This is a genomic window from Rhodococcus sp. 05-2254-5 (assembly GCF_002258575.1).
Lineage (GTDB): Bacteria > Actinomycetota > Actinomycetes > Mycobacteriales > Mycobacteriaceae > Rhodococcoides > Rhodococcoides fascians.
In genome coordinates, this window is sequence record NZ_NOZG01000022.1 from 115,344 (window position 1) to 173,014 (window position 57,671).

Genomic DNA, 57,671 nt, shown 5'->3' on the forward strand with positions numbered 1-57,671 from the left:
AATCGGCAAGTGCCACAACCTGAGCGGGGTCTCGTAGATCGATACCGACGACGCGCAGGCGGTGCAACCACTGATCGCTGTCGTCCATCGCAGCGAACCGGCGCACGGCATCGTTGGGAAAACGCGTGGTGATCGTCGTGTGCGCGCCGTCGCGGAGCAGCCGGAGGGCGATGTACATGCCGATCTTCGCCCGACCTCCGGTCAGCAGTGCCCGCCGGCCGGACAGGTCGGTTCGTGCGTTGCGTTTGCCGCGGTTGAGCGCCGCGCACTCGGGACACAGCTGGTGGTAGAACGAATCGACATCGGTGTAGCGCTGCTTGCAGATATAGCACGGGCGCGCCCTGATCAAGGTGCCCGCGATCTCACCCTCGGCGCGCGAGGTGAGGGACAGACCTGCGGTCTCGTCGTCGATACGATCCGGGGATCCGGTCGCCGTGGCCGCCACGACTGCCCGGTCGGCTGCGTTGACGGCGTTCCGTGCGGCAACGCGTCGAGCACGCTTGAGATCTTTGAACATGGCACCGGACGCCCGCTGGACGGCGATGGAATCCGGATGATTCTTGTCCAGCTCGGCGGCTTGTGCGAGCACCCGCAGACACGTGTCGAGATCGGTGGGGTCGATCGAGTCCATCTTCAGTCTCCTAGCATCGGCCCGGTCGAGCCGTCGACGTGAGAACAACGAAAAAGACCCCGATTCCGAAGAATCAGGGTCAGTTTCGTCTGTCTCAACTCAGATCTTTGAAAATCTTTGTCTGTGAACAACATTCAGACGGTGTCCGAGGGGGGACTTGAACCCCCACGTCCGTTAATAGGACACTAGCACCTCAAGCTAGCGCGTCTGCCATTCCGCCACTCGGACATGTGCGACCGTTGCCGCATATTCTCTTGTTGCTCTCACAGCTGGTCGCTGTGCGCTGCGTAAGATTATCCGACGGGTTCCCGATAACCCAAATCCCCACGTCAGTTCATGCGTCGAGCGGTTTTCGGTGGTGCCCCGGCCCCTCGGTGATGGTAGGAACGACGATGTGGCAAACGATTCGAACGATCCCGAAGTGAGCAATGCCCGAAGCCGAGGAGAACGCGCTCCCACCGTCGCTCTCGACGAAGTGGTGGAGCTGGTCAGCTCTCTGATCAGATTCGACACCTCGAACACCGGCGAACTCGACACCACGGTCGGCGAGAAGGAATGCGCCGAATGGGTGGCGAGCAAGCTCGAAGAGGTGGGGTACGAGACCGAGTACGTCGAATCCGGTGCCCCCGGACGCGGCAACGTCTTCGCTTGGCTGCGCGGCGCCGACTCGTCCCGTGGAGCTCTGCTCGTACACGGACACCTCGACGTCGTCCCGGCCGAGCCGGCCGACTGGAGTGTGCACCCGTTCTCCGGAGCCGTCGAAGACGGCTACGTCTGGGGTCGAGGTGCCGTGGACATGAAGGACATGGTCGGGATGGCACTGGCGCTGGCCCGCCAGTTCAAGTCGAACGGCACGGTTCCGCCCCGCGACATCCTGTTCGCGTTCCTCGCCGACGAGGAGGCAGGCGGCAAGTACGGATCGCACTGGCTGGTCGACAACCGACCGGATCTGTTCGAGGGCGTCACGGAGGCAGTCGGCGAAGTCGGCGGGTTCTCTCTGACGGTCGCTCGACCGGACGGCACCGAGAAGCGGCTGTACATGGTCGAAACCGCCGAGAAGAGTCTGGCGTGGATGCGGCTGACCGCGAAGGCGCGGGCCGGACACGGATCGTTCCTGCACGACGACAACGCCGTGACCTACCTGGCCGAGGCCGTCGCGAAACTGGGCAATCACACATTCCCCCTGGTGCTCACCGAGTCCGTATCGCAGTTCTTGCAGGCGGTATCCGAGGAATCCGGACTCGACTTCGATCCGACGTCACCGGACATCGACGGCACGCTGCTCAAACTCGGCAGCATCGCCCGCATCGTCGGCGCGACCCTGCGCGATACGGCGAACCCCACGATGCTCTCGGCCGGCTACAAGGCCAACGTGATTCCGCAGACCGCGACAGCCGTGGTGGATTGCCGCGTGCTGCCCGGCCGCCAAGCCGCCTTCGAGAAGGAGGTCGACGAACTGATCGGCCCGAATGTCGAACGGGAATGGATCACCAAGCTCGAACCGTACGAGACCACATTCGACGGGGATCTCGTCGACGCGATGAACGACGCCGTCCTCGCGCACGACCCCAACGGCCGCACCGTGCCGTACATGTTGTCCGGCGGCACCGACGCAAAAGCGTTCGCGCGCATCGGAATTCGTTGCTTCGGGTTCGCCCCGCTCAAGCTTCCGCCCGAACTCGATTTCGCGGCGTTGTTTCACGGCATCGACGAACGAGTACCCGTGGAGTCGTTGGAGTTCGGCACACAGGTGCTCGAGCACTTCTTGATGCACAGCTGATACGAAAGGAACCATCGTGGCGTACAACCCATACGACTCGCTTCCGGACCTACCGTCCTTCGAGTTGACGTCCGAGGATGTGCAGGACGGCAAGCCCCTGAAGGCCCAGCAGGTCAGCGGAATCATGGGAGCCGGTGGACACGACAACTCCCCGCAGCTGTCCTGGTCCGGATTCCCCGAGGGCACCAAGAGCTTCGCGGTGACGGTCTACGATCCCGACGCACCCACGGCCTCGGGCTTCTGGCATTGGGCCGTGGCGAACATTCCGGTGGAGACGACGTCGCTGGTCTCGGGAGCAGGCGACGACGGTGGAACCGGGGTGCCCAGTACGGCCGTGACGCTGAAGAACGACGCGGGCCTGTTCCGGTACATCGGTGCTGCCCCACCCGCAGGCCACGGCCCACACCGCTACTTCATCGCGGTGCACGCCGTGGACGTCGATCGGCTCGAAGTCGACGAGACGGCGACCCCGGCGTACCTCGGGTTCAACCTGTTCTCGCACGCCATCGGACGTGCCGTGATCACGGGTACCTACGAGGCCTGATCTGGGTCTCGTCGTGCGCGTTTTGCGTACCTCTGGGTACGCAAAACGCGCACGACGGGGGTGTCAGTGCCTGTTCTCCGAACCCACTGCGTCGGCCAGACGAGCGAATCCGTGCTGCTCGAGTCGGGACAGCAGACCACGGTTGATGTTCCTGATCCACAGCGGTCCGCCGTAGATGAACCCGGTGTATCCCTGCACCAGGGACGCACCGGCAACGATACGTTCCCAGGCCTGCTCTTCCGTTTCGATTCCTCCCACCGAGATCAGCGTCAGCTGCGTCCCGACCCGGCGGTAGAGGCGCCGAATGACGTCCAGCGAGCGAGCCTGCAGTGGAGCACCGGACAGCCCGCCTGCACCGATGGCCGCGACCGCCTCCGCGTCGGTACGGAGTCCGTCGCGAGAGACAGTCGTGTTGGTCGCCACGATGCCGTCGAGGCCGAGTTCGACAGCCAGATCAGCGACGGCGTCGATGTCCTCGTCGGACAGGTCCGGCGCAATCTTGACTAGAACCGGCACCGACACCACCGACTGCACAGCAACCAGAATCGGCCGCAACGACTCGACGGCCTGCAGATCCCGTAGACCCGGCGTGTTGGGGGAGCTGACATTGACGACGACAAAATCTGCCAGAGGGCCTAGCAAGCGGGCGCTGGTGGTGTAATCGGCGGCGGCATCCGCCGGCTCGACGATCTTCGTCTTGCCGATGTTCGCACCGATGGGAATCCGCGTTCTGCGCGAACGCAGTTTCGCGGCCGCGTACTCCGCACCGTGGTTGTTGAAGCCCATCCGATTGATGATCGCGCGGTCGAGAGGCAGCCGGAACAGACGAGGCGTCGGGTTGCCGGGTTGCCCCTGCGCAGTCACGGTGCCGATCTCGGCGAACCCGAACCCCAGCGGGGCCCACGCATCGATGCCATCGGCATTCTTGTCGAACCCGGCCGCAAGCCCGAGGGGGGCCGGAAATTCGATTCCGAATGCCGTCGAACGCAACCGCGGATCGTCGACGACGAACAGTGCACTTGCCAGCTTGCGAAGCGGAGGAAGCGCCGCAACAGCCCTGAGAACACCGAACGCGAGGTGATGAATCCTCTCCGGTGATACGAGGAACATCAGGCGTAACAGGACGCGGTACAGACGGTCTCCCACGGTCTTCTTTCAGGTCGGTACTTCAGGGTCGGTACTTCAGGGTCGGTACTTCAGGGTCGTTGTTCGGAGTCGATCGGTGCTGCCGTCGAGCCGGTCAGATTCCGGGCTCCGGCACATGATGTGCGGTCTTCTTGCGCTTGAGCAACACGCGGCGACTTCCGTCGGTGTACAGACGTACCCGAGACAGCTCCCAGCCGCCGAATTCGGCCTGAATCGCGAGCCGCATCGATGCGGTCACGCGAGTGACGTCCGGTGGCAACCGGAGAGGGACGTACTCCCAGTCGTCGGACGGGGACACCTCCCACCCGACGGGCATCTTCGCTCGGCCCGGCATCGAATTCTCGTGTGCGTTCACGTGCCTCCACCATTCTCGAGGGTCGTTCCTGCGGGTACCGTCTCCTGCCGATTCGGCAGGTCAACGGCCCGCGGCGGGGATGCGCTGCAGCCCGTCCCCGGTCGCCGATCCCACGTACAGATCGCCGGTATCCGCGTCGACGGCAACCGAGTTCGGCTGTCGCACAGTGGGCAACCGTTGCGCCTCGACCGGAATTCCGGTGTCGAGTGTGTACCCGACCACCTCGTTGCGAGCCGGCAAGGTGACCCATGCAATACCGGATTGTTCATCGTAGGCGATCGCCCAGGGCGCGGACCCGACCGGAAACCGTTGCCGCATCAGCAGATCGTGCGAGGTGAAGACCAGCAGCTCGGTGCCGGTCGAGTCGGTGACCAGAAGTCGTCCGTACTCGTCGCTGGTCATCTCGGCGGCGCCTTCGCCCGCGCGCAGGGCCACACCGAGGGTGTCGTCGTCGAGGTTCAGATCGGTGATCGAGGTCTGGCGGCGATCGAGTACCGAGACACCGTCCGGTGTGCTGGCCAACGCGTCGGCCGAGGTCACGCCCGGTCCGGAGACGGTGCTCGTCACCTGTCCGGCGGCGTCGAGAATGCTGATACGCCCGGTGGCGTCACCGACCGCCGTGGTGCCGTCGGGTAGATCGGCAGCCGACAGAGTCCGGCCGTCGACGGCGGTATCGGTGCGCTGACCGTCTGCCACGGTGATCCTCGAGAGAACGCCGTCCATCGGAACCAAGACACTCGAGTCCCGTCCGGCGACCAGCTCTGCAGCGGATCCGCCCAGATCCACCACGCGGGGCTCGCTCGACGCCTCCCCGTCCACCAGGCTCACGGTGGTCGACGCGTCGGTCAGGGCAACCAGAGTGCGCGTTGCAGAATCGAAAGTCAGTGCGTCCACGGGAGCGAAGGCGCGGACGACTCCGGCCGGAGCCACTGCAGTCGCGGGGGACAAGGCAGGCGGCTGCGGCTCGACGGAGATCTCGTCGGCGTTCTCGTCCTCGCTCGAGCAGCCACCCAAACCGACGAGTGTGACGACGGCGAGCGCGGACGCCACTGCCGTCCTGGCCGTACGTGCCGACGGTGTTCGCATGGAACCGAACCTACTTCCTGTGGTGACTGCCCCTGGTAAGGCGCTGCCACATCTGTACCAGCGCGCGTCGACCTCGGCGAAATCGACAGCCCGGGACTCGGTGCCGTTCGTCGGGGGCGCGGAGACGGTAGCGTGTTCGATCGGCATCGAATTCGTGAACGAGCACGACATGGGAGCGGATGTGGGATCCGAAGGAACGCACTTCGTGGTCGAGGAAGTGAATGCGGGTACGCACGCCAACGGCTTCGGCAGAACAGACGACGGACGCGCGTTCGCGTTCAGAGTGCAGCGCAGCACGCTCTACGTGAAGATCTATCGGGCCGATGTCGTGTCAGCCGTGCCGGATCGAACCGAAGTGGACGCCGTCGCCGAACACTCGGTCACCGAGATCGATCTGACCGACGAACGCAGCATCATCGGGGTGGTTCGTGACGCTGTCGCTCATGCTCAGCAGCTGTCGGATGTGTCACTGCGAGACACGGCAGTCCGGGCCTTCTTCAATCGCGTCAACTCTGCGCTGGAGGGTTTCTGAACCCTGGTCGTTCCGCAGGCTTCACTCCTGACCCCGCTTCGGGATCACCAGTTGCTCACCGGTGACGGGGTGGTCGAAGACATCGACCGGGTGTCGGTAGATCCGGCCGAGCCGCTCGGCGGTGAGAACCTCCCGGGGCGGTCCCGTAGCCACCAGCTCGCCTGCGTCGAGAATCGCGACCCGATCGGCGTAGGCCGCAGCAAGCCCCAGATCGTGCAGTACGACAACCACGGCACGACCGGACGCGGCCAGTGAACGCACCACGGCCATCACCGACTCCTGGTGTCCCACATCGAGCGCCGCGGTGGGTTCGTCGAGCATGATCGTGGCGGTGCGCTGTGCCATGACACGGGCCAACGCGACTCGGGACTGCTCACCGCCGGATAGGGAACCGAACGGACGTCCGGCGAATTCGGACACGTCGCAGGCGGCCATGGCGGCGGCCACCTGCGCGTCGTCCTCGCGTACCGCCGACGTTCCGGTCCACGGAGCTCGGCCCATCCGCACGATCTGCTCGACGGTGAATGCGAACCCGATCGCGTGCTGTTGCGGGAGCACGGCGCGTCGTCGCGCGAGGTCGACCGGCCGGAAGCGGGACAGTGGTCTCTCGCCGAGCAGTACCGATCCGGAACTGGGCTCGGTGTCTCCGGACAGGACCGACAGCAACGTGGACTTACCCGCCCCGTTCGGGCCCACGAGAGCCAGAATCTCTCCGACGACGACCTCGAGATGCACGTCGTTCAGAACGGCCCGGTCACCGCGGTGTGCGCCGACCCCCACGGCGACCAGGGTGCGTGAACCCGGTGTCGGGTCGGCAGGAATGTCGGAACGGTGTCCACCGAACTTCCCGATCATGCCCAGCCGCCCTGACGAGCCCGGGTGCGGCGCAGCAGCCAGAAGAAGAACGGTGCGCCCGCCAACGAGGTCACCATCCCGAGCGGAAGGTCGACGTTCGCCACGAGCGTCCGCGTGACGAGATCGGCCCCGAGGAGGACCACGCCTCCCGCGAGTGCGCTGGCAGGGATGAGTACCCGGTGCGCCGGACCGAGCACCATGCGCATGGCGTGGGGTACCACCAGACCCACGAACAGGATGATCCCGGTGAACGCCACTCCGGACGCGACGAGCACTGCGACGACCACGATGGCGAACTGACGCAGGCGCTCGACGTTCACGCCGAGATGGCGCGCCACGTTCTCACCGAGTGCGAGCAGGTCCAGTCGGCGGGCGATCATCGACGACGCTCCGATCCCGACCAAGGCCAGCGGACCGACCACCGCGACCGACTGCCACGTGGCACCGGCAAGGGATCCCAACTGCCAGAAGACGATCTGGTCGCGAGCGGCCGGGCTGGCGACGAACGTGAAGAACGCGATCACGCCGCCGGCGAACGCATTGACGGCGACTCCGGTGAGGATGAGGGTCACCACCTCGGTTCGGCCGGCATTGCGAGCCAGGAAGTAGACCACAATCGTGGTGACGAGTCCGCCCACGAAGGCTGCGAGCGCAACGGTCCAGACCCCGGCAAAGCTGCCGCCCAGGACGAAGACCGAGCTCGCACCGACAGCCGCGCCCGACGACACGCCGACGACACCGGGTTCGGCGAGAGGGTTGGCGAACACACCCTGGAGCAGTGCACCCGCGCATCCCAGACAGGCACCGACGAGCATCGCGAGGGTCAGCCGAGGAAACCGGACCTGCCAGAGGGTCACCTCGCCGCTGGGGTGAGCGGGCATCGGGCCGATGTCGAGGCCCACCCGATGCGTCAGACTCCCCAACACTTCCGCCGGAGTCGTCGGTACCTGCCCTACGACAGCCGACACCAAGGCCAGGACCAACAGCGCGACCGCCAGCACGACGAACGTCGAGACCACCCGCGTCGTACCCGACCGCGACCGCGCAGACGACACGTCGCTCATAAGGCAGGTTCGTAGACGGCCTTCGACAATGCAGCCAGCACCTTTCCGGTGTTCGGACCGAAACTGAGAACGGTGCCGTCGTCCATGTCGACCACCCGACGCTGCTGGCCGGCGGGCGTCTGCGCGATACCGGGTATCTGCTCGAGCCCGTCGATCCCGCCGATCGATTGCAGCCCCTTGGTCATCATGAGAATCACGTCGGGTGCCGCAGCGATGAGTGCCTCACTGGTCACCGGGACGAACTGTTCGGTCAGACCCGATTCGACCCCTGCATCCCGAGCACCGATCGCCTCGATGAGAGCGTCCGCTCCGGAACCCGGACCGGCGAGCATCTTGATCGCCGGACCACGCATGTACAAGAACGCAACCTTCAGCGGCTCGTCGGATCGGGGCGCGTTCTGTGTCGCGGCGGCAATCTCTTCGGTTGCCCGTTGCGCCAGTGCGGAACCGGCGTCGGGAACCCCGAGAGCCGCCGCAACAGCGTCGATCTGTCCTGCTACCCCGGCCAGAGTTCGAGCGGGGTCGAAGTAGACGACCGGAATTCCCGCGGCCCGAATCTGATCCTGGACAGCGCGCGGGCCGATACTGGTGTCGGTCAGGACGACCGTCGGCGACAGCGCGAGAATGCCTTCGGCACTGAGCGAGTGGCCGGTAGGGGTGACGTCGGGTACGTCTGCTGCCGCGGGAAACGACGCCGAGGTGTCGCGCCCGACGAGATTGTCGCCGAGTCCGAGCGCGAACACCGTTTCGGCGAGGGTGCCGTACTGGTCGGCCGCCACGATCCTGCTGTTGTCCGAAATCGTGACGGGCACGCCGTCGAAACCGGTGACGGTGACCGGTAGTTCGGCAGCCGGATCGACCGCGATGGGCTCCGGATCGGGGTCGTCGACGACGGCGGTGCGGGGGCCGATCGTGCCGGAGTCCGGTGCCGCGGAGTTGTTCACCGAACACGACACCAGCAGTCCGGCCGTCAGCAGCGCGGCGGCGAGGCGTTTGACGATCACGACCATAGGTTAGCCTGCCCGACCTTCAGGTGACCTCACCCAGGCCGAGCAGCACCTGCGATCAACCGCTGACGTCGTCCAGGGCCGACGTGATGGCCGCCGGCAGTTCGAGCTCCTCGGCCATCAGAGCACCCATCAACTGGGCCAGATCGCGGGCACCGACGATCGCACTGCTCACCCCGGGACGATCACGGGCCCACGCAAGGGCGACGACCAGGGGAGAGGTGGCAAGACCATCGGCGGCCGTGACCGCCGCATCGACGACACCTACCGCCGAGTCGGTCAGGTACGCATTCACCGCGTCGGCGTGTAGCTCGTCGGCCCCGCGCGAATCGGCCGGAATCCCGTTGCGGTACTTACCCGTCAGGACACCACCCGCCAGGGGAACCGCCGCGAGGATGCCGATGCCGTGGTGCAGGGCGGCGGGAACCAGTTCGTCCTCGATCCCACGGGCCAACAGTGAGTACTCCGCCTGCGTCGACACGATCCGTCCGATACCGGCCGCACCGGCAGCCGTGGCCAACTGCCAGCCCAGATACCCGCGGGCACCGGTGTAGCGAACCCGTCCACTCGAGACGGCGTAGTCGAGTGTCGCCGCCACCTCGTCGACCGGGGTCATCGGATCCCACGTGGCTACCTGCCACAGGTCGAGATAGTCGGTACCGAGCTCACGCAGCGTTGCGTCCAACTGACCGAGCAGTCCGCGCCTCGAGCAATCGACGTGATACCGGCCGTACCGCGAACCGACCCCCGCGGCACTGCTGATCACCAAGTCCTGCCGAGGAACCACATCGTCGAGCAACTCCGCGAGTACTCGCTGAGCTCGACCGTCGCCGTACGCCGGGGACGTATCGACCAGGGTGCCGCCCGCCTCGGCGAACGCCGACAACTGCGCCGCAGCGTCGTCCCCATCGGTCCCGCTGCCCCACCCGAGAGTGCCGAGGCCGAGCCTCGACACCCGAAGTCCGCTGGTGCCGACCGATCTCTGCTTCATATGTGCCGAATGTCCTTTTGCCTGTGATCGTCGGGTTCGTACTGGCCTGCCGCCAGTGCACAGTAGTGCGCCGCGCCGCTCGGTGCGCAAGTGCCGCGCCGGGTACGGTCGTCCCCGTGAATCGCGAATCCAGGGGGCGGGCACTCGCCCACGCGCCGGCAACAATCGAATCGTCCGCTTCGACGCTGGGACGGGGCGCCGCATGATCGACATGACGTGGCTGCAGGCGATCATCCTCGGCGCAGTCCAGGGGCTGACGGAATTCCTTCCCATTTCCTCTTCCGGGCATCTGCGAATCGTGTCGGGGGTCTTCTGGAACGAGGACGCCGGCGCGTCGTTCACCGCGGTGACGCAGCTGGGTACCGAAGCCGCTGTCCTGCTGTTCTTCTGGCGCGACATCGTCAGAATCATCAAGGCCTGGTTCGTCGGATTGCGCAGGAAAGAAGAACGGGGTCTCGACTACCGCATGGGGTGGTACGTGATCATCGCCACCATCCCGATCGGCATTCTGGGTCTGTTGTTCAAGGATCAGATCCGCACCGGTGCGCGCAATCTGTATCTCATCGCGTTCATGCTGATCGCTTTCGCCGTGGTGATCGCCGTCGCGGAGAGGCTGGGCCGTAAGGAACGGCCGATCGAGAAACTCACCACCAGGGACGGCATCGTCATGGGCCTCGCTCAATGCCTGGCGCTGATTCCCGGAGTGTCCCGCTCCGGAGCCACCACCAGCGCCGGCCTGTTCCTCGGTCTCGAACGCGAAGCTGCAGTGCGCTTTTCGTTCCTGCTCGCCATCCCGGCCGTCACGGCGTCCGGCTTGTTCTCGCTGCCCGACGCTTTCGAGCCGGTCGGCTCCGGCCTCGCCGCGTCGGGACCACAGCTGCTGGTGGCCACGATCATCGCGTTCGGCCTGGGTTATGCCTCGATCGCCTGGCTGCTCAAGTTCGTCGCGAACCATTCGCTGTACTGGTTCGTCGGTTACCGCATCGTGCTCGGTGTCGTTGTTCTGGGTCTGCTGGCCGGCGGGGTTGTCTCGGCTACGTGAACCGTTCCTCGTTAGGCTCGGAGCAATGACAGTCATCTTGCTTCGCCATGGACGTTCGACGTCGAACACTGCGGGCACGCTCGCAGGTCGGAGCGAAGGGGTGGAGCTCGACGACCGGGGCCGAGAGCAGGCACAGGCGGTTGCCGAACGGCTGGGGGTCCTCCCGGTCGTGGAGATCGTGCGCTCTCCGTTGTTGCGGTGCGAACAGACCGTGGAACCGCTGGCCACTCGGTTGGGGCTGACTCCGATGGTCGAGGACAGGATCGTCGAGGTCGACTACGGACAATGGACCGGTCGAACCATCAAGGAGCTGCTGGCCGAGCCGCTGTGGAAGGTCGTTCAGCAGCATCCGTCCGCGGCGGTGTTCCCCGAAGGCGAAGGCTTGGCTACGGTGCAGCAACGCGCGGTCCAGGCGATACGGGAGCACGATGCGCGGCTGGCCGCCCACCACGGCCGGGATGTGCTGTGGGTGGCCTGCTCTCACGGGGATGTGATCAAGTCGGTGCTGTCCGATGCGATGGGTGCCCATCTCGATTCTTTCCAGCGGATCGTTGCCGATCCGGCGTCGATCAGCGTCGTGCGCTACACCTCGACTCGGCCGTTCGTGTTGCGGACCAACGACACCGGATCCGACTTGAGCGTGTTCGTGCCGAAGGCGGAAGAGCCGACGTCCGACGAAGCAGGCGCGAAACCCGACGTTGCAGACTCGTCCGATGCAGTGGTGGGCGGCGGCGCGGGCACCTAGAGATGCCGGTTCGCCGCCGATCTCCCGATCGGTGGCAGGCTGGAGGGCGAGCAATACCGTCCACGGTCGATCTGTGGCCGATAATGGAAGTTCGCGATTCGTTTCGCGGAGCTTTTCGAGTCGTTAGGAGGTGCAATGCCGCGCGCCATACACGTTTTTCGCACCCCTGATCGTTTCGTCGCCGGGACCGTAGGTGAGCCGGGTGACCGAACGTTCTTTCTCCAGGCGGTGCACGATGCCCGAGTGGTTTCGGTCGCGTTGGAGAAGCAGCAGGTACAGGTGCTGGCCGATCGAATGGGACTGCTGCTCGAGGAGGTGCAGCGTCGCTTCGGTACCGATGTGCCGACCGAGGAGGCCGAGACACTCGACACCAGCCCGTTGGTGACCCCGATCGACACCGAATTCAGGGTCGGCACGATGGGGTTGGGTTGGGACGCCGACGCCAATGCCGTCGTGGTGGAGTTGTTGGCCGTCAGTGAGGTCGAGGTCGACGAATCTGTCGTGCTCGACGACACCGACGAGGGCCCCGACGCGGTTCGAGTGTTTCTGACACCCGTTCAGGCTCGCGAGTTCGCAGCGCGGTCCGAGCTGGTTGTGGCAGCCGGCCGAGCGCCGTGCCCGCTGTGCGGCCTGCCGCTCGCCCCCGAGGGACACGTCTGCATCAGGACGAACGGCTACCGCCGCGGTGCCACCTTCGGTCCGGTGACAGAGGTCGACGAGTCTTGACCGTCGAACTACCTCCCTTCGAGGGCCGCGAGACCATGGAGACCGGCGAGCTGACTGTCGTCGGCCGGGTGGTTTCGGCGTCCAACGCCACCCTCGTGTGCGAGGCGGGCGACGGCGACTCGGCAGTGCGGTGCGTGTACAAACCCGTGCGCGGAGAGGTGCCGCTCTGGGACTTTCCCGACGGCACCCTCGCCGGGCGAGAGGTGGCGTCGTACGAGATCTCCGAGGCGCTCGGGTGGGGCGTGATTCCGCCCACGGTGCTGCGCGACGGTCCGTTCGGTCCCGGCATGGTGCAGAAGTGGATAGATACTCCCGAGGAGCGGGTCGAGGGCCGCGTGGACCTGGTCGACATCTGCCGTCCCGATCTCGTTCCGGCGGGCTGGATTCCGGTGTTGCAGGCCTACGACGGCGATGGCGAAGAGATCGCTCTGATCCATGCCGACGATCCACGCCTGCAGCGGATGGCGGTTCTCGACGTCATTCTCAACAATGCAGATCGCAAGGGTGGGCATGCCCTCGAAGGTCTCGACGGTTATGTCTACGGGGTGGATCACGGCATCTGCCTGCACGCCGAGAACAAGCTGCGCACGGTTCTCTGGGGGTGGGCAGGCCAGGCGGTCGACGATGCTCTGATGGCCGACGTCGTGCGGTTCGTCGAGACCTTCGACACCGTCATCGCTCCACGGCTGGTCGACAAGATAACGCTGGCCGAAACCATTGCGGTGTTGGATCGGGCCCAGCAGCTGATCGCGCGCCCGGTCATGCCGGAACCTCGATCGAGCAGACCGATACCGTGGCCCGCCTTCTGAACGGGCTCGGATAGGCTCGGCTGCATGCATTCTTGGTCCAGCCCGGAGATCCCGACAATCCCAGGACAGGGTCCAGCGCTTCGGTTGTTCGATACCGCAGATCGCCAGGTCCGTCCGGTCACCCCCGGTTCGACCGCTCGCATGTACGTCTGCGGAATCACCCCGTACGACGCCACCCACCTGGGACATGCGGCAACGTATCTGACGTTCGATCTGATCAACCGCTTGTGGCGTGATGCGGGTATCGACGTGCACTACGTGCAGAACGTCACCGATGTCGACGATCCGCTGTTCGAGCGCGCGAATCGCGACGGTGAGGATTGGCGCGATCTCGGTGCGCGCGAGATCGAGCTGTTCCGCGCCGACATGGAGGCTCTGCGGGTCGTGCCTCCGCACGACTACATCGGTGCCGTCGAGTCGGTGGAGGAGGTCGTCGAACTGGTGGAGAAGCTGGTGGCGTCCGGCGCTGCCTACGTCGTCGACGACGCCGAGTACCCCGACGTGTACTTCCGTGCCGACGCAACCGAGCAGTTCGGCTACGAATCCGGTTACGACCGTCCCACCATGGACACGTTCTTCGCCGAACGCGGCGGAGATCCCGATCGTGCGGGCAAGCGCGATTCACTCGATGCGCTGCTCTGGCGCGCGGTACGTCCCGGCGAACCGTCGTGGCCGTCGCCGTGGGGCCCCGGCCGACCGGGCTGGCACATCGAATGCGCTGCCATTGCACTCAATCGCATCGGAACCGGGTTCGACATCCAGGGCGGCGGAAGCGATCTCATCTTCCCGCACCACGAGTTCTCGGCGGCACACGCCGAGGCGGCAACCGGTGACCCTCGGTTCGCCCGGCACTACGTGCACACGGGAATGATCGGTCTCGACGGCGAGAAGATGTCGAAGAGCCGCGGCAACCTGGTGTTCGTCTCGAAGCTCCGCGCAGAGAACGTCGATCCGGCCGCGGTGCGGCTGGGCCTGCTCGCGGGCCACTATCGCCAGGATCGGCCGTGGTCCGACGAGGTCCTCGAGCGAGCCCACACCCGCCTCGCGCTGTGGCGCCGAGCAGCGGCGCTCGAGTCCGCAGCGTCGGCCGACGACGTCGTCAACCGCCTGCGTCAGCATCTGGCCGATGACCTCGACACACCCAAGGCTCTCGACGCCCTCGACGCGTGGGCAAGTTTCGCAGTCGAGCGCGGTGGATCGGATGCGAGCGCACCCGGCACTTTCGCCGATGCGGTCGATGCGCTGCTCGGAGTTCCGCTGCGTTAGTCCGTGGCCCCCAGGCGTAGATCCGCCAGCAGATCCGGGATCAGGCGTTCTTCCATGACCGCTCGTCCCGAATCACGCAGTGCAGCAGCCAGTTCCGGGTCCCACGGAGTGTCCGTGGGATGCCCCTTCAGTGGTTCCGAGTTGCGCGCGTCCAGTGCGCGGCGGTACGAGTCGACGTCCATTCGCCACGGCACCGCGTCGTACCGGGTGAGTGCGCGGGTCACCATGTGCATTCCGGCCCAGTCGAAGTCGGCACGCCATTCGATCGTGGTGCCGGGGGCGCGCGCAGCCAGCAGCCGATGCACTGCGGCCGAGGGCTGACCGTCGGTGCAGATCAAGCTGGCACAGTTCGAGCCGAGAGAGCGGGCTGCGGCCGCGAGCACAGCGACGTTCTCGCACACGAACACGGTCGACGAGCTGTTGGTGAGAGGGCCGCGCGCGAGCATGTCCACGGTGACGGGAAAGGGCACACCCTCGTCGGCTGCGTCGTTGAGCCAGCGAGCCACCGTGTTGGTCTCTACGACGCGGTAGCCGAGAACCAGTACCCGGCTCGACACGGCGTCGACCGACACTCCGGCCGTTTCCCACAGCGCTCTGATCCCCACTGGATCGACGGGTCGAGGCACGTTCTCGCGCAACGACAATGCATCGAGGACGAGTTTCGCGGCACCGCCGCCCGTGAGGGCCTTGGTATCACCGGTGGCCAGTTCCGCCAGCTCGGTGAGCGACATCCCGTCAACCGGAAGCAGCGCCAGGACTTGCGTTGCGACCCCGAGCGCGTCGACGGCGACGCGGCCACCGAGGGTGCCGTCCTGATTGAGCAACGACGCGATCCAGTGCTCGATCCACTCGCGATCTGCACCACCGCCCAGCGCCTCACGCGCCCGATCGAGCGCATCGGCGCGCACCTGAGCCTTGTCGGCCGCAATGCGCTTCTTGTCGTGCAGTGGTGCCTGACCGGCGAGGGTGTCGATCAGCCCGATACCGCCGTTGAGCGGATGGCTCAGCCATGCGTCGAACCGCTCGAGATCGAGCCGGGTGCTCCGTGCCCGAGAGTGCAGGCTGGAGTTGGACTTCGAGATGGCACTGCACAGACGCCACAGTTCCGGCGCATCACTCAGGTCGACGGTGATGTTACCGCCGACACGAAGCCAGTTGGACTCCAACTTCTTTCGCGCAGCGTCCAACAGCGCCGCCAATTCGACGCTGCCTCGCCACTCACTGTTACCGGCCAAACTCCAGCCCACCTTCGGTTCGGGTCGGCACCCGGCGGGTCAACGGTGATCCGAGGGCGGCTGCGAGGTCGGTGCCGTCGTGTTCGGCGAACAATTCACCGTTCTCCCACACCAGAAGTGCTGCGCTGACGGTGTTCTCGGCGGTCGAGTGCGCCAAATCGTAGTGCGCGCAACCGGGGACGTCCGCGTAGGTGATCCACAGGTCGTAACCGGTCATGAACAGATCCAGGTCGAATTGCACACTCAGTCCGAGCAATTCGCTACGACCGTTGTCGTCGACACCGGCGAACGCCTCGTCCAGCGCCAGCAACCGCGGCGAATGCGGATCGGCGGACGAGAGCATCACGTGCGCCGCGGCGAACAGCGGCAAATGCAGCGACACCGATTGCTCACCGCCCGAGAGTGCACTGTGACGAGCGACGGTCAGACGATCCTCGTTGCCGTCGCCGCTGATGAGCGTGAACGCGAACACCCGCCAGCGACGATAGTCCAGTGTCGCGGACAGGATCTCGGGATACGACCGTTCCGGATGTGCCGCACGAGCGATCCTGATCTCCGATGCGAAGTGTGCGCGCATCGCGGCCAGATCGTCCTGGCTCAGCGCCGAGGCATCGCGGTCGAGCAGCTTGGACACTGCCCGCGCACCGTCGTCGAGGTTGTCCGCGAGCACCCAGTGCACGCCGATCGTGTTGCCCGAGGACATACGGCGTTGCTTCATCTCGGCGGACATCTGTGCGATCAGCTCACGCGCGTCGACGGTGCGCTCGTGAATCTGCTGCGCCAACCCGGTCAGCAGCGCGTCTTCGAGAATTCGGCGTTCCTGCTCGGTCAAGAGCAGTTCCTGGTCGGCCCTGGCGGCACCGATGCGGTCGGCGAAGTCTCCGACCGAGGAATAGCCCTGCTCGTCCTGCACGCGTACCACCGTCAACCCGTCCGGTGCGTCCCACTGCAGGCGGTAGTCCTGACCGGAAGCGGCCAGTTGCGAGTCGAACTCCTGCAGTGCGCTCGTCAGCGCCGTTCGTGTCGACTTCCGGCTCGAGTCGGTCACTTTCACCGACGCCGTCGCCGTGTCGAGTGCCGAATGCAGCGCGAGCACCACCGGTGGAAGTACCGGGACGTCGTCGTCGGGGCCGGCGGCCTGCTGAACCCGATACAGGATCTGTTCGACCGTCAGCCACGCCGAGTCGCTGGCCGGCCACGTGTACGTCTCGTGCACGCCGAGGATGTGCAGCAGATCCTTGCGGGCGTACGGTGCCAGTCGGACGGCATCACCCAGGGTCTCGGTCACGGCAGCGCGCAGGCTTTCGAGCGCCGTGTTGCACGCACCCTCGGCCTTGCCGATCGCCTCGCCGGCTTCCTTGTCCGCCTTTCGGGCTGCTCGCTGCTCGGCTCGGCACTTCTCGATGCGATCGCGCGCGTTGTCGAGATCGGTGTTGATCTGTTCGGCCGTGGCACCGAGTTTCTCGCTCAGCAATTCCAGACGCTGCAGCTGTTGCCGATAGCTCTCGTCGGCTATCGCGGCTTCCTCGGCGAGTTCCTCGGCCAGTCCGGTGGCCTCCTCGAGGCGGTTGGTGGCCTCGCGCGCCCGCTCGGTCTCGCGTGCGTGGTCGCTGCGTTTACGGATGACCGCTGCGCCCTGATGCTCGAAATGGCGAATCGCTGCGGCGAGGGCATCGACATCGCGGCCCAGGTGCGGGGTGCGATGGGCCACGGCGACGGAGCGCAGTTGTTTCTCTTTCGCGGACAGGTCGGCGATCGCTTGGTCGAATTCTCGATCTGCCGCTGCAGACGCATCTTTCGAGGTGCGCAGCGCGCCTGCGGCTGCCGTGACGGCACGTTGCGCCTTCACGATGGCCGAGACTCGGGGGAGCTGCTTGGCGGCCGCGTTCAACGCCTGCACCAGCTCGCGTGCCGCCAGCTCGGCGGCGGTCGCGGTCGCGAGTTCGGCTGTCGCGGAATCGATCGCAGCACCGAGCTCGGCGATGCGCTGCTCTCGCCGACGCGCCCGCGCCGTGGCACCGATGTACTCGGCATCCGGTTTTGCGTGGCGACCCTGCTGCACTCCCTGCCAGTACCGACCGTCGACGCCTATCGAGACAGAACTGTCCGAGAGGTCGTTTCGATCCTGCTGCAATGCAATCGAATTCAGTACATCGAGGATTCGCGATTCCTGGACGGCAGTACCGGGCTCGGGTTCCAGCACGGAGGCGAGCGTCGACCCGGTCGGCCTCGCGGCCACCGGTAGCGGCGACAGATATTGCTCCGACGTCGCGTCGACGGGGGAGTCTGCGGTCGGATGAATCCACCCGTCGAGCAGGTTCGCGGCCTGCAGTGCGGATTCGATCCCCGCCGCGTCGGTGGGGGAGACCGCATCGGCAAACCGAACCAGTTGCCACAGTGGTGCGCCCGAGAGATCTACTCGACTAGCGGTGCGCGCTGCGAACGGTGGTGGGGCATCGTCGTGTTCGGCTCGCACCAGGGACAGTTCGCCCCGCAGCGCCTTCACCTCGGCCTCGCGCGCGGCCACGTCGACGCGTGCCTGTGCCTGCCGGGCGCGAATCGCGTCGATACCGTCCGAGGTCTGCTCGGCGAGCACGGATTCCAGGCTCGGGGCGTCGTCTTCGCCGATGCCTGCCAGGGCTGCGTCGAGGGCCTCGAACACAGCGGAGGTGATGCCTGCGGAGGAGTAGAGCGACGAGTTGCTCGACCACCAGGCCCGCAGACCCGAAGCGAACTGCGCCTTCTCCAGATCCACCGTCGCCTCGGCCTCGGTGACGGCAGCCGCGGCTGCTTCGAGCAACTCGCGCGCCTTCGTTGCGGCCTTCTCCGCGCGAGCGCGTTCCGTCGACGCCTTCTCGACGGTAGTCAGCGCCTCACGCACTGCACGTACGTCACCGTCCCGTTCCTCGGCGTGCCCACGAAGCGCGGTACTGATCTGATCACTGCGCGCCGTCCCGGGCAGCGGTGTCCACACGATGCCCGCGTCCTCGGCCGCAGTCTGCAGCTCGTCCTCCGCGCGAGTCACTCCGGCAACGGAGTCCCGGAGTGCCGAATCCGCCCGGGCCGCCTCGGCCGTACGCTGCTCCAGTTCTGCTTGCGCTTTGCGTGCGCGATCGGCCTGCTGCGCCGTCGAGACCTCCAGCTTCGCAGCGGATTCGGCGAGATCGTCCAGTTGCTGCTTGCCCTCGTACGCGCTCGAGCGCTGCAGGGTTTCTCGGTCTGCGACGGCCTGATCGAGCGCACGCTCGGCCTCGTCGAACCGCGTCTCTGCGGCCGCCCGTTCCAGCAGACGCCGGTCCTTCAGGGCGGCGGCGGCGAAGTGCGCGGTGGTCGCGTGCGTCACGGCTTCGAGCCGACGCGAGACTTGCTCGACATCCGAACGGGTCTGTACGCGAAGGTATTTGGAGTAGACCGACACGAAGTTCCTGGCCGCCTGATCGGCTTGGGCCAGTCCCTCCAGCGCGCGTCCGACTTCCTCCATGTCGCTGAAGGAACGTGCTGCCTCGAGCACCAGTTGCTCGTCGAGGGGACGCAGACCGTCGGTCAGCGCCTGGGACAACCCTTTCGGATCGAGATTCTTGGCCAACTGCGGACGGCGAAGTGTCAGAATCAGATTGATCAACTGGTCGTACCGTTGCGCGCCGAGCCCGAACATTCGGGCATCGATCGCGGCGCGGTAGTCGACCGGACGATCGGTCAGTGCATCGCTGCCGAGTTGTTCGGCCAACTGCTTCTTCGTCAGCGGCCGGTCGTCGGAGCCCAACAACGAGAAGTCGACGCCCACTCGGCCGTCGGCCACGAAGTACCAGCGGGTCACCTTGTCGTTGTGGCGGCTCGCCCGCATACCGATTCCGACGGTCACCGATTCGGGGTCCTCGCGCGAGCCGCGGCCGAATTCCATCCACACGTACGAATGTGCGCTTTCCTGCCCTCGGTAGAGCAGGTTGGACTTCATCGTTCGTTCTTCACCGGCGAACGGGTTGAGTCGGCGCGGCTCGATCCGGCCGTCGAGGACGAAGGGAAACAGCACTTCGAGCGCTTTGGTCTTGCCGGATCCGTTGGGACCACGCAGCACCAATCGACCGTCGGCGAAGGAGAACTCCTGATCCCGGTAGTCCCACAGGTTGACGATTCCGGCGCGCGTGGGCCTAAAGCGATTCGAGTGTGCGGTCATCTACTCAGGCCTCTACTTCGGATGGATCGGTACTGGGGGCTTGTTCGGTGCCGAAGAGCGAGTCCTGCGGGGCTCGGTCACGCACGCTGACCATCACGTCTCGGTACCGAGCGATCACCGGTAGCACCAACACGCCGCCGGATACGCTGTGTATCAAGCGAAGTCGATGCAACAGCGCAATCGCACGGATGCGTAGACCGTCCCGGTCGGTCTGCCACTGCGCCGCGAACGTGCGACCGAATCGGTCCACGAGATCGTCGACGACCGAGACCAGCCAACTGTCCTCGATCAGCGGGTACTGTGTGCGCTCCGCCGAGTTCTCGACCGTCGTCGGATCGGCGGGAAATCCGAAATCGGCCAGGTCGCCGAAGATTCCGCCGCCGGGGATCGCGTCGTCCAGCTGTTCGACGAGTAGGTCGCTCGCAGGTAGCGGATGCGTTGTGAGCGCCGGAGCGTCAGGATCCACGACCCGATCGGAGATTTCTCCCGCGATGAGCAACGCAACCTGAGCGATCGTTCCGGTGCTGGGAAAGCGGTGGTCGGACAACCGTCCCGAGGTGTCGATGAGGGCCACACCCTCGGCGCGACGCTCGGCAACGAGACCGGTGAGCAACTCGACGTCGGCGACGGTGCGCGAGGCGGTCAGGGCGGTGCGTGCGTCTCCGTCGAGATCGTCGAGATAGACGACGGGGTGTTCGACCAACGCTCGGCGTACCGCACGCAGCGTTTCCTTCGGGTCTGCCTCACGCCCGGACTCGATGTGTCCGAGATCGGAATCCTCGGGATCGATCGGGGCATCCGAGCCGGCCAGCAGGCCACGAATCGAACGCAGGTGCTGCACGGCACGCGGCGGCCGAAACATCGCGACGACCACCGATCGGTCGATGTCGTACAGGGCCTCACCGGCCGTCGGATTGTTCGCCCAGCCCGTGGCGTCGCCGTCGGCCAGCGAGATCGCACCACGCGTGGCCAGCCATCCGATCGCGTCGACGAATGCGTCTCGGTCGCTCGCGCGGTCGGTCGTGAGTTCGACGCCGTCCACCTGACTCGACTCCGTCGCCACGTGATCGGCGAGTTCGGACAGAGTGATCTGGTTTCCGGCCCGACCGAGCGCGGCAAGCGCCAGCGCCAGATACGCGTACCTGCGGCGGTCGAACACCCGCTCGGACGGCGTTCGCGCGGGTTGACTGTCGTCGAGACGATCGATCACGGGGAACAGACGCGCGGTCGTCTCGGTGACCTCGAAGCGGTAGCCGAACAGCTCCAGGAGATCCTCACGCAGTTCGGTTGCCCACCTGCGCAGCAGCGGTAACGCGATTCGATCGGGGTACGTCGCGGTGACCAGGTGATTGGACAATGCGACTCGGGCAGCCCGCTGGTAGGAATCCAGAGCGAGCGAGGAGATCTCACGTGCTCTCACCGGCGCGCCACCTCACTGACGTCGAGGGCGAGGCGGTCCAGATGCAATCGGCCACGGCTGGTGCGCACGATCGTCGAACGATCGCTGTCGCTCAGCGTCAGGCGCACGCCACTGTCCGATCCGGACGAGTCCGAGGTGCGTCCGCTCACGCGTACCCGGGCAGTCAACGCGGCGTTGAGCAGGCTCAGCAACACTTCGGTTTCCTGCTCGTTCAGAATGCGGTCGTGGATTCCGGCCGAGGCGAGCGACTGCGCCGCGGCACTGCGCGATCGCTGCGACTCGAGTTGCTGCTCGCGCAGTCGTCTGATGCCGCCGTCGTTGCGCTGTACCCGCCCTGGAACGCCGGGGGTCGGAGTACGTCCTGTCTCGGCCAGCGTGCGCGAGATTTCGACCGGCGGTGCCTCCCACCATGATCGGGACATGGGGATGATGTCGGCGTCGGGATGGACCATCGACAGGTGCCGGGGTCGGCCGAGGCCGAACACGGCGTGAAACAGAGCATGTGCGCTGTCCTCGGTGGGAGCAGCAGCGAACCAGCCGGCCAGGTGACGCAGTTGGCTTTCGCGACTCACACCACCCTTACGAGTTTCGGTGACGCGCCGCAGCAGTGACAGCACAGCAGCGATCGCGCTCATCGTGCCCTCGCGGAGGCGCTCGGATTCGCTGAGCTCGGATTCGGCCGCGACGAACCAGTGCGACAACCCGGCCCATCGGTCGGTCCAGTCCGCTCGCCGCTCGTCGACGGAGAGAAAGACTCGTTCGTCGCTGATCGCGGCACGGTCGACGAGTTCCTCGATGCCGGTGCTCTCGACGAGTGCGATCGCTTCCGCCAACTTGGGGGCATAGCGGGTGAGATCGGAGCTGAACTCACGCATGTGCGTGAGCAGTGCATCCTTGTGCGCCAAGAACGATTCGGGCGTGATCTCGGTGGTGCGCACCAGGTCGCCCAGCACCAGATAGAAGTGGGCGGCGCGGGTCGCCATCTCCGACAACGTCGAATCGAGTCTGCTGAGCTTGCGGTAGATGCGGTCGCCGTCGGCCTGACGGTTCGCCTCGGCCAGCTCGTGCATGTCGGCCAGCAGCTCGGGGAGCACCAGCCGGGACAGCGAGGCGTCGTCCAGGCGCGCACCGAGCACGTCCTCGACCGCACGGTAGGCCTTGTAGCCGGCCTGACCGAACTGGTAGACGAAGTGCCGGTTGCGGTATTCGGCAAGGGTCGCGGCGCGGGTGCCGTCGTAGCTGCGTTCGAGCAGACCCCAGGCGTGGAGTTGATCGAGCAGGGGTGCGATGTCCAGTGTGGTCAGCGCGTCGTGACGCCCGGGGCTACGAGCGATGAGATCGGCGACCTCGCCCGAGTGCAGCAACACCACGTAGTTCGCGCGAGCGGTGTCGAACGCCCGCAGTACTGCCAGGTATTCGGATCTTTTCTCGGCGACGGCGAACGAGAAGAGACCGAGACGGTCTTCCTCCACGAACGCATTCGCGGCACCCAGCCGTGCGTCCTCGCCTGATTCGGTCACTGGAACAGGGTAGGGGGTAGGAGTGGAGCCTGCGGAATGACCCTGGTGGGAGGAGTGGAGCCTGCGGAATGACCCTGGGGGTAGGAGTGCCAGTTGTTCGACCGTGCCGGTTACAGCTCCACGGTCACTTTTCCGTTCACCACGGCCGCGGGGTAGGTGCGCACCGGGTCGATGCCGCTCGGGCAGGTGCCGTCGTCGAGAGAGAAGGCGTATTGATGAAGTGGGCAGACGACTACGGACCCGTCGATCTGGCCGTCGGCCAGTGGTCCGCCTCGGTGCGGGCAGACGGCGTCCATCGCGCGCACCGAACCGTCACCGAGCAGGAACACCGCCACCTGCTTACCGTCCACGACGTAGGCCCGACCCTCGCCGGGAGTCAGATCTTCCAACGCTCCCACCGGCACGCTCATCGGACCGGCACCTGCGGCAGCGGGAGCAGTGGCAGCGAGGGTGCGAACTGCGCGGGCGATTTGGGTGCCGTGCGGTCCTGCCATGGGTCCACGTAGCCGTCGACCGATGTTTGCAGTCGCTCGTCGAGTCCGGCGACGATGCCGTCACGGTCGTCGATCAGAACGCTCTGCAGTTCCTCCAAGCCGACGCGCGGAACCCAGGCGTACGTCCGTTCGAGCCACTGCGCGTTCTCCCGATAGTGCTGGATGAATCTGCCTGCCACTGTCATCACCTCCTCGGCTCCTGTCACGGTGGCCAACAGATCTCCCTTGCGGATGTGAGCCCCGGCCGCGCCGCCGACGTAGATCTCCCACCTGTCCTCGCCGACCGAGACCACGCCGAAGTCCTTGCACAGCGCCTCCGAGCAGTTGCGCGGGCAGCCGGCGACCGCGAGTTTGAGTTTCGCGGGAGTCTCCAAGCCTTGGAACCGCTCTTCGAGCGCGATGCCGAGAGCCGTCGAGTCGCCGAGACCGAAGCGGCAGAAATCGCTGCCCACACAGGTTTTCACCGTGCGCATGCTCTTGCCGTAGGCGAAGCCGGAGGGCATGTCCAGATCGCCCCACACCTTGGGTAGGTCTTCCTTCTTGATCCCGAGGAGGTCGATGCGCTGTCCGCCGGTGACCTTGACCAGCGGGACGTGGTACTTGTCGGCGACGTCGGCGATCTTGCGCAGTTGATCCGGGGTGGTGACGCCACCCTTCATCTGCGGCACCACCGAGAACGTGCCGTCCCGCTGAATGTTGGCGTGCACCCGGTCGTTGATGAACAGTGCGCCGCGCTCGTCCACCCAATCCGGACCCCAGACGGTGCGCAGCAGTGACGCCAGCGGCATCTTGGCGGCGGCGTCCTCGACGCCGTCGGTCGCAAGCGCCGTGAACACCTGCGAGACTGCCCGGAGGTCTCGCGACCTGATCGCTTCGATCAGTTCCGGCTTCGTCATCGGGATACACGGCACGTACCGGTCTGCGGTGGGTTCCGCTTCGACCGCGCCACCGGCTGCGCACGCGATGATGTCTTTCACCAACCCCGTGCAGGACCCACATCCCTTGCCTGCTCGGGTCTTCGCGGTCACGTCGCTCAGATTCTTGGCGCCGGCGTGCACGCAGGCCACGATGGCGCCCTTGGTGACGCCGTTGCAGTTGCACACCTGAACGTCGTCTGCCAGTTCGGCGGCTCCTGTTGCCGCAGAGGGCGTTCCCATGTCGAAGAGCATGCTGATGCGCTCGTCGGGCAGCGGCACCTTCTCGTCGAACGCCTGGGTGAGAAAGTTGGCCTTGGAGATGTCGCCCAGCAGGGTGGCGCCGACGAGCTTGTTGTTCCGCACGATGACCGATTTGTACGTGCCACTGCGTGGTTCGTAGAACTGAACGAATTCGTCGTCGTCGCGCTCGGGCGCGGTGATCCCCATCGACGCGACGTCGACGCCGGCCACCTTGAGCTTGGTCGTCAGACGCGAACCGTGATACGCGGCAGCGGGATCGGCACCGGTGAGTACATCGGCCAGGACAGCGGCCTGCTCCCAGAGGGGCGCGACGAGGCCGTACACCTCACCGCGGTGCTGACAGCATTCGCCGACGGCATAGATGGAACCCTCGTCCTCGCAACGTAATTGGTCGTCGACGACGATTCCGCGTTCGATGACCAGGCCGCCGGCGCGGGCAAAATCGACACTGGGCCGAATTCCGGCGGTCACGACGACCATGTCGGCGTCCAGCGAGGTGCCGTCGTTGAAACCGACGCCGATGACGGTACCGTCGTCCGACCGCAACACCGAGGTGGTCCTCTTCGAGGTGTGGACACCGACGCCCAGCGACTCGATCTTGTTGCGCAACACTCGTCCACCGCGCTCGTCGAGCTGCTGGTTCATCAGGTGCCCGGGGGAGTGCACCACGTTCACGTCCAGTCCCTGCGTCCGCAGTCCGTACGCTGCTTCGAGACCGAGCAGTCCGCCGCCGATCACCACCGCCGACACGTCGTCGCGCGACTGCGCCATCTGCAACATGCCGTTGGTGTCGGCGATCGTGCGGAATCCGAACACCCCACGTGCCAGCCTGCCGTCGGACTCGCGCAGACCGTCCATGTTCGGGAAGAACGTGTTGCTACCAGTGGCGATGATCAGTACGTCGTAGTCGACGGACCGACCGCTTTCGCAGACAACCGTTTTGGAGAACCGGTCGAGCGACACGGCTCGATCGCCCACGTGCAACGTCACGCCGTTCTCGCTGTACCAACTCATGGGGTTGAGAACGAGATCCTCGTCGTCGACGGTGGCCTCACCGGACAGCACGTGGGAGAGCATGATGCGGTTGTAATTGCCGTACGGTTCGTCGCCGATCATCGTGATGTCGAACAGCGAGCTGCCGTCTCGCTCGAGGATCTGTTCTACCGTCCGGGCACCGGCCATTCCGTTGCCGATCACCAGCAATCGCTGTTTTCCCGCAGTCATCAGACCAGCACCAGACCGAAGTCGACGACGACCTCTCCGCTGGTTCCGGCAGGGGCCGCGATCACCAGCTTGAGCACGGTATCGGGATCGACGTCCTCGACGACCCGCAACGGAATGTTGACGCCGCTCTTGGCCCCCATCGGGAACATACGCATCGGGCTGCCGTCGCGCAGCAAGGTCACGACCACCAGTTCATCGCTCGAATTACCGCCCCGGAAGTACAGCGGCTGAGCCGTCACCCCCTCGGGGACGACGAAACTCAGGCTGGGATCGATCAACTCGGGCTTGTCCAGACCGTTGCCGGTGAAGGAGAAGACGCCTTGCAGAAATCGCGGTGTGCTGGCCATACCCACGAGGCTCCGGTGTCGGGGTGACGCCACCGCTGCGGTGACGTTACGTCGGCATCAGAAAGACCTCACCGGCTCCCGGCTCCTCGTGTGCGTTCGGGTCAGAGCCCGAAGTTGCCCGGGCCGCGTCGCCGGAGGTACTTCTCGAACTCGGCGGCGATGGCGTCACCGTCGATCTTGGCGATCGCATCGGACATGTCCACCTCGGCGTCACCACGCTCCTCGAGGCTGCGCACGTACTCGCTGATCTCCTCGTCCTCTTTGGTCATCTCGTTGACCGCCTCCTCCCACTCCTCGGCCTGCGTGGGCAGCTCGCCGAGCGGCACCTCGATGTCGAGTACGTCTTCGACCCGCTGCAGCAACGCCACGGTGGCCTTCGGATTCGGTGGCTGTGACACGTAATGGGGGACAGCAGCCCAGAACGACACGGCCGGCACCCCTGCCTTGACACATTCGTCCTGCAGAACGCCGGTGATACCGGTGGGCCCCTCGTAGCGGGTCTGCTCCAGGTTGAACTGTTCGGCCGACTCGGTGCTGTAGGCGGTGCCGGTCACCGGAACCGGCCTGGTGTGCGGGGTGTCCGCCAGTAGCGCGCCGAGAATGACGACGGTTTCGACGCCCAGCTGCTCGACGAACTCGAGCAGGTCGTCGCAGAAGCTGCGCCACCGCATGTTGGGCTCGATACCGCGCAACAGGACCACGTCACGGTCGCTGCCGGGCGGTGAACACACCGACAATCGAGTCGACGGCCACTCGATCTCTCGGGTGACCCCGTCGACCTGACGAACGGTCGGCCGATTGACCTGGTAGTCGTAGTAGTCCTCGGAGTCCAGCTCGGCCAGTGGGCTGGCGTCCCAGATCAGCTCCAGATGTTCGACCGCGCCGCTCGCCGCATCGCCTGCGTCGTTCCAGCCCTCGAAAGCAGCCACCAGGATGGGGGAGCGCAGCTCGGGAATGTCGTCGTCCAGATCGTCCTCGTCGTAATCGGCGTCGGCGTCTGTGGCGTTCGCCACAGCATCCTGCACGGCCTCGATCAGCGCGGCGTCCAAGGGGATGTCCGCGTCGGCACCTGATTTGTCCATTTTGTCGGTACCGTCGTCGGGCGGGGACTGATCATCGAGGTTTCGGGGACTCACCACGACAGCCTACGACTCGAGGTAACCGTGGTGCCCACTACTCTGTAGTGATGCCCGATCAACACAAGCCCGGTCTGCTCGATGCGATTTCACGTCGCGTTGTCATCGGCGACGGAGCAATGGGCACGATGCTCCAGGACGCCGACCTCACTCTCGACGACTTTCTCGGCCTCGAGGGATGCAACGAGATTCTGAACCACACCAGGCCCGACGTGCTGCGCGAGATTCATCGCGAGTACTTCGCGGCCGGCGCAGACGCCGTGGAAACGAACACGTTCGGATGCAACCTGCCCAACCTGGCCGACTACGACATCGAGGATCGAATCCGCGAGTTGGCCGAGAAAGGCACCCGGCTCGCCCGGGAGACTGCGGACGAAATGGGACCCGGCCGCGACGGGATGGATCGGTACGTCCTGGGTTCCATGGGCCCCGGAACCAAGCTCCCCACACTCGGCCATGCCCCGTTCGCACGGCTGCGCGATGCGTATACCGAGGCTGCGCTCGGAATGATCGACGGCGGTGCCGACGCCATTCTGGTCGAGACGTGCCAGGACCTCCTGCAGGTCAAGGCCGCGATCATCGGTAGCCAGCACGCCATGGACAAGCTCGGCGTCCGAATCCCGATCATCACCCATGTGACGGTCGAGACGACGGGCGCAATGCTGGTCGGCAGCGAGATCGGTGCAGCCCTCACCGCGCTCGAACCGCTGGGCATCGACATGATCGGACTGAACTGCGCCACCGGCCCCGCCGAGATGAGCGAACACCTGCGCCACCTGTCCAAGCATTCCCGTCTTCCGGTATCGGTGATGCCCAATGCCGGACTGCCGACGTTGGGCGCGAAGGGTGCCGAATACCCACTGACCGCCCCCGAATTGGCCGACGCTCTGAGCGGTTTCGTCCGCGAGTACGGGCTGGCACTCGTCGGCGGATGCTGCGGCACCACCCCCGAGCACATTCGTCAGGTTGCCGACATGGTGCACGGGGCGACGAAGCTGGAACGGCAGCCGGCCCCGGAGCCGGGCGTCTCCTCGCTCTACACCGCAGTGCCGTTCGAGCAGGACGCCAGCATCCTGATGATCGGCGAGCGCACCAACTCCAACGGCTCCAAGGCATTTCGTGACGCGATGCTCGCCGAGGACTACGAGAAGTGCCTCGACATCGCCAAGGATCAGACCCGCGACGGCGCGCACATGTTGGACCTCAACGTCGACTACGTCGGCCGCGACGGTGCCGCCGACATGGCGGCACTCGCCAGCAGATTGGCGACTGCGTCGACGCTGCCGATCATGCTCGACTCCACCGAACCGGCCGTGCTCGAAGCCGGCCTCGAGCACCTCGGTGGACGTAGCGCCGTCAACTCGGTCAACTACGAGGACGGCGACGGTCCCGACTCGCGGTTCCAGAAGATCATGCGTCTGGTCAAGGAACACGGTGCCGCCGTGGTCGCTCTGACCATCGACGAGGAGGGGCAGGCGCGTACTGCCGAATGGAAGGTGCGTGTCGCCGATCGTCTGATCACCGACATCACCGAGAACTGGGGCCTGCGCCACGAGGACATCATCGTCGACACGCTCACCTTCCCGATCTCCACCGGCCAAGAAGAGGTTCGACGCGACGGCATCGAGACCATCGAGGCCATTCGGCAGCTCAAGGAGAAGTATCCGAAGGTGCACACCACCCTCGGATTGTCGAACATCTCGTTCGGCCTCAATCCTGCTGCCCGGCAGGTGCTGAACTCGGTCTTCCTGCACGAGTGCACCCAGGCCGGCCTCGACACCGCCATCGTGCACGCGTCGAAGATCCTGCCGATGAACAAGATTCCCGACGAGCAACGCGAGACCGCTCTGGATCTGGTGTACGACCGCCGCCGCGAAGGCTACGACCCGTTGCAGAAGCTCATGCAGCTGTTCGAGGGCGTCTCGGCAGCATCGGCCCGGGAGTCGCGTGCCGAGGAACTGGGTCGGCTGCCGTTGTTCGAGCGGCTCGAACGCCGCATCGTCGACGGCGAACGCAACGGCCTCGACACAGATCTGGACGCCGCGATGGCCGAGAAGCCGCCGCTCGAGATCATCAACGAGACGTTGCTGTCGGGCATGAAGACCGTCGGCGAGCTGTTCGGTTCCGGCCAGATGCAGCTGCCGTTCGTGCTGGCGTCCGCCGAGGTGATGAAGGCTGCCGTGGCGTACTTGGAGCCACACATGGAAGCGACGGACGACGACGGCAAGGGTCGCATCGTGCTCGGTACCGTCAAGGGCGACGTGCACGACATCGGCAAGAACCTCGTCGACATCATCCTGAGCAACAACGGCTACGAAGTTGTCAATCTCGGTATCAAGCAGCCGATTTCGACCATTCTCGAAGCCGCGTTGGACAAACGCGCAGACGTGATCGGCATGTCCGGTCTGCTGGTGAAGTCGACGGTGGTCATGAAGGACAACCTGATCGAGCTCAACTCCCGCGGCGTGGCAGAGCAATTTCCGGTGCTCCTCGGCGGTGCTGCGTTGACGCGGTCGTACGTCGAGAACGATCTGCAGGACGTGTACGAAGGCGACGTGCACTATGCGCGGGACGCGTTCGAAGGCCTGCGTTTGATGGACACCATCATGACCACCAAACGCGGTGGCGGTCCGGCCCCCGACAGTCCGGAGGCACTCGAAGCGAAAGCCAAGGCTGCCGAGCGCAAGGAACGTCACGAGAGGTCCAAGCGCATCGCGGAGAAGCGCAAGGCCGCCGAGGCTCCGGTCGTGGTACCCGAGCGATCCGACGTCGCCGCGGACATCGACATTCCGGCACCGCCGTTCTGGGGCACCCGCATCGTCCGAGGCGTGTCCCTGGCCGATTATTCGGGCCTGCTCGACGAACGTGCACTGTTCCTGGGGCAGTGGGGCCTGCGAGGAGCCCGCAAGGGCGAGGGCGCCACCTACGAGGATCTGGTGGAGTCGGAAGGCAAACCGCGCCTTCGGTATTGGCTGGATCGGCTCAGCACGGACGGCATTCTCGCGCACGCTGCATTGGTGTACGGATACTTCCCGGCCGTTTCGGAGGGCGACGACGTCGTCGTACTCACCGAGCCCGAACCCGATGCGCCCGAACGCTTTCGGTTCACGTTTCCGCGTCAGCACCGCGACCGCTTCCTCTGCATCGCGGACTTCGTCCGATCACGCACTGCGGCAAGGGAATCCGGGCAAGTGGACGTGCTGCCGATGAACCTGGTCACCATGGGGCAGCCCATCGCGGACTTCGCGAACGAATTGTTCGCAGCCGACGCGTACCGCGACTACCTCGAGGTGCACGGGATCGGAGTTCAGCTGACCGAGGCTCTCGCCGAATACTGGCATCGCCGAGTGCGCGAGGAACTGAAACTGTCCGACGGCAAATCGGTCGCCGCAGAGGACCCCACCGAGGCCGAGGGGTACTTCAAACTCGAATACCGCGGAGCTCGTTACTCGTTCGGCTACGGGGCATGCCCCGATCTCGAGGACCGGATCAAGCTCGCCGCACTCCTCGAACCCGAGCGAATCGGCGTCAAGCTCTCCGAGGAACTGCAGCTGCACCCCGAACAGTCGACCGATGCGTTCGTACTTCACCACCCGGAGGCCAAGTACTTCAATGTCTAGAACCCACCTGCACGGTGTCCTGTGGGACATGGACGGCACCCTGCTCGACTCGGAGAAGATCTGGGACGTGGCCATCGGTGAGTACTCCCGCACACTGGGAACCGAACTCAGCGCGGAAGTACGCGAGAGCACCCTCGGCAATTCGATGCGAGACGCCTTGCGCAAAGTGCTCGCCAATGCGTCGGTTGCGGTCACCGACGACAACCTGGCCGAGGGCCGCGAGTGGTTGACCACGCGCGTCGGCGACATGTTCGCCGAAGGCATTCCGTGGCGGCCCGGTGCCAAGGATGCTCTTGCTCTCGTACGCGACATGGGCCTAGCGACCGGATTGGTCACCAACACCGAACGTGGGCTCGTCGAGCGTGCACTGGAGACACTCGGGCGCGACTATTTCGACATCACCGTCAGCGGCGACGAGGTCGAGTTCGGGAAACCGCACCCGGCACCGTACCTGCGGGGTGCCGCACTGCTCGGCGTCGACGTCGGTGCCTGCCTTGCAGTGGAGGATTCTCCGACAGGCTCCCTGTCCGCACATACTGCAGGCTGCCCGGTACTGGTCGTCCCGTCTGAGGTGGCGGTTCCGGCAGCGCCGGGCTACACCATCCGCGACGGTCTGGTCGGACTGACCGCCGACGACGTCCGGCGGGCCTGGGCGGCCTGACTCCTCGAATCTCGACCGAATTGATTCCGCTGGATACCGACGTGAAAGAATACGAATCCGTGAAGACTTTCGATTCCCTGTTCGCCGAGCTCACCGACCGCGCGAAGACCCGCCCCGAGGGCTCGGGCACCGTCGCTGCGTTGGACGCAGGTGTTCATTTCCAGGGAAAGAAGGTCCTCGAAGAGGCCGGCGAGGTGTGGATCGCCGCCGAACACGAGAGCGACGCTGCACTCGCCGAAGAAATTTCGCAGCTGCTGTACTGGGTTCAGGTCATGATGGTGGGTAGGGGAATCGAGCTCGAGGACGTCTACCGACATCTGTGAGGCAAGGCCCGAACGTCTCCTGTGAACTCACCGATGAAGGAAAACTCCATGCTGCGTGTAGCCGTACCCAACAAGGGCGCGTTGTCCGAATCCGCCGCCGAGATCCTCAGCGAGGCCGGCTACCGGCGTCGGAGCGACTCCAAGGATCTGACCGTCCTCGACCCGGCCAACGGGGTCGAATTCTTCTTTCTCCGTCCCAAGGACATTGCCATCTACGTCGGGTCGGGCCAGCTCGATCTGGGCATCACCGGACGAGACCTGGCTCTCGATTCCGGGGCAGCGGTCGAAGAGCGCCTGGCGCTCGGATTCGGCCGGTCGACGTTCCGTTACGCGGCACCCGCGGGCAAGGAATGGGCACCCGAGGACCTGGGCGGACTGCGCATCGCCACCTCGTACCCCAATCTCGTGCGTAAGGACCTGGCCGAGCGCGGCTTGGAGGCCACGGTGATCCGTCTCGACGGGGCCGTGGAAATTTCCATTCAACTCGGTGTCGCCGACGCCATCGCGGACGTGGTCGAGTCGGGTCGCTCACTGCGTCAGAACAATCTCGTCGCGTTCGGCGAATCTTTGTGCGATTCCGAGGGTGTTCTCATCGAGCGCGCAGGCACGCCGGGCACCGACTCCGCACGCAAGCAACTCATCGCCCGCGTACAGGGCGTCGTCTTCGCCCAGCAGTACCTGATGCTCGATTACGACTGCCCCAAGTCGATCCTCGACGAAGCCGTCAAGATCACCCCCGGCATCGAATCACCTACGCTCGCACCGATGGTCGACGACAACTGGGTTGCCGTGCGCGCCATGGTCTCTCGCAAGGTCCACAACAACGTGATGGACGAGCTCGCGGAACTGGGCGCGAAAGCCATTCTCGCCTCCGACATCAGGTCCTGCCGAGCGTTCTGAGTGCGTGGCGGAACGCCCGTCGTTCCGCCACGATCACGCGCGTCGGCGAACCAGCACAGTTTGGGCGATGCGCCCGACCGGCCCCCGTTCGTCACTGAGGGTGCCTGCGCACATGGCGATGCCGTCCGGACCCGTCGACGTCTCGGCCGATACTCCGATCCAGTCGCCCTGGGGTTCACGGAAGACGTGCACCGTCAGATCGGTGTTCAGGAACGTCCACTGCTCGATCGGCAATTTCGCACCCACACCGTTGGCGATGTCGGCAATCGAGAACAGCCGTTCGAGTGGCGTCATCGACTCACCCTGCACCAGAACAGGAGTCGGCTTCGCCCACACTTCACCGGGCCCCGCTGCGCCGAGCTCGGTGAGGAACTTGAACTCGACCGCGTCGAGGTATCCGGAGGTCCAGAGTCCGCCGAAGGTGCTGTCGACGCCGGCGCTCACCGGTCGCATCACCGGATCGCCCACGTGCACGACGTCGTCGGTGGGCTCGGTACGCATACGCCATGCGCTGCCCCGCGCCACCGCTCGCGCCGGCCCCGCTGATCCTCGAGCCCAGAGTTCGGCGACGACGAGTTCGACATTTGCGCCCGGCCGCGCCGTCCATGCGCGAATCGTGATGTCCGACACCGGAACAGGTCCGAGAATGTCGACGACCACCCGGCTGATTCGAGTATCGGGTCTGGCGTCGACCCGCTCGAGTGCGCGGACCAACAACGCGGACGGCGGAGCGCCGTGCTGCATCGTCGGTGCCCACAGGCTGACGGTGTGCTCGGTGGCGGTGACGATCTCGTAACCGTCGTCGTCGACACCGGCAGGAACGAAGAAGGCGTCCGGACTCGTCACAGCTCCGTCTCCTCCTGCTCCGCAGCCGCCTGCGGCCAACCGGGGTACGGCGGGGGAGTGCCGCCGAACTCGGGGCACAGTGCCCGGTGATCGCACCACTTGCACAGTGCGCCTTTCTTGGCGCGGAAGTCGCCGGTCTCACCGGCCGCCAGAATCGCCTTCCAGATGGCCGAGAGCATGCGCTCGAAGCGCAGCAGCTCACCCTCGTCTGGGGCGTACGTCAGCTCCTGCTTGTCGGCGAGGTACATCAACTTCAGTTGCGCGGGAACGACTCCGCGCATGCGCATGATCATCAGCGCATAGAACTTCATCTGGAACAGAGCTTTGGATTCGGTGAACTCGCGCGGCGCACGTCCGGTCTTGTAATCGACGACGCGAATCATTCCGTTGGGTGCAACGTCGATCCGGTCGATGAATCCGCGCAGCGGCGTTCCGTCGTCCAACGCGATCTCGACGCGCTGTTCGCAGGACTCGGGATCGAAGTGCGTGGGATCTTCTAGTTCGTAGTACCCGTCCACCAGGGCACGAGCCCGGTCGAGAAACGCCGGACGGTCGTCCGCCGGAACCAGCGACGCGATGTCGGGTGACTCGGCCACGACCCGATCCCAGGCCGGGTCCACCAAATCGCGGGCTGTGGTGGGCACTCGATCGCGGGCAGGGAGTGCGTACAGGGCCTCGAGTGCGGCATGCACCACAGTTCCCTTCACCTGAGCTTCGGTGGAGACCTCGGGAAGTCGGTCCACGGCACGGAAGCGATACAACAGTGGGCACTGCTTGAAATCACCTGCGCGAGAAGGGGACAGAGCCGGGGTACTGCGGTTGCCGGACCTCGAACGCGGTACGCCGGCGCTGTCACCGACATCGAGAAGAGGTAAGTCGATGGGGCTCGACACGGAAATACTCACGACTGCGAGACTATGCCGCTGGTCCGACATCTTCGGTGAAGGCCGTAGTCTGGCACGTCGAGTCGTCCCCCGACGCCTGCCGATCGAGGCCGAGCGTCACATCGCAACGAAAGCAGGTCCGCTGTGTCCTCCGGTGATTCCACATCCGCGTCGACCGACGGATTCGAGGCCGACGCCACGGTCGACGCATCGCTGCCCAGTGCGGACGACGTGGTCACTGCCACGACCGACGAGATCGAACTCGACCCGAATGTCACGTCCGGCGCGGAGGTCGCTCCAGCTGCCGACGCCACAGCTGCCGACGCACCGGCGGAGACCGGCCCCGCCCGCAGCGGGCCGTTTCGAGTGGGCGATCGAGTTCAGCTCACCGACGGCAAGGGTCGTCACTACACGGTGGTACTGGAAGCCGGTAAGGAGTTCCATACTCACCGCGGCGGCATCACTCACGACAAACTGCTCGGTGCCGACGAGGGCAGCGTCGTCACCTCCGTCAACGGCACCCCCTACCTCGCGCTGCGGCCGCTGCTGACCGACTACGTGCTCTCGATGCCCCGCGGCGCCCAGGTGATCTACCCCAAGGACGCGGCGCAGATCGTGCACGAGGGTGACATGTTCCCCGGCGCACGGGTGCTCGAAGCCGGTGCAGGATCCGGCGCTCTGACGTGCTCACTGCTGCGTGCAGTCGGTACAGAAGGAACGGTCATCTCCTACGAGATCCGGCAGGACCACGCCGACTATGCCGTGAAGAACGTCGAGACGTTCTTCGGCGAGCGCCCGTCGAACTGGCACCTGACCGTGGCAGACGTCGACCAGTTCGGTGTCGATCGTCCGGGTGAGCAGGTCGATCGGGTGGTCCTGGACATGCTCGCGCCGTGGGACGCGTTGCCCGCGGCGTCCAAGGCCCTCGTCCCCGGTGGGGTGCTGCTGGTCTACGTGGCCACGGTGACGCAGCTGTCCAAGGTCGTCGAGGCGCTGCGCGCACAGGAGTGCTGGACCGAACCTCGATCGTGGGAGTCGATGGTTCGCGGCTGGCACGTGGTGGGTCTCGCAGTTCGCCCCGAGCACCGCATGCAGGGTCACACGGCATTCCTCGTCAGCGTTCGACGCCTCGCCGAGGGCACCGTGACCCCGAAACCGCAGCGTCGTTCCGGTAAGGGCTGACGCTGCAGGCTCGGCTGCCGACTCAGACGCAGGGTGCCTGGCCCATGGCCAGGATCTGGCACGTGCTGGCGTCCGACAGCTTCCAGGTGCCATCGATCAGCACCCAGGTCTGCGGTGCCGGAGCCGCGGTCCCGCGTGGAGTGGCGATGGCGACGTCCGCGGTGGACGTCTCACCGGCGACGGTCGGTTCCGACACCTCGAAGGTGATCGCTCCGTAGTTCGCCAGTGCGGCGGTCATCGTCTCCAGGTTCGTCAGGCGCGCCTGACCGTTCTCCACTGCCGCAGCCTTGGTCGCGGCGTCCACGTCCGGTGCGACCAGCTGCTGCAGCGAGGTCTGCAACTCGGCGACGGTAGGTGCTGTGACAGCCGGCCCGGCGGTGGTCGTCGGCATGGAGTCGCTGGTCGACGCGGAATTGTGATCGGCGTGATCGGATTCATCGCTCGAACTGCACCCTGTACCCACCAGAGCCACCGCGGCTACTGCGACGCTTGCCGAGAGAATACGCATTTTCACTGGTGAGGCCCCTGATTCCGTCGTCTGTCGATCGTTTGGTCAGGTGAGGCTAACATGAACTGGGATGGCCTTTCGGGGCCGCCGAGCAGAGTGGATGCCGACCCCGTTCGAGGTGTCGGTCCGCATCTCCGCGCCGCTGCCGGTAGCGTTGATAGATCGTCACTGGGAGGAGTCGCTCATGAGCTCAACAGACAATCCGGATGTGGCCGCGGCCAGAGCCGAACTGGACGCCGTGCGAGCCGAAGTCGCGTCGCTACGGCGCCAACTGGGGGAGTCCCCCGAGCAGGTACGCGAGCTCGAGGGCCGGGTCGATTCCTTGTCGCTGCGCAACACGAAGTTGCTCGACACTCTCAAGGAGGCCCGACAACAGCTCATCGCGCTGCGCGAGGAGGTGGACCGTCTCGGTCAACCGCCGAGCGGATACGGCGTCCTGCTGAGCGTGTTCGAGGACGGCACAGTCGACGTGTTCACGTCCGGTCGGAAGATGCGACTGACGTGCTCACCCAACATCGAGGCCGATACGCTCGCTCCGGGACAGACCGTGCGGTTGAACGAGGCGTTGACCATCGTCGAGGCGTGCACCTTCGATCAGGTCGGCGAGATCAGCACTCTCCGAGAGCTTCTGGGGGATGGATCGCGCGCTCTCGTCGTCGGACATGCCGACGAGGAACGGGTGGTCTGGCTGGCCAAACCGTTGATCGACATGGTCAACGACGACGGACCGGTCGACCCGGACGAGCCGTCACGGAAGCTCCGTCCCGGGGATTCGCTGCTGGTCGACACCAAGGCCGGCTACGCGTTCGAGCGCGTTCCCAAGGCCGAGGTGGAAGATCTCGTTCTCGAGGAGGTTCCGGACGTCGGATACGAGGACATCGGCGGTCTCGGTCGACAGATCGAGCAGATTCGGGACGCCGTAGAGCTGCCGTTCCTGCACAAGGACCTGTTCCGGGAGTACTCACTGCGGCCACCAAAGGGCGTGCTGCTGTACGGCCCTCCCGGGTGTGGAAAGACGTTGATCGCCAAGGCCGTTGCCAACTCGTTGGCCAAGAAGATCGCCGAGGCACGTGGCCAGGATGCGCGGGAGGCGAAGTCGTTCTTCCTCAACATCAAGGGCCCCGAGCTGCTCAACAAGTTCGTCGGTGAGACCGAGCGTCATATCCGCATGATCTTTCAGCGGGCACGAGAGAAGGCGTCCGAGGGCACCCCGGTCATCGTGTTCTTCGACGAGATGGACTCGATCTTCCGTACCCGCGGCTCCGGCGTCTCGTCCGACGTGGAGACGACGGTCGTTCCGCAGCTGCTCGCCGAGATCGACGGTGTCGAAGGCCTAGAGAACGTCATCGTGATCGGTGCGTCCAATCGCGAGGACATGATCGACCCGGCGATCCTGCGACCCGGCCGACTCGACGTGAAGATCAAGATCGAGCGTCCCGACGCCGAATCGGCACAGGACATTTTCTCGAAGTACCTGACCGATTCGCTTCCGGTCAACGCCGACGACGTCGCCGAGTTCGGCGGCGATCGCGCGGCGTGCATCCGGGGCATGATCGATCGCGTCGTCGAGCGCATGTACGCCGAGAGTGACGACAATCGGTTTCTCGAGGTCACCTACGCCAACGGGGACAAGGAAGTTCTGTACTTCAAGGACTTCAACTCCGGGGCCATGATCCAGAACATCGTCGACCGGGCAAAGAAGTACGCCATCAAGTCGGTTCTCGAAACCGGAAACGCCGGACTGCGGATTCAGCACCTTTTCGATTCCATCGTCGACGAGTTCGCGGAGAACGAAGATCTGCCGAACACCACGAATCCGGACGACTGGGCTCGGATCTCGGGCAAGAAGGGCGAGCGAATCGTCTACATTCGCACGTTGGTCACCGGCAAGAACGCCAGCGCGAGCCGGGCGATCGACACCGAGGCCAATACCGGTCAGTACCTGTAGATCCACCGCTGGGCAGTTTTCGGGGCGCGTCCGCACAGGGCGCGCCCCGAACTGCATCCGTCGGCCGTCTAGGCTCGACTTATGCAGCGCATCATCGGTATCGAGGTCGAGTACGGCATTTCTTCACCGACCGAACCCACCGCCAACCCGATCCTGACGTCCACCCAGGCGGTGTTGGCGTACGCGGCAGCCGCAGGAGTGCCGCGCGCCAAGCGCACCCGCTGGGACTACGAGGTGGAATCACCGCTGCGCGATGCACGAGGCTTCGATCTCGGACGGTTCAGCGGACCGGCTCCGATCATCGATGCCGACGAGATCGGTGCGGCGAACATGATTCTCACCAACGGTGCCCGCCTGTACGTCGATCACGCGCACCCCGAGTACTCGGCCCCGGAGGTGCGGGACCCACTGGATGCGGTGATCTGGGACAAGGCAGGCGAACGCGTCATGGAAGCGGCCGCACGGCACGCGTCGAGCGTCCCGGGGGCTCCGCGCCTGCAGCTGTACAAGAACAACGTCGACGGCAAGGGCGCGTCGTACGGCACGCACGAGAACTACCTGATGTCGCGCGAGACGCCGTTTTCGGCGGTGATCGCGGGGCTCTCGCCGTTCTTCGCCTCCAGGCAGGTCATCACCGGCTCCGGGCGAGTCGGTATCGGCCAGTCGGGCGACGAGGCCGGCTTCCAGCTCTCGCAGCGAGCGGACTACATCGAGGTGGAGGTCGGCCTGGAGACCACCCTCAAGCGCGGCATCATCAACACCCGGGACGAACCGCACGCAGACGCAGACAAGTACCGACGTCTGCACTGCATCATCGGCGACGCCAACCTGGCGGAGATGTCGACCTACCTCAAGGTGGGAACCACGGCCCTCGTGCTCGACCTCATCGAGGCGGGCGTCGACCTGTCGGATCTGCAGCTGGCCAGGCCGGTCACGGCGGTCCATCAGATCAGCCACGATCCCACCCTGCGCAAGGCCGTGGCACTCGCCGACGGCCGCGAACTGACGGGCCTTGCGCTGCAGCGGATCTACCACCAGCGGGCGGCGAAGTTCGTGGCCGCCGAGGGCAGCGACGACGCACGAGCACTGGACGTGCTCGACAAGTGGGCGATGGTGCTGGACCTGCTCGAGCGCGATCCCATGGAGTGCGCGCATCTGCTGGACTGGCCGGCGAAATTGCGACTGCTCGAAGGCTTCCGACAGCGTGAGGGCCTCGGCTGGTCCGCTCCGCGGCTGCACCTGGTGGACCTGCAGTATTCCGATGTTCGCCTCGACAAGGGGCTCTACAACAGGTTGGTCGCCCGCGGTTCGATGGATCGTCTCGTGACCGAGCAGCAAGTTCTCGATGCGGTCGGCACACCGCCCGACGACACGCGGGCCTACTTCCGCGGCGAATGCCTGCGCAAATTCGGTGCCGATATCGCCGCGGCGAGCTGGGACTCGGTCATCTTCGATCTCGGTGGCGATTCGTTGGTACGGATTCCGACGCTCGAGCCGTTGCGGGGAACGAAATCCCACGTCGGTGCGCTGCTGGAGTCCGTGGACAGTGCAGCGGAACTGGTCGACCAGCTCACCACCTGATCGTCCGGGGCATTCGAATGGGTCGTTCGGCGGTGTCTTGCCAACCGGCGAGGTCGGACTGTCGGTAGGGTAAAGGTCCGTGCACTTTCGGCGGAACGTTCGGTAGCACTTGCACATCCACGCCGGTGCGCCTCGGATGACCCGGCGACCGTGCAGTAGATCTGTTTTCTCGACACACGGAGGAGGTCGGCGACTATGGCTCAGGAGCAGACACGGCGCTCGGGCGGCGGCGGCGACGACGAGGTCCCAGGCGACACGGGGGCCGGTGGCCAGGAACGGCGCGAGAAGTTGGCCGAGGAGACCGACGATCTTCTCGACGAGATCGACGACGTACTCGAGGAGAATGCCGAGGACTTCGTCCGCGCCTACGTTCAGAAGGGCGGCCAGTGACGGTGGATCGTTCGGACCCACGGTCGGCAGGCTACGTACCGGCGATTCCGCTGGGGTCCAGTAGCTCGTCCTTCTCCGACTACCTCCGGCAGCACGCCCCGCACCTGCTGCCGGAGAGCGGCCTCGCCGCGGACCTGGCGTCCCACGCCGCCAACGGCACCACCGACAAGTCCGGCATCGCTCCGCACGGGACGACGATCGTCGCCCTCACCTACGCGGGCGGGGTGCTGATCGCCGGTGATCGGCGCGCCACTCAGGGCAATTTGATCGCCAACCGGGACATGCAGAAGGTCTACGTCACCGACGAGTACTCCGCTGCGGGCATTGCCGGAACTGCGGGTATCGCAATCGAATTGGTTCGTCTGTTCGCTGTCGAACTCGAGCACTACGAGAAGATCGAGGGCGTGCCGCTCACCTTCAACGGCAAGGCCAACAAGTTGTCGTCGATGGTTCGGAGCAATCTGGGTGCGGCGATGCAGGGACTGGCTGCGGTGCCGTTGCTGGTCGGATTCGACATCGACATCTCCGATCCCGACAGAGCCGGACGCATCGTGTCGTACGACGTGGTCGGCGGGCGTTACGAGGAGCGGTCGGGCTATCACGCGGTGGGTTCGGGCTCGTTGTTCGCCAAATCCGCGCTCAAGAAGTTGTATCGCCCCGGAATGTCCGAGGACGAGGCGCTCCGGGCTGCAGTCGAGTCGCTGTACGACGCCGCCGACGACGACTCGGCCACCGGTGGTCCCGATGTCACCCGCGGCATCTACCCGACGGCAGTTGCCATCACGAGCGTCGGTGCGGACGACGTCGCGCACGATCGCATATCGGCTGCGGCCCGATCGGTTCTGGCAGAACGAACCGAGAGCGCAGCACACACCGGCGGCACGGAGCACCACACCCGAGCAGGCCAGGAAGTCAGTGAAGGGGATAGCGCGCTATGACGATGCCGTATTACGCATCTGCCGAACAGATCATGCGCGATCGTTCGGAATTGGCGCGCAAGGGAATCGGCCGCGGCCGCAGCGTCATCGTGCTGGCGTATGCCGACGGGGTCCTGTTCGTCGCCGAGAATCGCTCGACCGCGCTGCACAAGGTCAGTGAGCTCTACGACCGCATCGGTTTCGCTGCCGTCGGCAAGTACAACGAGTTCGAGAACCTACGCAAGGCCGGCATCCAGCACGCAGACATCAAGGGATACACCTACGATCGACGCGATGTCACCGGCCGGTCGTTGGCGAAGACCTACGCCCAGGCACTGGGCACCATCTTCACCGAGCAGCTCAAGCCGTACGAGGTCGAGATCTGCGTCGCCGAGGTGTCCCATCAGGACGAGCCGATGGCCACGCAGCTGTACCGCATCACGTACGACGGCTCCATCGTCGACGAACAGGATTTCGTCGTCATGGGCGGTACCACCGAGCCCATCGTGGCCGCGCTGAAGGATACGTACCGGTCCGGCCTCGGGTTGGCGGACGCAGTTCGTATCGCCGTCGACGCGCTCACCGCCGGTCCGACGTCGCCTGCGACTGCCGGTGCCGAGCCCGAGAAGAAGGTTCTCGAGGTGTCGGCCCTGGAGGTGGCCGTCCTGGATCAGGGGCGACCGCGTCGAGCGTTCCGGCGTATCGCCGGAGCTGCTCTGGCGGATATGTTGCCCGCATCGGCACCGTCCGCGACCGGCGACGGCTCCTCGGAGCCGGAGACTCCGCAGTAGTCCCCACACTTCGGATCGAGGTCGACGGCCTCGTGCTCTATCGCTTCCGGTAGAGCACGAGGCCGTTCTTGTCGCTGCTGAACTGGAATGTCGTGCCGTCTCCGACGACCTCGCCGTCGGCCGCGAGGGCAACCGGGGCACCGTCCACCTCGACGGTCAAGCGTTGCGCCACACTGCGCACGTAGGCAGGCGACGAGCCGAGCGTTCCTGTGATCGTCGCCCACAGCAGTCGTGTTCTCGATGCCTTGGGTTCCGACGGGAGAAAGCGAACATCGAGGGTGCCGGTATGAATGCTGCTGCGCGACATGGGAACTTGATCGATCGGATCGTAGGTACCGTTGCCGACGAAGAGCATCCACACCGAGTGCGGCACCCCGTCGAGTCGAATGTTCAGTGGCTCTGCAGCCGCGAGCACTCGTGTCATCGCAACCGCAGCGGCCGGCCACTTACCGATTCGCTTCTGCAGCTTCTGCCGTAACCGCACCGAGTCGGGGTAACCCCCGAACGTCGCGGTGTTGACGAACGACACACTGCGGCCGTCGACGTCCACCTCGGCGATGTCGACCAGTTCGGCGGTGCCCGCCTCGACGGCGGCGGCGGTGTCCTCGACTGCGGTCAGACCGGTGTCGCGAGCGAAGTGGTTGAGAGTGCCACCCGGAAACGCGGCGAGTGGCAGGCCGTTACGGGCGGCCGAGGCGGCGACGCTGACGACCGTGCCGTCGCCTCCACACCCTCCGAGAGCACGCGGCGTCGTGTTCCGAATTCTCTCTTCCAGTTGCTCGTTGAAGTCCTTCTCGGGATCGGGTACGAAGAGGTCGGCGTCGGGGAGCTCGCGACGGATGGCGTCCGGTACCGCCTCCGAACCGTCACCGGATCCGGGATTGACCAGCACCAACAGTCCCCGTCCGCCCGGCAGTGCCTCGACCTCGACCGGCGAGCCGAGATCGGCGGGCTTCGCCGAACGCACGGCCCACCAGCGGCGGGTCGACAGCGCGATCGCCGAACCGAGCGCCGCTCCGGCGACGACATCGGTGGGCCAGTGGACGCCGACGTGAACCCGGGAATAGCAGACTGCTGCGGCGACCGGAGCCAACAGCAATCCTGCCTTCGGTGATTCGATGGCGACCGCGGTGACGAAGGCGGCCGCGGACGCCGAGTGACCGGAGGGAAACGACGAGGACACCGGCGGGGCGAGCACCCGGCGGAGTACGGGAACCAGCTCGGTATCCGGCCTCGACCTCGGGAACACCGGCTTGAGCAGACCGTTCGCCACGGCGCTCGCACCCGCCACGGCGATCAGCCCCCGCACGCCGCCGCGTCGGGCCGAGCCACCGGCCGCGCCGAGAAGTGCGGCAGCTCCGAGCCACAGGCGACTGTGATCGGCGGCCGTGCTCAACGCGCGGAGCCCTGCATCCGCCCTGCTCGAGCGCAATGCCGCGCTTCGCGCAACCAGGGACAGGTCCCACGCGTGAACCGAGGCCGCAACAGACGTAGGCGTGGAAGTCATAGGGCCCAGCCTAGGCATGGACGCCATCGAGGCGCTCCGACACATCCATCGGTGGCTTGCGTTGTAGTGTCGAAGTGTGCAGCGACGAATTATGGGCATCGAGACCGAGTTCGGTGTCACATGTACCTTTCACGGACACCGACGCCTGAGTCCGGACGAGGTGGCCCGCTACCTCTTCCGTCGCGTGGTCTCGTGGGGCCGCAGCTCGAATGTGTTCCTCCGCAACGGCGCTCGCCTCTATCTCGACGTCGGTTCGCATCCCGAGTACGCCACTGCCGAATGCGACAGCCTGCTGCAATTGGTCACCCATGATCGCGCAGGCGAGCGAGTACTCGAGGATTTGCTGATCGACGCCGAACAGCGTCTCGCCGAGGAGGGCATCGGCGGAGACATCTACCTGTTCAAGAACAACACCGATTCGGCGGGCAACTCCTACGGTTGCCACGAGAATTTCCTCGTCCAGCGAGCGGGCGAATTCTCGCGCATCTCGGATGTGCTCCTACCTTTCCTGGTCACCCGCCAATTGATCTGTGGCGCAGGCAAGGTGCTGCAGACACCCAAGGCCGCGACGTTCTGCCTCTCGCAGCGCGCCGAGCACATCTGGGAAGGCGTGTCGTCGGCCACCACTCGTTCGCGGCCGATCATCAACACTCGCGACGAACCGCACGCCGATGCCGAGAAGTATCGCCGGCTCCACGTCATCGTCGGCGATTCCAACATGGCCGAGACCTCGACCATGCTCAAGGTGGGGACGGCCGCACTCGTACTCGAGATGATCGAGGCAGGCGTCTCGTTCCGAGACTTCGCGCTGGACAATCCGATTCGGGCCATTCGCGAGGTCAGCCACGATCTGACCGGTCGCAGGCCGGTCCGCCTCGCCGGTGGCCGCCAGGCCAGTGCACTCGAAATCCAGCGTGAGTACTACTCCCGGGCCGTCGAGCATCTCCAGACGCGGGAGCCGAATGCTCAGGTGACACAGGTGGTGGACCTGTGGGGACGCACACTCGATGCCATCGAGTCGCAGGACTTCGCCAAGGTCGACACCGAAATCGACTGGGTCATCAAACGCAAGCTGTTCGAGCGGTATCAGGACCGCTACTCGATGGAACTTTCCGATCCCAAGATCGCTCAGCTCGATCTTGCGTACCACGACATCAAGCGTGGACGGGGAGTGTTCGACGTGCTGCAGCGCAAGGGTCTGGTCAAGCGAGTCACCGAGGACGAGCAGATCGACGAAGCGGTGAATCTGCCGCCGCAGACGACACGCGCGAAGCTGCGCGGTGAGTTCATCACCGCGGCCCAGGAAGCCGGACGCGACTTCACCGTCGACTGGGTACACCTGAAACTCAACGATCAGGCGCAGCGAACGGTGTTGTGCAAGGACCCGTTCCGTTCGGTCGACGAGCGCGTCGAGCGACTCATCGCATCGATGTAGTCCGGACGCGACTCGGCTGGAGGTCGGGTAGCGATCCAGGCAACTCGGGTCGCTACAGCTCCGGCGGGCGGTGAACAACTAGGCTCGACTGTCGTGGCCACCACCAAAGTCGAACGCCTGATGAACCTGGTCATCTGTCTGTTGTCGACGCGTCAGTTCCTGACCGCGGAGTGGATCCGCGAGAGCGTTGCCGGGTACGACGACTCGACGAGCCTCGAAGCGTTCAGCAGGATGTTCGAGCGTGACAAGAACGAACTGCGCGATCTCGGGGTGCCCCTCGAGACCGGCATCGCCACGCGGTTCGGTGGTGTCGAGGGCTATCGCATCAACCGAGATGCCTACGAGCTGCCGGACATCGATCTCACCAGCGAGGAATCGGCTGCGGTCGCGGTGGCCGTCAAACTGTGGGAATCACCGGAACTGACGTCTGCGGCCCAGAGTGCGCTGCTGAAGCTGCGCGCCGCAGGTATTCAGGTCGACCAGAACGAGTCGGCCGCTGCGGTCACGGCCGTTCCGGCCCGAACCCGAGGGTCCGAGCCTGCACTGGGTGCCCTGCTCGCGGCAATCGACGAGGGGAAATCGGTGCGGTTCGAGCATCGACCCTCGTTGACCGAGCCGTTCGTCACCCGAACCGTCCAGCCGTGGGGCGTTGTGACGTTCCGGGGACGGTGGTACCTCGTGGGACACGACGTGGACCGAGACGACACCCGAACCTTCCGACTGTCCCGGATCGGCGACGACGTCAAAGCCTTCGGATCACCTCAGAGTGTCCGCAAGCCCGACGGTATCGATCTCCAGGACATCGTCCGCCGCGTCGCGGGCACGTCCTCGGTATCGGGTACCGCGCGAGTGTGGCTTCAGGACGGTCGGGCGACGGAGCTGCGGAGGATGGGCACCGTGGTGGGGGAGCAGACGGTGGGCTCGCGTACCGGAACGGTCGTCGAGGTTCCGGTACGGTCCTGGGATTGGATTTCGCGGCTCATCGCCGGTCACGGTCCCGACGCGATGGTGTTGGCCCCGGCAGAGCTGCGGGCCGATGTCATCTCGACCTTGCAGACTGCAGCCGAACTGGAGAACGAACGATGAGCGCGCGTCTGTCGGTGCGGTTGGCCCGCCTGCTCAACATGGTGCCCTTCTTCATGGCCAATCCGGGGTTGAGCGCCGAGGAGGCCGCTCGGGAACTGGGCGTGACCACCGCGACGCTGATGGCCGATCTCAATCAGCTCTGGATGTGCGGTCTGCCCGGATACGGACCGGGTGACCTCATCGATCTGTCGTTCTCCGAGGAGAGCATCGACGTCACCTTCTCCGCCGGGATCGACCGGCCGCTGCGGTTGACGTCCACCGAGGCCACCGCACTGTTGGTCGCACTTCGGTCGTTGACCTCGATGCCGGGGATGGTCGATCCGTCGGCCGCTCAGCGAGCGATCGCGAAGATCGAGACCGCGGCCGGGTCGGCGGCGGCGAATGTGCCGCTCTCGTCCGACCACGACACGGCCGACGCGGAGGAGGGTCCGGTGTCGAGCACCGTACGGTCTGCGCTCCGAGCCCGGCACGCACTCGAACTCACCTACTACTCGGCGTCGCGAGACGTGCTCACCGAGCGCATCGTTGATCCGATCAGGACCGTGGTGGTCGACGACAACAGCTATCTGCAGGCATGGTGTCGCGGCGCCGAGGGCGTTCGGCTGTTCAGATTCGATCGCATCGATTCGGCCACCGAACTCGACGAACCGTCGTCTCCGCCGGAGTCGGTGCAGGACGAGGACGCGTTCGAGATCTTCAACGACGACCCCTCTCTGTCCCAAGCGCGGTTACGCGTCTCACCTGCGTTCACCTGGATTCTGGACTACTACCCGATGACGCAGGTAGCCGCCGATTCGGACGGGTCCATCGAGGTGACCATGCGTTTCGCGACGCTGCAGTGGATGACCCGGCTGACCCTCGGGTTCGGCGGTGGCGTCACCGTACTGGGACCTGAATCCTTGGTGAATTCCGTCCGCGATCGTGCGCGGTCCGCCCTGAATGCCTACGCGGAGCTCGACGCCACCGACACCGGCGGCGGCCTCACAACATGAACGTGAGGTGAAGCGGTGCGCTCCGTTGCCGAGCGCATCGCCCGCCGTCGGGTACGCTCGATTCATCTGATCTCAGGAGGTTCACATGGGATTCACCAGTCCCTGGCACTGGGCCATCGTTGCGGTGGTCGTCATCATTCTGTTCGGTTCCAAGAAGCTGCCCGAGGCTGCGCGTGGACTCGGACGCTCGTTGCGTATCTTCAAGAGCGAGGTCAAGGAGATGCAGAACGACGGCAAATCCGACACCGATACCGCGACTGCACAGCAGCCGGCCGCACCCGCTCAGCTGCCATCGCCGGCACCCGTGGCGCAGACCGAGACCACACCCCAGCACGACGCGAAGTCTGCCTGAGCGACGCCGCTCAGCACACCTTCGGTGCCGCGTCGGCACCGAAGGTTCACTGCTGTCGGTGACGGCCTCGTGCCGCCTGCCGACCGAAGAAGGCTGACCGTAGAACACCATGCGCATTCCGTTCGATCCACGGCGCAGTAAGCGTCGAGTCAATCCCGACGGCACGATGTCGTTGGTCGATCACCTGTACGAGCTGCGAACCCGGCTGCTCTGGTCGCTGCTGGCCATCGCGGTGACCACTGCATTCGGATTCTTCTGGTACTCACACACGATCTTCGGCGTCGAAAGCCTCGGCGATCTGCTTCGAGGCCCGTACTGCACCCTGGACCCGAGCCTGCGTGCGGATTTGAGCAACGACGATCAGTGCCGCCTGCTCGCCACCGGCCCGTTCGACCAGTTCCTGCTGCGGTTCAAGGTGGCGTTCACCGCAGGCGTCGTGCTCGCCTGCCCCATCTGGCTGTACCAGATCTGGGCGTTCATCACTCCCGGCCTGTACGCCAACGAACGCCGTTACGCAGTCTCCTTCGTCACCGGTGCCGCTGCGCTGTTCGTGACCGGAGCGATTCTGGCGTACTTCGTCGTCGCCAAGGGCTTGCACTTTCTGCTGTCGATCGGTGACAACGTCCAGATCACGGCACTGAGCGGCGATCAGTACTTCGGTTTTCTGATCAATCTTCTGATCATCTTCGGTGTCAGCTTCGAAATACCGCTGCTGGTCGTCGGGCTGAACTTCGTCGGTGTTCTCACCTACGAACGCCTGAAGGCGTGGCGTCGCGGGTTGATCTTCGGACTGTTCGTGTTCGCGGCGATCGCGACGCCCGGACAGGATCCCTTCTCGATGCTGGCCTTGGCGTTGGCTCTGACGGTGCTCTTCGAGATGGCAGTGCAGATTGCGCGGATTCACGACAAGCGTAAGTTGCGCAAGAGAAGAGACGAATGGGGTGATGTGTCAGATGACGAAGCAACACGCATCGAAGGCGCAAGTTCTATCCAGGCCCCACACGCTGTCGCACCGACACCGCCGGCGGGCGGTATCGGCACTGCGACCCGAACACAGGCCCAGTACGACGACACGATCTGATGTGAGTCCCAGCGACGGGGCGCGACCATGAGCGAGGCTGTTGTCGACACCCGGTCCAGGCCAGAACCCACTGAACTGCAACGATTTTCCGCGGAGTTGAGTTTTCCGTTGGACCGCTTCCAGGTGGATGCGTGCACTGCGTTGGAGAACGGTCACGGGGTGTTGGTCTGCGCCCCGACCGGCGCGGGCAAGACGGTGATCGGCGAGTTCGCGGTGCACCTGGCCCTCGCCGCCGGTCGCAAATGCTTCTACACCACCCCCATCAAGGCGCTCAGCAACCAGAAGTTCGCCGAGTTGACCGCGCGATACGGACGCGAGACGGTCGGTCTGTTGACCGGTGATTCGTCCATCAATCCGGATGCACCCATCGTCATCATGACGACCGAGGTGCTGCGCAACATGCTCTACGCATCCTCCGACGCACTGCGCGGGCTCTCGCACGTGGTGATGGACGAGGTGCACTACCTGGCGGATCGGTTCCGAGGTGCGGTGTGGGAAGAAGTGATCCTGCACCTGTCCGACGACGTGCGTCTGGTGAGCCTGTCCGCAACGGTCAGCAACGCCGAGGAGTTCGGCGCGTGGATGAGTACCGTTCGCGGCGACACCTCGGTCGTCGTGGACGAGAACCGTCCCGTTCCGCTCTCGCAGCACATCATGGTGGGCCGTCGGTTGTTCGATCTCTTCGACACCCGAGCACAGTCACCGGACGGCCACCAGAAGGTCGTCGTGGACCGAGACCTGGTGCGTCACGTCAAGCAGCGTCAGTCGCTGGACTCCATGGATCGGTGGCACGCACCGCACAGTCGAGGACGCGGAGGTCGAAGCGGGGGCGGCGGACGCGGCGGCCACCAGGGAGGCGGAGGTGCCAACCGTCCGCTGGCTCGTCCCGACGTGATCGCCAAGCTGGACGAGGAAGGTCTGCTCCCGGCCATCACGTTCATCTTCAGTCGTGCAGGCTGCGACGGGGCCCTGACTCAGTGCATGCGTTCGCGGCTGGTTCTGACGACGCCTGAGCAGGCCGAGGAGATCAGGTACATCGTCGAGAAGCACACCTCCGAACTTCCGCGCGAGGATCTGGAAGTGCTCGGCTTCTGGGAATGGCGAGATGCGCTCGAACGCGGGTTCGCCGCGCACCACGCCGGAATGCTGCCGGTCTTCCGCCACACCGTCGAGGAGCTGTTCGTCAAGGGATTGGTCAGAGCGGTGTTCGCCACCGAAACTCTGGCCCTCGGAATCAATATGCCTGCCCGAACCGTGGTGCTCGAAAAACTGGTCAAGTTCAACGGTGAGACGCACGCGGAGCTGACACCGGGGGAGTACACCCAGCTGACCGGCCGGGCCGGGCGACGCGGCATCGACGTCGAGGGTCACGCGGTTGTGCTGTGGCAGCCCGGTACCGAACCGACCGAGGTGGCCGGACTCGCGTCGACGCGAACGTTTCCCCTCCGGAGCTCTTTCGCGCCCGCCTACAACATGTCGATCAATCTGATCGAACAGTTCGGGGCAGCGGATTCACGGCAGTTGCTCGAGCGGTCCTTCGCTCAGTTCCAGGCCGACCGATCCGTCGTCGGCATGGTCCGCGGTATCGAGAAGAACATGAAGACGTTGGAGGCGCTCGGCGCAACGCTCGGTGGCCCCGACGGGGAGTACTTCGAGTACGCGCGACTGCGCGAGCGTCTGAAGGATCGAGAGAAGACCCTCGAGCGTCAGAACAGGTCCGATCGGCGGGACAAAGCCGTCGACTCGTTGCGTGCGTTGCGCCGCGGCGACGTGATCTCGGTGCCGTCCGGACGGCGCAGCGGACTGGCAGTGGTACTCGAACCGGACGACGATCGCGGCGATCCGCGGCCGCTCGTGCTGACCGAGGACAAATGGGCAGGCCGTCTGTCCGCTGCCGATTTCCCTACGCCGGCAACACCTCTCGGCTCCATGCGATTGCCACGGTTCGTCGATCACCGCACCGCCAAGACCCGTCGGGATCTGGCGGCGGCGTTGGTCACCCGCGGCATATCCCAGCCCTCGGATCGAGTGGGACGAAAGTCGACCGCTGCCGACGACAAGGAGTTGGCAACCCTGCGTCGGGCCATCCGCTCACATCCGGTGCACAGCCGGCCGGATCGTGAGGAACTCTCTCGAACCGGCGAACGCTACAACCGGCTGGCCCGGGAAACCGAGTCGATGCGGCAGAAGGTGTCGGCCACGACGAACTCGTTGGCCCGAACGTTCGACCGCATTCTGGCCTTGCTGGCGGACCGCGGCTACGTGACCCCGGGCAAGGATCCCAAGGTGACCGACGACGGTGCTCGATTGAGCCGGATCTATTCCGAATCCGATCTTCTGGTCGCGGAATGCCTGCGAGGCGGACTGTGGCAGGGATTGTCGGCCGCAGAGTTGGCCGCAGTGGTCTCGGCCGTGGTCTACGAGTCCCGCTCCGAGGGAGACATCACCCCACACGGCCCGACCGGACCCATCAGGCACGCGTTGACCGAGACCGTGCGGGTGTGGCACGAGCTGCGGGCCGACGAGGTTCGGCACAAACTGCCACCGACCAGAGAGCCGGACATGGGCTTCGTCAAAGCGATCTACAAGTGGGCTTCCGACCATTCGCTCGTCGACGCACTGGTCGCGGCAGGCGACAACGGCAAGGCGCTGTCCGGTGGCGACTTCGTCCGTTGGTGTCGGCAGGTCATCGACCTGCTCGACCAGGTCCGGCTCGCCGCTCCCGAACCCGAGCTGTCGCGAACCGCCGCCCGTGCCGTCGCCGCGCTGCGACAAGGAGTGGTGGCCGTCGATGCCGCGTGACCGATGCTGCGTGATTGGCGCTGCGTGACGGGCCGAAACCGGACTGCCGGGTCGGTACAGCGGACGCAGCGACAAGCGGGATACTGTACCCCCGACGGATTCGAGATTTCAGTGGAGGCGAGATGAGCGGCCCATACGGTCCGACCGACCCCGACAACAGTTGGTCACGAACGCCGGACCAGGACGGTGCCGCAAAGGACGGGCAGGAAGCATCCACCGGCGAAGCTGCGGCGACGTCCGAATCGCAGACTCCGAGTCCGTCGGCGTGGGGACAGTACGCGCCGCCCACCGGCACCCCGACCACGCAGTACGGCGAACCTTCCGGAGGCGCATACGGCCAGTCTCCGCAGGGGCAAACTCCCCAGGGGCACTACCCACAGGGTGGGTATCCCCAGGGGCAATACCCCCAGGGCGCGTATCCGGCCGGGCCCTACCCGCAGCAGGGTCAGAATCCTCAGGTTCAGGGTCCGCAGGGGCAGTACCCGCAGGGCTACAACCCGCAGAATCCCACCGCACAGAACCCCACCGCACAGAACCCGACCGCGCAATACCCGGCGGGACAGCCGTACGGGGCACCGTATCCGGGGACCGGACAGCAGCCTGCCGGTGACGCCGCCTACCAAAACCCCTACGCACCACAACAATTCGGTGGCAGTGGGCAGTACGGTGCCGGCCAGTACGGTCAGCAGCCTCCCTTCGCGGGCGGGCAGAATCCGAATCAGCAGTATCCCGGTCAGCACTATCCCGGACAGCAGTATCCGGGCCAGTACCCCGGGCAGTACCCGGGCCAGCAGCCAGGTCCCGGTCGCAGTGGCGCGCAGTCCAAGAAGCCGCTGATCATCGCGGGCTCCGTCATCGCCGTCGTGGCCGTGGTCGCGGCAGTGCTGTACTTCGCGTTCGGGCGCACGACCACCCTCGATACGACGGCCGCTCAGGACGGTATTCGCACGGTGTTGACCGAGTCCTACGGTGCCACGAACGTCTCGGGGGTGTCGTGCCCGCAGAACATCGAAGTCAAGGCCGGCACCAGCGTCGATTGCACGCTGACGGTCGACGGGGCGTTCAAGAAGGTGACGTTGACGTTCCTCAACGACGACGCCGACTACGAGGTCTCACTCCCGAAATAGCCCCGGTCAATTCTGCGACGCCGTGGCCGCCATCGCCGAGACGAGGCGGTCCACGGCGTTTCTGATTCCCAGGGTCTCCGCGAGCTTGTCGAGTGCCTCGAGATCTGCCGGTTCAGCCGGAATCTCGTCCGACCTCGACAGGACGACGTCGGCATCGGTGACGACCCGCACCACCGGCAGTGCCGCATCGAGGTAGTCGCTGGCGTTGGCCAGCTTCGCCCGAATTCCCTTGGCCATGTCCGACTCCGGATCGAGTGCCGCTGCACGCAGGGCCGCGACGGACTCGTACTGCAGCATGAGTGTGGAGGCCGTCTTCTCACCGACACCCTTGACACCCGGTAGCCCGTCCGACGCATCGCCGCGCAGAAGCGCCAACTCCGCGTAGGCCGCTCCCGCGCGGTGCAGCGGGACGCCGTACCGCTCGGCCACCTCGACCGGGCCGAAGAGTTCTGCCTTGGCCAAGCCACGACCCACGTACAGCACCCGTACCTCGTTCGGTTCGTCCGCCGCCACCTGCAACAGATCTCGGTCGCCGCTGACCACGACGACGGGATCGCGTCGTTCCTGTGCAGCCAAGGTTCCGAGCACGTCGTCGGCCTCGAGGCCGTCGGCCCCCGCGGTGGCAATTCCCAACGCCGCCAGGACGTCCATGATCATGTCCACCTGTGGCGTCAGGGTCTCGGGAACCTCTTCGCTCTCGGCCACATCCGGCGCGGCGTCGGCAACCCGGTGCGCCTTGTACGAGGGAACGAGGTCCACTCGGAACTGTGGACGCCAGTCGAGGTCGAGGCACACAGCCAATCGGCTCGGTTCGGTTCGCGTGATCAGGGCCGAGATCATGTCGAGGAAACCTCGCACGGCATTGACGGGACGGCCGTCGGGCGCCGTAATCGACTCGGGCAGAGCGTAGTAGGCCCTGAACCACAGGCTCGCGCCGTCGAGGAGCAGCAACGGCGACTTTCCGGGGGTGGTCATGGGGCTCATCTTGCCGTACGGCACTAGCCTGGAGGTATGAGTGTCGATTCTTCTCGTTTTCCCAGCGATGTCTACGCCTCCAGGCTCGCGCGCGCGGCCCGCCTGACGTCGGACGCAGGCTTGGACGCCCTGCTGATCACTCCGGGCCCGGATCTGCAGTATCTGATCGGGTCCACGGCCAGCTCGTTCGAGCGTCTCATCGCGTTGGTGGTGCCGGCCGACGGCAGCACTCCCAGCATCGTCGTGCCGCGGCTCGAACTCGCCGCGCTGGGTGACTCCGCCGCCGAGGACCTGTCACTGACGCTCGTCGATTGGGTGGACGGCGTCGATCCGTACGCGCTCGTGGCTGCGACCGTGCCGGCCGGTAGCAAGACCGCTGTCGCCGACGCGATGCCCGCCCTGCACTTCGTGCCGCTGGCAACGATTTTCGGGACCGTGCCGGTGCTGGCGACAGACGTTCTGCGCCAGCTGCGGATGATCAAGGACGACGCCGAGATCGATGCTCTGCGTCGAGCCGGTCATGCCATCGACCGGGTTCACGCCCGGATGGGCGAGTGGCTCCGAGTGGGCCGAACCGAAGCCCAGATCGCGGCAGACATCGCGACGGCGATCGTCGAGGAAGGCCATACCGCACCGGAATTCATCATTGTCGGCTCCGGTCCGCACGGTGCCGATCCGCACCACGAGGTCTCCGATCGTGTCGTCGAGGCCGGCGACGTGGTCGTCGTCGACATCGGTGGACCCGTTGCGCCGGGATACAACTCGGACTCCACTCGCACCTACAGTCTCGGCGAGCCTTCGGCCGAGGTCGCTACCCGGTACGCGGTACTGGAGCGAGCTCAGCAGGCCGCAGTCGACGCTGTGTCGCCGGGAGCCAGCGCGGAGTCCATCGACGCAGCCGCACGCGAGGTGTTGGTCGAAGCCGGTCTGGGAGAGGCGTTCCTGCACCGCACCGGACACGGTATCGGCCTGTCGGTGCACGAGGAGCCGTACATCGTGGCGGGTAACGACATCACTCTCACCGAGGGAATGGCGTTCAGCATCGAACCGGGCATCTATTTCCGTGGGCAGTGGGGTGCCAGGATCGAGGACATCGTCGTCGTGACGGCGGACGGGTGCGAATCGGTCAACCTCCGCCCCCACGGTCTCGCCGTGCTGCCGGTGTGACCGACGGCCGCCGAGCCGAGTTCGTCTCCGTCGTCAGGACGAATCCGATTGTGGCCGAGGTACTTCGGCGTGCGCCGCAGCTCAGGCTTTCGAATTGGTACCTGACGGCGGGCGGTCTGTTCCAAACCGTGTGGAATCACCTCGCCGACCGAGATCTCGGGGCCGGAATTCGCGACTACGACTTCTTCTACTTCGACGACACGGATCTGTCGTACGCCGCCGAGAACGACGTGATCGAGACCGCGGCCGACGTGTTCGCCGGCCTCGGGGTCGACGTCGAAGTGCGTAATCAAGCGCGTGTACACCTGTGGTACGAGCAGCATTTCGGAGCGACGTTGGCTCCGTACCGAAGCTCCGAGGATGCCATCGACCACTTCGTGTCGACCACGTGCTGTTTCGGGATCACCGTGGACTCCCACGGTATGGACCGCGTCTATGCCCCACACGGCTTCGAAGACCTGTTCGCCGGGATCGTCCGGCCGAATCCGCGATTACCGATGCGGCACGTCTACGAGGCGAAGGCCGCGCGGTGGACCACCGAATGGCCGAACCTGACCGTTCTACCCTGGCCGACGGACGACTAGCGTCGCAGCAGCGAGCGGCTGCCCAGTACCCGCCGCACCGCTATCTCGACGACGACGCGGGTCGGATTCTCCCGCGGCACTCGATAGCGTCGGGCATAGCGGTTCTCCGCATCGGCGACCGACTCGTGGTCGTTACGAACGGTGGCCGGACCCTCCAACGTCAGCCAGCGGGCACCGTCGATCTGGGTGACGGCGGCGTAGGCACCGCGGCCGGCGTTGATCGCCTTCTGCGACACGTTGTTGGTGATGACACGGGCGACGTGGGCGTCCGCGTCGTAGGTGAACCCGACGGCGACGACATGGGGCGTGCCGTCCGGACGCAACGTCGTCAGCGTGGCGAGGTGCCGTTCGGTGAGGAATTCGATCGCCTCGTCGGTGAGGGCAGTCGCGTCAGCGGGGGTAGCGGCCATGACTCGACTGTAGTGACGTGCCCCGACTGCCACGAGCGGGGCTCGATCGGAGAGACTGTTCGGCGTGAGCAGACGATCTGAACCCGCCTCGGGAACGTTGTTGTTGCTCGGCGGCCGAAGCGAGATCGGTCTCGAGGTCGCCACTCGGCTGGCACCGGGACGAACCGTCGTACTGGCCGCTCGACGCAGTTCCGACCTGGCGACGCAACGGTCACGTGTGCTGCAGGCAGGCGCGACGACCGTCGATGCGGTCGAGTTCGACGCGAACGCCATGGACACCCACGAGGAACTCCTGCGCTCCGTCGTGGAACGGCACGGACCCATCGGAATCGTGGTGTTGGCGTTCGGGATTCTGGGGGATCAGACGCGCGCCGAGGACGACGCCGGGCATGCGCTGGAGGTGATCACGACCGACTTCCTGGCCCAGGTTTCCGTCCTCACCCACGCCGCGAAGGTACTGCGGGCGCAGAAGAGCGGCGATCTGGTGGTCTTTTCGTCCGTCGCGGGTGTCCGGGTGAGGCGGGCCAACTACGTCTACGGCTCGGCCAAAGCGGGTCTGGACGGCTTCGCCAGCGGACTGAGCGATTCCCTGCACGGCAGCGGCGTTCATTTGTTGCTCGCGCGCCCGGGGTTCGTCATCGGTTCGATGACCGAGGGCATGGACCCGGCGCCGATGTCCAGCACACCCGATCAGGTGGCCGCCGCGGTGGTGGCTGCGCTGCGCAGCCGGAAGTCGACGGTGTGGATCCCCGGCACTCTTCGGCCGGTGTTCTTCGCGATGCGACTGCTTCCGCAATGGCTGTGGCGCAGGATGCCGCGCTGATGGCGGAGCCCAACCCTCATCCCATCGCAGTGGTGGGAATCGGCGCGGACGGTTGGGACGGACTGTCTGCTGTCGCACGTGTCGTGGTCGAGCAGGCAGATGTCGTCTTCGGGTCGGCGAGGCAGCTTGCCGGCGTGGGGGACAGGTGCGCTGACGCTCGTGCGTGGCCCAGTCCGTTGCTGCCGAGCCTGCGGCCGATGATCGACTCCTGTGACGGCCGGACCGTGTGTGTGTTGGCCAGTGGCGACCCGATGTTTCACGGTATCGGTGTGAGCCTGGCTCGCGAATTCGGTGCCGAACGTCTGAGGGTGTATCCCGCACCGTCGTCGGTTTCGCTTGCCTGTGCGCGTCTGGGCTGGTCGCTCGCGCACACCACGACGGTGTCGCTGGTGAACAGCCCGGTCGAGACCGTCCTCCCGGAACTCGGCCACGGTCGTCGACTTCTCGTACTGAGCCGAGGCAGCTCGACACCGAGTGACGTGTGTGCGCTCTTGCGTGACAACGGTTTCGGTGCCAGTACGGTGAGCGTGCTCGAACAACTCGGCGGCCCGGCCGAACGCGTCACCCGGGGGACGGCGACGGACTCGACGTTCGCCGACGCCGACCCGCTCAACGTTGTCGCGCTCGAATGCGTTCGAGATCGCGGCGCCACCAGACTCACTCGCGTTCCGGGCCTGCCCGATTCGCAGTACACCGGCGACGGTCAGATGACCAAGCAGGAAGTGCGCGCACTGACGCTGTGCGCGTTGGCGCCCGGAGCCGGCGAGGTCCTGTGGGACGTCGGCGGAGGCTCGGGGACGATCGCCATCGAATGGATGCGCACCGATCCATCGTGTCGCGCAGTGACATTCGAGTCGTCCGGGGATCGTCGACACCAGATCACGACCAACGCACAACGGCTCGGGGTGCCCGGGCTGGCCGTGCTCGGCACTGCGCCCGGGGCTTTCGAAGAGGTCCCCGGCAGTGCAGGCGTTCCGGACGCGGTGTTCGTCGGCGGCGGGGCGACCGAGCCGGGCATGATCGAGCGGTGCTGGGCGGCCGTGCGTCCCGGTGGCCGATTGGTCGCCAATTCGGTGACCGCAGAATCGGATTCACTGCTGCTCTCGGCAGCTGCACGATACGGCGGTAGGCTGCGCCGGTTCCAGATCTACCGGGGTGAGCCGTTGGGGTCCTTCACCACCTGGCGACCACAACTGCCGGTCACCCAGTGGTGCGTGACGAAACCCTGGGGTGCGCCCGACGGGGCGGATGCGGACGAGCAGTGAAGGTCCTACTCCTGGGCGGCACGTCCGAATCCAGGCAACTCGCCGCCGCCGTGGCGGGCGTGCCCGGGATCGAGTTGATCACCTCGCTGGCCGGGCGCGTCGCCGAGCCGGCGCCGGTGTCGGGCCATACCAGGATCGGCGGTTTCGGCGGTGCCGACGCATTGGCACAGTGGATTCGAGACAACGCCGTCGATGCACTGGTCGACG

General features: G+C 65.5%; 52 protein-coding genes and 1 tRNA gene (2 of these 53 cut by a window edge). 30 read left to right on the forward strand and 23 right to left on the reverse strand.

Annotated elements, in window-relative coordinates; translation table 11 throughout:
- Positions 1 to 631 carry the start of an SDR family NAD(P)-dependent oxidoreductase gene (locus CH278_RS13715; RefSeq protein ID WP_032382054.1) on the reverse strand. Its footprint begins 833 nt before the window's first position, so the window shows 631 of its 1,464 coding nt (coding positions 1–631); the start codon lies at positions 629 to 631; its stop codon lies beyond the left edge, outside the window.
- Between the two features lie 142 nt (positions 632 to 773).
- A tRNA-Leu gene (locus tag CH278_RS13720) sits at positions 774 to 859 on the reverse strand.
- A 193-nt stretch (positions 860 to 1,052) separates the two neighbouring features.
- On the opposite strand from CH278_RS13720, the gene CH278_RS13725 reads away from it, so the two are divergent.
- Positions 1,053 to 2,411, forward strand: a complete 1,359-nt coding sequence (locus CH278_RS13725; protein ID WP_080729261.1) for a M20/M25/M40 family metallo-hydrolase — start codon at positions 1,053 to 1,055, stop codon at positions 2,409 to 2,411.
- A 16-nt stretch (positions 2,412 to 2,427) separates the two neighbouring features.
- Positions 2,428 to 2,955: a YbhB/YbcL family Raf kinase inhibitor-like protein gene (locus CH278_RS13730; RefSeq protein WP_027497057.1), complete on the forward strand. Its 528-nt coding sequence runs from the start codon at positions 2,428 to 2,430 to the stop codon at positions 2,953 to 2,955.
- A 63-nt stretch (positions 2,956 to 3,018) separates the two neighbouring features.
- Here the strand turns inward: CH278_RS13730 and CH278_RS13735 are convergent, their stop codons facing one another.
- From CH278_RS13735 to CH278_RS13745, 3 genes are all read right to left on the reverse strand, one after another.
- Positions 3,019 to 4,089: a quinone-dependent dihydroorotate dehydrogenase gene (locus CH278_RS13735; protein ID WP_032408488.1), complete on the reverse strand. Its 1,071-nt coding sequence runs from the start codon at positions 4,087 to 4,089 to the stop codon at positions 3,019 to 3,021.
- Between the two features lie 106 nt (positions 4,090 to 4,195).
- Positions 4,196 to 4,435, reverse strand: coding sequence for a DUF5703 family protein (locus CH278_RS13740; RefSeq protein ID WP_027497059.1), 240 nt, complete (start codon positions 4,433 to 4,435; stop codon positions 4,196 to 4,198).
- Between the two features lie 81 nt (positions 4,436 to 4,516).
- Complete coding sequence (locus CH278_RS13745) at positions 4,517 to 5,542, reverse strand: YncE family protein (protein WP_057474707.1); 1,026 nt, start codon at positions 5,540 to 5,542, stop codon at positions 4,517 to 4,519.
- Here CH278_RS13745 and CH278_RS13750 point away from each other — a divergent pair.
- Positions 5,541 to 6,074, forward strand: a complete 534-nt coding sequence (locus CH278_RS13750; protein ID WP_228139215.1) for a hypothetical protein — start codon at positions 5,541 to 5,543, stop codon at positions 6,072 to 6,074. The genes CH278_RS13745 and CH278_RS13750 overlap by 2 nt on opposite strands.
- Positions 6,075 to 6,095: 21 nt before the next feature.
- On the opposite strand, the gene CH278_RS13755 is transcribed toward CH278_RS13750, so the two are convergent.
- From CH278_RS13755 to CH278_RS13770, 4 genes are all read right to left on the reverse strand, one after another.
- Positions 6,096 to 6,929: a heme ABC transporter ATP-binding protein gene (locus CH278_RS13755; protein ID WP_032365789.1), complete on the reverse strand. Its 834-nt coding sequence runs from the start codon at positions 6,927 to 6,929 to the stop codon at positions 6,096 to 6,098.
- Positions 6,926 to 7,993, reverse strand: coding sequence for a FecCD family ABC transporter permease (locus CH278_RS13760; RefSeq protein WP_094622145.1), 1,068 nt, complete (start codon positions 7,991 to 7,993; stop codon positions 6,926 to 6,928). The genes CH278_RS13755 and CH278_RS13760 overlap by 4 nt, the downstream gene beginning before the upstream one ends.
- Positions 7,990 to 8,994, reverse strand: a complete 1,005-nt coding sequence (locus CH278_RS13765; protein WP_373557330.1) for a heme/hemin ABC transporter substrate-binding protein — start codon at positions 8,992 to 8,994, stop codon at positions 7,990 to 7,992. The genes CH278_RS13760 and CH278_RS13765 overlap by 4 nt, the downstream gene beginning before the upstream one ends.
- A gap of 64 nt (positions 8,995 to 9,058) precedes the next feature.
- Positions 9,059 to 9,991, reverse strand: coding sequence for an aldo/keto reductase (locus CH278_RS13770; RefSeq protein ID WP_032365792.1), 933 nt, complete (start codon positions 9,989 to 9,991; stop codon positions 9,059 to 9,061).
- Between the two features lie 211 nt (positions 9,992 to 10,202).
- Here CH278_RS13770 and CH278_RS13775 point away from each other — a divergent pair, with 211 nt between their 5' ends.
- From CH278_RS13775 to mshC, 5 genes are all read left to right on the forward strand, one after another.
- A complete protein-coding gene (locus CH278_RS13775; protein ID WP_032365850.1) occupies positions 10,203 to 11,033 on the forward strand; it encodes an undecaprenyl-diphosphate phosphatase in 831 nt (276 codons plus the stop codon).
- 25 nt (positions 11,034 to 11,058) lie between these two features.
- Positions 11,059 to 11,778, forward strand: coding sequence for a histidine phosphatase family protein (locus tag CH278_RS13780; protein WP_027497066.1), 720 nt, complete (start codon positions 11,059 to 11,061; stop codon positions 11,776 to 11,778).
- A 135-nt stretch (positions 11,779 to 11,913) separates the two neighbouring features.
- Positions 11,914 to 12,504, forward strand: a complete 591-nt coding sequence (locus CH278_RS13785; protein ID WP_027497067.1) for a DUF3090 domain-containing protein — start codon at positions 11,914 to 11,916, stop codon at positions 12,502 to 12,504.
- Between the two features lie 35 nt (positions 12,505 to 12,539).
- Entirely contained in the window at positions 12,540 to 13,313 is a 774-nt protein-coding gene (locus CH278_RS13790) for an SCO1664 family protein (protein ID WP_167328042.1), read from the forward strand.
- Between the two features lie 24 nt (positions 13,314 to 13,337).
- On the forward strand, positions 13,338 to 14,579 hold the full coding sequence (gene mshC, locus CH278_RS13795; RefSeq protein ID WP_027497069.1) for a cysteine--1-D-myo-inosityl 2-amino-2-deoxy-alpha-D-glucopyranoside ligase: 1,242 nt from the start codon (positions 13,338 to 13,340) through the stop codon (positions 14,577 to 14,579).
- Here the strand turns inward: mshC and CH278_RS13800 are convergent.
- The 8 genes from CH278_RS13800 to CH278_RS13835 form a co-directional block, all read right to left on the reverse strand.
- Positions 14,576 to 15,814, reverse strand: a complete 1,239-nt coding sequence (locus tag CH278_RS13800) for a DUF2399 domain-containing protein (protein ID WP_179274570.1) — start codon at positions 15,812 to 15,814, stop codon at positions 14,576 to 14,578. The genes mshC and CH278_RS13800 overlap by 4 nt on opposite strands.
- A complete protein-coding gene (locus tag CH278_RS13805) occupies positions 15,804 to 19,988 on the reverse strand; it encodes a TIGR02680 family protein (RefSeq protein WP_094622148.1) in 4,185 nt (1,394 codons plus the stop codon). The genes CH278_RS13800 and CH278_RS13805 overlap by 11 nt, the downstream gene beginning before the upstream one ends.
- Positions 19,989 to 19,992: 4 nt before the next feature.
- Positions 19,993 to 21,408, reverse strand: a complete 1,416-nt coding sequence (locus CH278_RS13810) for a DUF2398 family protein (protein WP_032370531.1) — start codon at positions 21,406 to 21,408, stop codon at positions 19,993 to 19,995.
- Positions 21,405 to 22,880 (reverse strand): TIGR02677 family protein, encoded by a 1,476-nt coding sequence (locus CH278_RS13815; protein ID WP_306436699.1) that lies wholly within the window; start codon positions 22,878 to 22,880, stop codon positions 21,405 to 21,407. Before CH278_RS13815 ends, CH278_RS13810 begins: the two co-directional genes overlap by 4 nt.
- A 158-nt stretch (positions 22,881 to 23,038) precedes the next feature.
- A complete protein-coding gene (locus tag CH278_RS13820; RefSeq protein WP_094622150.1) occupies positions 23,039 to 23,338 on the reverse strand; it encodes a Rieske (2Fe-2S) protein in 300 nt (99 codons plus the stop codon).
- Entirely contained in the window at positions 23,335 to 25,824 is a 2,490-nt protein-coding gene (gene nirB, locus CH278_RS13825) for a nitrite reductase large subunit NirB (RefSeq protein WP_094622151.1), read from the reverse strand. The genes CH278_RS13820 and nirB overlap by 4 nt, the downstream gene beginning before the upstream one ends.
- Complete coding sequence (locus tag CH278_RS13830) at positions 25,824 to 26,171, reverse strand: molybdopterin oxidoreductase (protein WP_094622152.1); 348 nt, start codon at positions 26,169 to 26,171, stop codon at positions 25,824 to 25,826. The genes nirB and CH278_RS13830 overlap by 1 nt, the downstream gene beginning before the upstream one ends.
- Positions 26,172 to 26,272: 101 nt before the next feature.
- Positions 26,273 to 27,253, reverse strand: a complete 981-nt coding sequence (locus tag CH278_RS13835) for a PAC2 family protein (protein ID WP_228139408.1) — start codon at positions 27,251 to 27,253, stop codon at positions 26,273 to 26,275.
- Between the two features lie 104 nt (positions 27,254 to 27,357).
- On the opposite strand from CH278_RS13835, the gene metH reads away from it, so the two are divergent.
- Genes metH through hisG form a run of 4 tightly spaced genes read left to right on the forward strand, consistent with a single transcriptional unit; the run spans position 27,358 to position 32,811 of the window.
- Positions 27,358 to 30,927, forward strand: a complete 3,570-nt coding sequence (metH, locus tag CH278_RS13840; protein ID WP_094622153.1) for a methionine synthase — start codon at positions 27,358 to 27,360, stop codon at positions 30,925 to 30,927.
- The gene (locus CH278_RS13845) at positions 30,920 to 31,588 is read left to right on the forward strand and encodes an HAD family hydrolase (RefSeq protein WP_032365803.1); all 669 of its coding nucleotides are present in this window, start codon (positions 30,920 to 30,922) and stop codon (positions 31,586 to 31,588) included. Before metH ends, CH278_RS13845 begins: the two co-directional genes overlap by 8 nt.
- A 59-nt stretch (positions 31,589 to 31,647) precedes the next feature.
- Complete coding sequence (locus CH278_RS13850) at positions 31,648 to 31,911, forward strand: phosphoribosyl-ATP diphosphatase (RefSeq protein WP_027497080.1); 264 nt, start codon at positions 31,648 to 31,650, stop codon at positions 31,909 to 31,911.
- Positions 31,912 to 31,959: 48 nt separating this feature from the next.
- Entirely contained in the window at positions 31,960 to 32,811 is an 852-nt protein-coding gene (gene hisG / locus CH278_RS13855; RefSeq protein ID WP_032372777.1) for an ATP phosphoribosyltransferase, read from the forward strand.
- A gap of 33 nt (positions 32,812 to 32,844) precedes the next feature.
- Here the strand turns inward: hisG and CH278_RS13860 are convergent, their stop codons facing one another.
- Both CH278_RS13860 and CH278_RS13865 read right to left on the reverse strand, forming a co-directional pair.
- Entirely contained in the window at positions 32,845 to 33,657 is an 813-nt protein-coding gene (locus tag CH278_RS13860) for a thioesterase family protein (protein WP_032382040.1), read from the reverse strand.
- Positions 33,654 to 34,460, reverse strand: a complete 807-nt coding sequence (locus CH278_RS13865) for a RecB family exonuclease (protein WP_045841904.1) — start codon at positions 34,458 to 34,460, stop codon at positions 33,654 to 33,656. Before CH278_RS13865 ends, CH278_RS13860 begins: the two co-directional genes overlap by 4 nt.
- A gap of 447 nt (positions 34,461 to 34,907) precedes the next feature.
- On the opposite strand from CH278_RS13865, the gene CH278_RS13870 reads away from it, so the two are divergent.
- Positions 34,908 to 35,723: a tRNA (adenine-N1)-methyltransferase gene (locus CH278_RS13870; protein ID WP_094622224.1), complete on the forward strand. Its 816-nt coding sequence runs from the start codon at positions 34,908 to 34,910 to the stop codon at positions 35,721 to 35,723.
- 22 nt (positions 35,724 to 35,745) lie between these two features.
- On the opposite strand, the gene CH278_RS13875 is transcribed toward CH278_RS13870, so the two are convergent.
- On the reverse strand, positions 35,746 to 36,231 hold the full coding sequence (locus CH278_RS13875; RefSeq protein ID WP_255032336.1) for a hypothetical protein: 486 nt from the start codon (positions 36,229 to 36,231) through the stop codon (positions 35,746 to 35,748).
- A 184-nt stretch (positions 36,232 to 36,415) separates the two neighbouring features.
- Between CH278_RS13875 and arc the strand changes: the two genes are divergently transcribed.
- The 5 genes from arc to prcA all read left to right on the forward strand — a co-directional run bounded on the left by arc (position 36,416) and on the right by prcA (position 41,858).
- Positions 36,416 to 38,179: a proteasome ATPase gene (gene arc / locus CH278_RS13880; protein WP_032365854.1), complete on the forward strand. Its 1,764-nt coding sequence runs from the start codon at positions 36,416 to 36,418 to the stop codon at positions 38,177 to 38,179.
- Positions 38,180 to 38,260: 81 nt separating this feature from the next.
- Complete coding sequence (gene dop / locus CH278_RS13885; protein ID WP_094622155.1) at positions 38,261 to 39,760, forward strand: depupylase/deamidase Dop; 1,500 nt, start codon at positions 38,261 to 38,263, stop codon at positions 39,758 to 39,760.
- Between the two features lie 195 nt (positions 39,761 to 39,955).
- Complete coding sequence (locus CH278_RS13890; RefSeq protein WP_027497086.1) at positions 39,956 to 40,150, forward strand: ubiquitin-like protein Pup; 195 nt, start codon at positions 39,956 to 39,958, stop codon at positions 40,148 to 40,150.
- A complete protein-coding gene (gene prcB / locus CH278_RS13895; RefSeq protein WP_094622156.1) occupies positions 40,147 to 41,088 on the forward strand; it encodes a proteasome subunit beta in 942 nt (313 codons plus the stop codon). Before CH278_RS13890 ends, prcB begins: the two co-directional genes overlap by 4 nt.
- The gene (gene prcA, locus CH278_RS13900) at positions 41,085 to 41,858 is read left to right on the forward strand and encodes a proteasome subunit alpha (RefSeq protein WP_027497088.1); all 774 of its coding nucleotides are present in this window, start codon (positions 41,085 to 41,087) and stop codon (positions 41,856 to 41,858) included. Before prcB ends, prcA begins: the two co-directional genes overlap by 4 nt.
- Positions 41,859 to 41,895: 37 nt before the next feature.
- Here prcA and CH278_RS13905 read toward each other — a convergent pair whose 3' ends face one another.
- Complete coding sequence (locus CH278_RS13905; protein WP_094622157.1) at positions 41,896 to 43,365, reverse strand: bifunctional phosphatase PAP2/diacylglycerol kinase family protein; 1,470 nt, start codon at positions 43,363 to 43,365, stop codon at positions 41,896 to 41,898.
- 76 nt (positions 43,366 to 43,441) lie between these two features.
- Between CH278_RS13905 and pafA the strand changes: the two genes are divergently transcribed.
- The 7 genes from pafA to CH278_RS13940 all read left to right on the forward strand — a co-directional run bounded on the left by pafA (position 43,442) and on the right by CH278_RS13940 (position 52,240).
- Positions 43,442 to 44,800 (forward strand): Pup--protein ligase, encoded by a 1,359-nt coding sequence (gene pafA, locus CH278_RS13910; protein ID WP_174557245.1) that lies wholly within the window; start codon positions 43,442 to 43,444, stop codon positions 44,798 to 44,800.
- A gap of 93 nt (positions 44,801 to 44,893) precedes the next feature.
- Entirely contained in the window at positions 44,894 to 45,886 is a 993-nt protein-coding gene (locus tag CH278_RS13915; RefSeq protein ID WP_027497091.1) for a helix-turn-helix transcriptional regulator, read from the forward strand.
- Complete coding sequence (locus CH278_RS13920; protein ID WP_094622158.1) at positions 45,883 to 46,878, forward strand: helix-turn-helix transcriptional regulator; 996 nt, start codon at positions 45,883 to 45,885, stop codon at positions 46,876 to 46,878. Before CH278_RS13915 ends, CH278_RS13920 begins: the two co-directional genes overlap by 4 nt.
- An 85-nt stretch (positions 46,879 to 46,963) precedes the next feature.
- A complete protein-coding gene (gene tatA / locus CH278_RS13925; RefSeq protein ID WP_027497093.1) occupies positions 46,964 to 47,230 on the forward strand; it encodes a Sec-independent protein translocase subunit TatA in 267 nt (88 codons plus the stop codon).
- Between the two features lie 109 nt (positions 47,231 to 47,339).
- The gene (tatC, locus tag CH278_RS13930) at positions 47,340 to 48,311 is read left to right on the forward strand and encodes a twin-arginine translocase subunit TatC (protein WP_032370540.1); all 972 of its coding nucleotides are present in this window, start codon (positions 47,340 to 47,342) and stop codon (positions 48,309 to 48,311) included.
- A gap of 27 nt (positions 48,312 to 48,338) precedes the next feature.
- A complete protein-coding gene (locus CH278_RS13935; RefSeq protein WP_051365148.1) occupies positions 48,339 to 51,113 on the forward strand; it encodes a DEAD/DEAH box helicase in 2,775 nt (924 codons plus the stop codon).
- 122 nt (positions 51,114 to 51,235) lie between these two features.
- Positions 51,236 to 52,240 (forward strand): DUF4333 domain-containing protein, encoded by a 1,005-nt coding sequence (locus tag CH278_RS13940; RefSeq protein ID WP_052053301.1) that lies wholly within the window; start codon positions 51,236 to 51,238, stop codon positions 52,238 to 52,240.
- Positions 52,241 to 52,246: 6 nt separating this feature from the next.
- On the opposite strand, the gene CH278_RS13945 is transcribed toward CH278_RS13940, so the two are convergent.
- Positions 52,247 to 53,224, reverse strand: a complete 978-nt coding sequence (locus CH278_RS13945; RefSeq protein WP_027497097.1) for a 5'-3' exonuclease — start codon at positions 53,222 to 53,224, stop codon at positions 52,247 to 52,249.
- A gap of 27 nt (positions 53,225 to 53,251) precedes the next feature.
- Here CH278_RS13945 and CH278_RS13950 point away from each other — a divergent pair, with 27 nt between their 5' ends.
- Complete coding sequence (locus CH278_RS13950; protein ID WP_032365810.1) at positions 53,252 to 54,382, forward strand: M24 family metallopeptidase; 1,131 nt, start codon at positions 53,252 to 53,254, stop codon at positions 54,380 to 54,382.
- Entirely contained in the window at positions 54,379 to 54,966 is a 588-nt protein-coding gene (locus tag CH278_RS13955; protein WP_094622159.1) for a nucleotidyltransferase family protein, read from the forward strand. Before CH278_RS13950 ends, CH278_RS13955 begins: the two co-directional genes overlap by 4 nt.
- Here the strand turns inward: CH278_RS13955 and CH278_RS13960 are convergent.
- A complete protein-coding gene (locus tag CH278_RS13960; RefSeq protein WP_094622225.1) occupies positions 54,963 to 55,376 on the reverse strand; it encodes a TIGR03618 family F420-dependent PPOX class oxidoreductase in 414 nt (137 codons plus the stop codon). The genes CH278_RS13955 and CH278_RS13960 overlap by 4 nt on opposite strands.
- 64 nt (positions 55,377 to 55,440) lie before the next feature.
- Between CH278_RS13960 and CH278_RS13965 the strand changes: the two genes are divergently transcribed.
- The 3 genes in view from CH278_RS13965 to CH278_RS13975 are tightly spaced (each overlapping or abutting the next) and all read left to right on the forward strand, a layout consistent with a single transcriptional unit that may run on beyond the window.
- The gene (locus tag CH278_RS13965; RefSeq protein WP_094622160.1) at positions 55,441 to 56,199 is read left to right on the forward strand and encodes an SDR family NAD(P)-dependent oxidoreductase; all 759 of its coding nucleotides are present in this window, start codon (positions 55,441 to 55,443) and stop codon (positions 56,197 to 56,199) included.
- Positions 56,172 to 57,464: a precorrin-6y C5,15-methyltransferase (decarboxylating) subunit CbiE gene (gene cbiE / locus CH278_RS13970; RefSeq protein WP_230591942.1), complete on the forward strand. Its 1,293-nt coding sequence runs from the start codon at positions 56,172 to 56,174 to the stop codon at positions 57,462 to 57,464. The genes CH278_RS13965 and cbiE overlap by 28 nt, the downstream gene beginning before the upstream one ends.
- On the forward strand, positions 57,461 to 57,671 hold the beginning of the coding sequence (locus tag CH278_RS13975) for a cobalt-precorrin-6A reductase (protein ID WP_094622161.1). The gene runs 536 nt beyond the window's last position; 211 of the gene's 747 nt are visible here — the first part of the coding sequence; it begins with the start codon at positions 57,461 to 57,463; its stop codon lies beyond the right edge, outside the window. Before cbiE ends, CH278_RS13975 begins: the two co-directional genes overlap by 4 nt.

What these genes read in the sequence shown, in the direction of transcription:
- CH278_RS13740 (WP_027497059.1), bottom strand. Translation starts at nt 4,435, where the DNA reads ATGCCGGGCCGAGCGAAGATGCCCGTCGGGTGGGAGGTGTCCCCGTCC.
- CH278_RS13750 (WP_228139215.1), top strand. Translation starts at nt 5,541, where the DNA reads ATGGAACCGAACCTACTTCCTGTGGTGACTGCCCCTGGTAAGGCGCTG.
- CH278_RS13745 (WP_057474707.1), bottom strand. Translation starts at nt 5,542, where the DNA reads ATGCGAACACCGTCGGCACGTACGGCCAGGACGGCAGTGGCGTCCGCG.
- CH278_RS13755 (WP_032365789.1), bottom strand. Translation starts at nt 6,929, where the DNA reads ATGATCGGGAAGTTCGGTGGACACCGTTCCGACATTCCTGCCGACCCG.
- CH278_RS13760 (WP_094622145.1), bottom strand. Translation starts at nt 7,993, where the DNA reads ATGAGCGACGTGTCGTCTGCGCGGTCGCGGTCGGGTACGACGCGGGTG.
- CH278_RS13770 (WP_032365792.1), bottom strand. Translation starts at nt 9,991, where the DNA reads ATGAAGCAGAGATCGGTCGGCACCAGCGGACTTCGGGTGTCGAGGCTC.
- CH278_RS13775 (WP_032365850.1), top strand. Translation starts at nt 10,203, where the DNA reads ATGACGTGGCTGCAGGCGATCATCCTCGGCGCAGTCCAGGGGCTGACG.
- CH278_RS13780 (WP_027497066.1), top strand. Translation starts at nt 11,059, where the DNA reads ATGACAGTCATCTTGCTTCGCCATGGACGTTCGACGTCGAACACTGCG.
- CH278_RS13785 (WP_027497067.1), top strand. Translation starts at nt 11,914, where the DNA reads ATGCCGCGCGCCATACACGTTTTTCGCACCCCTGATCGTTTCGTCGCC.
- CH278_RS13790 (WP_167328042.1), top strand. Translation starts at nt 12,540, where the DNA reads ATGGAGACCGGCGAGCTGACTGTCGTCGGCCGGGTGGTTTCGGCGTCC.
- mshC (WP_027497069.1), top strand. Translation starts at nt 13,338, where the DNA reads ATGCATTCTTGGTCCAGCCCGGAGATCCCGACAATCCCAGGACAGGGT.
- CH278_RS13805 (WP_094622148.1), bottom strand. Translation starts at nt 19,988, where the DNA reads ATGACCGCACACTCGAATCGCTTTAGGCCCACGCGCGCCGGAATCGTC.
- CH278_RS13820 (WP_094622150.1), bottom strand. Translation starts at nt 23,338, where the DNA reads ATGAGCGTGCCGGTGGGAGCGTTGGAAGATCTGACTCCCGGCGAGGGT.
- nirB (WP_094622151.1), bottom strand. Translation starts at nt 25,824, where the DNA reads ATGACTGCGGGAAAACAGCGATTGCTGGTGATCGGCAACGGAATGGCC.
- CH278_RS13830 (WP_094622152.1), bottom strand. Translation starts at nt 26,171, where the DNA reads ATGGCCAGCACACCGCGATTTCTGCAAGGCGTCTTCTCCTTCACCGGC.
- CH278_RS13835 (WP_228139408.1), bottom strand. Translation starts at nt 27,253, where the DNA reads ATGGACAAATCAGGTGCCGACGCGGACATCCCCTTGGACGCCGCGCTG.
- metH (WP_094622153.1), top strand. Translation starts at nt 27,358, where the DNA reads ATGCCCGATCAACACAAGCCCGGTCTGCTCGATGCGATTTCACGTCGC.
- CH278_RS13845 (WP_032365803.1), top strand. Translation starts at nt 30,920, where the DNA reads ATGTCTAGAACCCACCTGCACGGTGTCCTGTGGGACATGGACGGCACC.
- hisG (WP_032372777.1), top strand. Translation starts at nt 31,960, where the DNA reads ATGCTGCGTGTAGCCGTACCCAACAAGGGCGCGTTGTCCGAATCCGCC.
- CH278_RS13875 (WP_255032336.1), bottom strand. Translation starts at nt 36,231, where the DNA reads ATGCGTATTCTCTCGGCAAGCGTCGCAGTAGCCGCGGTGGCTCTGGTG.
- arc (WP_032365854.1), top strand. Translation starts at nt 36,416, where the DNA reads ATGAGCTCAACAGACAATCCGGATGTGGCCGCGGCCAGAGCCGAACTG.
- dop (WP_094622155.1), top strand. Translation starts at nt 38,261, where the DNA reads ATGCAGCGCATCATCGGTATCGAGGTCGAGTACGGCATTTCTTCACCG.
- CH278_RS13890 (WP_027497086.1), top strand. Translation starts at nt 39,956, where the DNA reads ATGGCTCAGGAGCAGACACGGCGCTCGGGCGGCGGCGGCGACGACGAG.
- prcA (WP_027497088.1), top strand. Translation starts at nt 41,085, where the DNA reads ATGACGATGCCGTATTACGCATCTGCCGAACAGATCATGCGCGATCGT.
- CH278_RS13905 (WP_094622157.1), bottom strand. Translation starts at nt 43,365, where the DNA reads ATGACTTCCACGCCTACGTCTGTTGCGGCCTCGGTTCACGCGTGGGAC.
- CH278_RS13920 (WP_094622158.1), top strand. Translation starts at nt 45,883, where the DNA reads ATGAGCGCGCGTCTGTCGGTGCGGTTGGCCCGCCTGCTCAACATGGTG.
- tatA (WP_027497093.1), top strand. Translation starts at nt 46,964, where the DNA reads ATGGGATTCACCAGTCCCTGGCACTGGGCCATCGTTGCGGTGGTCGTC.
- tatC (WP_032370540.1), top strand. Translation starts at nt 47,340, where the DNA reads ATGCGCATTCCGTTCGATCCACGGCGCAGTAAGCGTCGAGTCAATCCC.
- CH278_RS13935 (WP_051365148.1), top strand. Translation starts at nt 48,339, where the DNA reads ATGAGCGAGGCTGTTGTCGACACCCGGTCCAGGCCAGAACCCACTGAA.
- CH278_RS13940 (WP_052053301.1), top strand. Translation starts at nt 51,236, where the DNA reads ATGAGCGGCCCATACGGTCCGACCGACCCCGACAACAGTTGGTCACGA.
- CH278_RS13945 (WP_027497097.1), bottom strand. Translation starts at nt 53,224, where the DNA reads ATGAGCCCCATGACCACCCCCGGAAAGTCGCCGTTGCTGCTCCTCGAC.
- CH278_RS13950 (WP_032365810.1), top strand. Translation starts at nt 53,252, where the DNA reads ATGAGTGTCGATTCTTCTCGTTTTCCCAGCGATGTCTACGCCTCCAGG.
- CH278_RS13960 (WP_094622225.1), bottom strand. Translation starts at nt 55,376, where the DNA reads ATGGCCGCTACCCCCGCTGACGCGACTGCCCTCACCGACGAGGCGATC.
- cbiE (WP_230591942.1), top strand. Translation starts at nt 56,172, where the DNA reads ATGGCTGTGGCGCAGGATGCCGCGCTGATGGCGGAGCCCAACCCTCAT.